This is a genomic window from Streptomyces sp. NPDC037401, assembly GCF_055602345.1.
In genome coordinates this window covers 191543-249213 of record NZ_JBVJWO010000009.1, presented here as the reverse complement: position 1 = coordinate 249213, position 57671 = coordinate 191543, and the positions used below count along the sequence as shown (strand labels likewise).

51 protein-coding genes, 3 tRNA genes and 1 pseudogene (2 of these 55 running past the window's edge) are annotated in these 57671 nt (G+C 69.8%); 22 read left to right on the top strand and 33 right to left on the bottom strand.

Translation table 11 applies throughout. From position 1 onward, the window contains the following. The 3 genes from ACZ7H1_RS12235 to ACZ7H1_RS12225 all read right to left on the bottom strand — a co-directional run. On the bottom strand, positions 1–506 hold the 5' portion of the coding sequence (locus ACZ7H1_RS12235; protein WP_470785908.1) for a response regulator transcription factor. The gene continues 163 nt to the left of window position 1, outside the view; only the first 506 of its 669 coding nucleotides appear in the window; the start codon lies at positions 504–506; its stop codon lies beyond the left edge, outside the window. Positions 507–513: 7 nt separating this feature from the next. Beyond that, positions 514–2223 carry a sensor histidine kinase gene (locus ACZ7H1_RS12230; RefSeq protein WP_470785907.1) on the bottom strand — a complete coding sequence of 570 codons (1710 nt, stop codon included), beginning with the start codon at positions 2221–2223 and terminating at the stop codon, positions 514–516. A 164-nt stretch (positions 2224–2387) separates the two neighbouring features. After that, positions 2388–2470 (bottom strand) — tRNA-Leu (locus ACZ7H1_RS12225). Positions 2471–2775: 305 nt separating this feature from the next. Between ACZ7H1_RS12225 and ACZ7H1_RS12220 the strand changes: the two genes are divergently transcribed. From ACZ7H1_RS12220 to ACZ7H1_RS12190, 7 genes are all read left to right on the top strand, one after another. Beyond that, a complete protein-coding gene (locus tag ACZ7H1_RS12220; RefSeq protein WP_470785905.1) occupies positions 2776–3621 on the top strand; it encodes an FhaA domain-containing protein in 846 nt (281 codons plus the stop codon). Between the two features lie 10 nt (positions 3622–3631). Then, entirely contained in the window at positions 3632–4135 is a 504-nt protein-coding gene (locus tag ACZ7H1_RS12215) for an FHA domain-containing protein FhaB/FipA (RefSeq protein WP_470785903.1), read from the top strand. 135 nt (positions 4136–4270) lie between these two features. Further along, entirely contained in the window at positions 4271–5749 is a 1479-nt protein-coding gene (locus ACZ7H1_RS12210) for a PP2C family protein-serine/threonine phosphatase (RefSeq protein WP_470785901.1), read from the top strand. A gap of 40 nt (positions 5750–5789) precedes the next feature. Next, the gene (locus ACZ7H1_RS12205) at positions 5790–7214 is read left to right on the top strand and encodes an FtsW/RodA/SpoVE family cell cycle protein (RefSeq protein WP_470785899.1); all 1425 of its coding nucleotides are present in this window, start codon (positions 5790–5792) and stop codon (positions 7212–7214) included. Beyond that, positions 7211–8668: a peptidoglycan D,D-transpeptidase FtsI family protein gene (locus tag ACZ7H1_RS12200; RefSeq protein WP_470785897.1), complete on the top strand. Its 1458-nt coding sequence runs from the start codon at positions 7211–7213 to the stop codon at positions 8666–8668. Before ACZ7H1_RS12205 ends, ACZ7H1_RS12200 begins: the two co-directional genes overlap by 4 nt. 176 nt (positions 8669–8844) lie before the next feature. Then, the gene (gene pknB, locus ACZ7H1_RS12195; protein ID WP_470785895.1) at positions 8845–10884 is read left to right on the top strand and encodes a Stk1 family PASTA domain-containing Ser/Thr kinase; all 2040 of its coding nucleotides are present in this window, start codon (positions 8845–8847) and stop codon (positions 10882–10884) included. 609 nt (positions 10885–11493) lie between these two features. Continuing rightward, on the top strand, positions 11494–12030 hold the full coding sequence (locus ACZ7H1_RS12190) for a restriction endonuclease (protein WP_470785893.1): 537 nt from the start codon (positions 11494–11496) through the stop codon (positions 12028–12030). Positions 12031–12066: 36 nt separating this feature from the next. Here ACZ7H1_RS12190 and ACZ7H1_RS12185 read toward each other — a convergent pair whose 3' ends face one another. From ACZ7H1_RS12185 to ACZ7H1_RS12160, 6 genes and pseudogenes are all read right to left on the bottom strand, one after another. Further along, positions 12067–12774, bottom strand: a complete 708-nt coding sequence (locus ACZ7H1_RS12185; protein WP_470785892.1) for a class E sortase — start codon at positions 12772–12774, stop codon at positions 12067–12069. 16 nt (positions 12775–12790) lie between these two features. Beyond that, positions 12791–13597 (bottom strand): annotated as a pseudogene (locus tag ACZ7H1_RS12180) (class E sortase); the annotation flags it as partial. After that, entirely contained in the window at positions 13564–14202 is a 639-nt protein-coding gene (locus tag ACZ7H1_RS12175; RefSeq protein ID WP_470785891.1) for an aminodeoxychorismate/anthranilate synthase component II, read from the bottom strand. The pseudogene ACZ7H1_RS12180 and the gene ACZ7H1_RS12175, both read right to left, overlap by 34 nt. Next, complete coding sequence (locus ACZ7H1_RS12170) at positions 14199–14408, bottom strand: hypothetical protein (protein ID WP_470785969.1); 210 nt, start codon at positions 14406–14408, stop codon at positions 14199–14201. Before ACZ7H1_RS12170 ends, ACZ7H1_RS12175 begins: the two co-directional genes overlap by 4 nt. Positions 14409–14426: 18 nt before the next feature. Next, a complete protein-coding gene (locus tag ACZ7H1_RS12165; protein WP_470785889.1) occupies positions 14427–15158 on the bottom strand; it encodes a class E sortase in 732 nt (243 codons plus the stop codon). After that, entirely contained in the window at positions 15130–15885 is a 756-nt protein-coding gene (locus ACZ7H1_RS12160; protein ID WP_470785887.1) for a DUF881 domain-containing protein, read from the bottom strand. The genes ACZ7H1_RS12165 and ACZ7H1_RS12160 overlap by 29 nt, the downstream gene beginning before the upstream one ends. A gap of 91 nt (positions 15886–15976) precedes the next feature. Between ACZ7H1_RS12160 and crgA the strand changes: the two genes are divergently transcribed. Then, positions 15977–16234 carry a cell division protein CrgA gene (gene crgA, locus ACZ7H1_RS12155; RefSeq protein WP_470785885.1) on the top strand — a complete coding sequence of 86 codons (258 nt, stop codon included), beginning with the start codon at positions 15977–15979 and terminating at the stop codon, positions 16232–16234. Positions 16235–16434: 200 nt separating this feature from the next. On the opposite strand, the gene ACZ7H1_RS12150 is transcribed toward crgA, so the two are convergent. Beyond that, complete coding sequence (locus ACZ7H1_RS12150; protein ID WP_470785883.1) at positions 16435–17295, bottom strand: rhomboid family intramembrane serine protease; 861 nt, start codon at positions 17293–17295, stop codon at positions 16435–16437. Between the two features lie 14 nt (positions 17296–17309). Next, the gene (locus ACZ7H1_RS12145) at positions 17310–17837 is read right to left on the bottom strand and encodes a peptidylprolyl isomerase (RefSeq protein ID WP_470785881.1); all 528 of its coding nucleotides are present in this window, start codon (positions 17835–17837) and stop codon (positions 17310–17312) included. A 189-nt stretch (positions 17838–18026) separates the two neighbouring features. Between ACZ7H1_RS12145 and ACZ7H1_RS12140 the strand changes: the two genes are divergently transcribed. Further along, positions 18027–18737: a DUF5324 family protein gene (locus ACZ7H1_RS12140; RefSeq protein ID WP_470785879.1), complete on the top strand. Its 711-nt coding sequence runs from the start codon at positions 18027–18029 to the stop codon at positions 18735–18737. 83 nt (positions 18738–18820) lie between these two features. On the opposite strand, the gene ACZ7H1_RS12135 is transcribed toward ACZ7H1_RS12140, so the two are convergent. Further along, the gene (locus ACZ7H1_RS12135; RefSeq protein WP_470785878.1) at positions 18821–19189 is read right to left on the bottom strand and encodes a hypothetical protein; all 369 of its coding nucleotides are present in this window, start codon (positions 19187–19189) and stop codon (positions 18821–18823) included. 180 nt (positions 19190–19369) lie between these two features. Here ACZ7H1_RS12135 and ACZ7H1_RS12130 point away from each other — a divergent pair, with 180 nt between their 5' ends. After that, entirely contained in the window at positions 19370–21073 is a 1704-nt protein-coding gene (locus ACZ7H1_RS12130) for a proline--tRNA ligase (RefSeq protein WP_470785877.1), read from the top strand. Positions 21074–21310: 237 nt separating this feature from the next. Here ACZ7H1_RS12130 and ACZ7H1_RS12125 read toward each other — a convergent pair. After that, positions 21311–21383, bottom strand: a tRNA-Ala gene (locus ACZ7H1_RS12125). Between the two features lie 159 nt (positions 21384–21542). On the opposite strand from ACZ7H1_RS12125, the gene ACZ7H1_RS12120 reads away from it, so the two are divergent. Next, positions 21543–22091: a helix-turn-helix domain-containing protein gene (locus tag ACZ7H1_RS12120; protein WP_470785876.1), complete on the top strand. Its 549-nt coding sequence runs from the start codon at positions 21543–21545 to the stop codon at positions 22089–22091. 27 nt (positions 22092–22118) lie between these two features. Then, the gene (locus ACZ7H1_RS12115; RefSeq protein ID WP_470785875.1) at positions 22119–23474 is read left to right on the top strand and encodes a serine/threonine-protein kinase; all 1356 of its coding nucleotides are present in this window, start codon (positions 22119–22121) and stop codon (positions 23472–23474) included. On the opposite strand, the gene ACZ7H1_RS12110 is transcribed toward ACZ7H1_RS12115, so the two are convergent. The 11 genes from ACZ7H1_RS12110 to dnaA form a co-directional block, all read right to left on the bottom strand. Continuing rightward, positions 23461–24756: a hypothetical protein gene (locus tag ACZ7H1_RS12110; protein ID WP_470785873.1), complete on the bottom strand. Its 1296-nt coding sequence runs from the start codon at positions 24754–24756 to the stop codon at positions 23461–23463. The two genes, ACZ7H1_RS12115 and ACZ7H1_RS12110, sit on opposite strands and share 14 nt — an antisense overlap. A 132-nt stretch (positions 24757–24888) precedes the next feature. Next, positions 24889–25023 (bottom strand): DLW-39 family protein, encoded by a 135-nt coding sequence (locus ACZ7H1_RS12105; protein WP_208809277.1) that lies wholly within the window; start codon positions 25021–25023, stop codon positions 24889–24891. 147 nt (positions 25024–25170) lie between these two features. Then, positions 25171–25244: transfer RNA gene (locus ACZ7H1_RS12100), tRNA-Ile, on the bottom strand. 70 nt (positions 25245–25314) lie between these two features. Beyond that, entirely contained in the window at positions 25315–25965 is a 651-nt protein-coding gene (locus ACZ7H1_RS12095; protein WP_470785872.1) for a DUF3566 domain-containing protein, read from the bottom strand. Positions 25966–25968: 3 nt separating this feature from the next. Then, positions 25969–28575 (bottom strand): DNA gyrase subunit A, encoded by a 2607-nt coding sequence (gene gyrA, locus ACZ7H1_RS12090; RefSeq protein WP_470785870.1) that lies wholly within the window; start codon positions 28573–28575, stop codon positions 25969–25971. A 41-nt stretch (positions 28576–28616) separates the two neighbouring features. Next, positions 28617–30641 (bottom strand): DNA topoisomerase (ATP-hydrolyzing) subunit B, encoded by a 2025-nt coding sequence (gene gyrB, locus ACZ7H1_RS12085; RefSeq protein WP_470785868.1) that lies wholly within the window; start codon positions 30639–30641, stop codon positions 28617–28619. Positions 30642–30944: 303 nt separating this feature from the next. Next, positions 30945–31490 carry a DciA family protein gene (locus ACZ7H1_RS12080; protein ID WP_470785867.1) on the bottom strand — a complete coding sequence of 182 codons (546 nt, stop codon included), beginning with the start codon at positions 31488–31490 and terminating at the stop codon, positions 30945–30947. Beyond that, complete coding sequence (recF, locus tag ACZ7H1_RS12075; RefSeq protein WP_470785865.1) at positions 31487–32623, bottom strand: DNA replication/repair protein RecF; 1137 nt, start codon at positions 32621–32623, stop codon at positions 31487–31489. Before recF ends, ACZ7H1_RS12080 begins: the two co-directional genes overlap by 4 nt. 34 nt (positions 32624–32657) lie before the next feature. Further along, a complete protein-coding gene (gene gnd / locus ACZ7H1_RS12070; RefSeq protein ID WP_470785863.1) occupies positions 32658–33533 on the bottom strand; it encodes a phosphogluconate dehydrogenase (NAD(+)-dependent, decarboxylating) in 876 nt (291 codons plus the stop codon). Between the two features lie 164 nt (positions 33534–33697). Continuing rightward, positions 33698–34828: a DNA polymerase III subunit beta gene (dnaN, locus tag ACZ7H1_RS12065; protein WP_470785963.1), complete on the bottom strand. Its 1131-nt coding sequence runs from the start codon at positions 34826–34828 to the stop codon at positions 33698–33700. An 849-nt stretch (positions 34829–35677) separates the two neighbouring features. Further along, positions 35678–37444 (bottom strand): chromosomal replication initiator protein DnaA, encoded by a 1767-nt coding sequence (dnaA, locus tag ACZ7H1_RS12060; protein WP_470785861.1) that lies wholly within the window; start codon positions 37442–37444, stop codon positions 35678–35680. Positions 37445–37797: 353 nt separating this feature from the next. On the opposite strand from dnaA, the gene rpmH reads away from it, so the two are divergent. The 9 genes from rpmH to ACZ7H1_RS12015 all read left to right on the top strand — a co-directional run bounded on the left by rpmH (position 37798) and on the right by ACZ7H1_RS12015 (position 44331). Then, positions 37798–37935 carry a 50S ribosomal protein L34 gene (gene rpmH / locus ACZ7H1_RS12055; protein WP_030457638.1) on the top strand — a complete coding sequence of 46 codons (138 nt, stop codon included), beginning with the start codon at positions 37798–37800 and terminating at the stop codon, positions 37933–37935. 21 nt (positions 37936–37956) lie between these two features. Further along, positions 37957–38331 carry a ribonuclease P protein component gene (rnpA, locus tag ACZ7H1_RS12050; RefSeq protein WP_470785859.1) on the top strand — a complete coding sequence of 125 codons (375 nt, stop codon included), beginning with the start codon at positions 37957–37959 and terminating at the stop codon, positions 38329–38331. Then, a complete protein-coding gene (gene yidD / locus ACZ7H1_RS12045) occupies positions 38328–38609 on the top strand; it encodes a membrane protein insertion efficiency factor YidD (RefSeq protein WP_219664616.1) in 282 nt (93 codons plus the stop codon). The genes rnpA and yidD overlap by 4 nt, the downstream gene beginning before the upstream one ends. A gap of 3 nt (positions 38610–38612) precedes the next feature. Then, positions 38613–39716: a membrane protein insertase YidC gene (yidC, locus tag ACZ7H1_RS12040; protein ID WP_470785857.1), complete on the top strand. Its 1104-nt coding sequence runs from the start codon at positions 38613–38615 to the stop codon at positions 39714–39716. A gap of 15 nt (positions 39717–39731) precedes the next feature. Then, the gene (locus ACZ7H1_RS12035) at positions 39732–40247 is read left to right on the top strand and encodes a Jag family protein (protein ID WP_470785856.1); all 516 of its coding nucleotides are present in this window, start codon (positions 39732–39734) and stop codon (positions 40245–40247) included. Between the two features lie 111 nt (positions 40248–40358). Then, positions 40359–41102, top strand: a complete 744-nt coding sequence (gene rsmG, locus ACZ7H1_RS12030) for a 16S rRNA (guanine(527)-N(7))-methyltransferase RsmG (RefSeq protein WP_470785854.1) — start codon at positions 40359–40361, stop codon at positions 41100–41102. 228 nt (positions 41103–41330) lie between these two features. Continuing rightward, a complete protein-coding gene (locus tag ACZ7H1_RS12025) occupies positions 41331–42425 on the top strand; it encodes a ParA family protein (RefSeq protein WP_470785852.1) in 1095 nt (364 codons plus the stop codon). Continuing rightward, positions 42422–43498: a ParB/RepB/Spo0J family partition protein gene (locus ACZ7H1_RS12020; RefSeq protein WP_470785851.1), complete on the top strand. Its 1077-nt coding sequence runs from the start codon at positions 42422–42424 to the stop codon at positions 43496–43498. The genes ACZ7H1_RS12025 and ACZ7H1_RS12020 overlap by 4 nt, the downstream gene beginning before the upstream one ends. A 215-nt stretch (positions 43499–43713) precedes the next feature. Then, positions 43714–44331, top strand: a complete 618-nt coding sequence (locus tag ACZ7H1_RS12015) for a GNAT family N-acetyltransferase (RefSeq protein ID WP_470785849.1) — start codon at positions 43714–43716, stop codon at positions 44329–44331. Positions 44332–44390: 59 nt separating this feature from the next. On the opposite strand, the gene trxA is transcribed toward ACZ7H1_RS12015, so the two are convergent. From trxA to ACZ7H1_RS11980, 7 genes are all read right to left on the bottom strand, one after another. After that, positions 44391–44732 carry a thioredoxin gene (gene trxA, locus ACZ7H1_RS12010; RefSeq protein WP_470785848.1) on the bottom strand — a complete coding sequence of 114 codons (342 nt, stop codon included), beginning with the start codon at positions 44730–44732 and terminating at the stop codon, positions 44391–44393. A 53-nt stretch (positions 44733–44785) separates the two neighbouring features. Then, positions 44786–45745 (bottom strand): thioredoxin-disulfide reductase, encoded by a 960-nt coding sequence (trxB, locus tag ACZ7H1_RS12005; RefSeq protein WP_470785846.1) that lies wholly within the window; start codon positions 45743–45745, stop codon positions 44786–44788. A 159-nt stretch (positions 45746–45904) separates the two neighbouring features. Next, positions 45905–46852 (bottom strand): anti-sigma factor, encoded by a 948-nt coding sequence (locus ACZ7H1_RS12000; RefSeq protein WP_470785844.1) that lies wholly within the window; start codon positions 46850–46852, stop codon positions 45905–45907. After that, positions 46849–47541: an RNA polymerase sigma factor SigM gene (sigM, locus tag ACZ7H1_RS11995; RefSeq protein ID WP_470785843.1), complete on the bottom strand. Its 693-nt coding sequence runs from the start codon at positions 47539–47541 to the stop codon at positions 46849–46851. The genes ACZ7H1_RS12000 and sigM overlap by 4 nt, the downstream gene beginning before the upstream one ends. Positions 47542–47582: 41 nt before the next feature. Next, on the bottom strand, positions 47583–49307 hold the full coding sequence (locus ACZ7H1_RS11990; protein WP_470785841.1) for a protein kinase family protein: 1725 nt from the start codon (positions 49305–49307) through the stop codon (positions 47583–47585). A 117-nt stretch (positions 49308–49424) separates the two neighbouring features. Beyond that, positions 49425–51641, bottom strand: a complete 2217-nt coding sequence (gene murJ / locus ACZ7H1_RS11985; protein ID WP_470785839.1) for a murein biosynthesis integral membrane protein MurJ — start codon at positions 51639–51641, stop codon at positions 49425–49427. A 46-nt stretch (positions 51642–51687) separates the two neighbouring features. After that, complete coding sequence (locus tag ACZ7H1_RS11980; RefSeq protein WP_470785838.1) at positions 51688–53988, bottom strand: DUF6049 family protein; 2301 nt, start codon at positions 53986–53988, stop codon at positions 51688–51690. Positions 53989–54174: 186 nt separating this feature from the next. On the opposite strand from ACZ7H1_RS11980, the gene ACZ7H1_RS11975 reads away from it, so the two are divergent. After that, on the top strand, positions 54175–55641 hold the full coding sequence (locus ACZ7H1_RS11975) for a CCA tRNA nucleotidyltransferase (protein ID WP_470785837.1): 1467 nt from the start codon (positions 54175–54177) through the stop codon (positions 55639–55641). 60 nt (positions 55642–55701) lie between these two features. On the opposite strand, the gene ACZ7H1_RS11970 is transcribed toward ACZ7H1_RS11975, so the two are convergent. Both ACZ7H1_RS11970 and ACZ7H1_RS11965 read right to left on the bottom strand, forming a co-directional pair. Continuing rightward, positions 55702–56970: an MFS transporter gene (locus ACZ7H1_RS11970; RefSeq protein ID WP_470785835.1), complete on the bottom strand. Its 1269-nt coding sequence runs from the start codon at positions 56968–56970 to the stop codon at positions 55702–55704. A 104-nt stretch (positions 56971–57074) separates the two neighbouring features. Then, positions 57075–57671, bottom strand: the 3' portion of a protein-coding gene (locus ACZ7H1_RS11965) for an inositol-3-phosphate synthase (protein WP_470785833.1). The gene runs 486 nt beyond the window's last position; 597 of the gene's 1083 nt are visible here — the last part of the coding sequence; its start codon lies off the right edge, out of view — the gene reads right to left on this strand; its stop codon occupies positions 57075–57077.

Here is a 57671-nt window from a genome sequence, read left to right as displayed (position 1 = left end):
CCGCGCTCCCGCTCGCTCAGCTCCGCCACCATCCGCCGCGCCTCCCCGGCCCGCCCGCCGGCCCGCCCCACGGCCCCCGACGCCAGCTGGTCCACCACGTGCCGCGTCGCCGCCGGGGACAGGTACGCGTCCCCCGCCGCAGCCGCCCGCACCGCGCCGATCAGCTCCGCCGGCGCGGAATCCTTCAACAAAAACCCGGCACCGCCCTCCGCCAGCGCCCGCAACACGTTCTCCTTCTCCCCGAACGTCGTCAGGATCAGCGCCCGCGCCGCCGGCACCGCCCGCCGCAGCTCGGCCAGCGCCGTCAGCCCGTCCATCACCGGCATCTGGATGTCCAGCAGCACCACGTCCGGCGCGTACGCCCGCGCCAGCTCCACCGCCTCACGGCCGTTCGCCGCCTCCGCGACCACCTCGACACCCGGATCCGACGTCAGGATCATCCGGATCCCCGCACGGATCAGCGGCTCGTCGTCGGCGATCACCACCCGCACCACACCGCTCACCACGGAAGCCCTACCTCTTCGCGTTGTACGACGTCTTCTCGATCAGCTTGCCGCCCTTGAAGCAGAAGCGGAAAACGGGCTCCTCGTCCAGCCGGTCGGCCGTCTCCTCCGACAGCAGCACCAGGCACCGCGACCCCGCCGGCCGCTCCGGACCCCCCTCCAGCCCCTGCGTCATCAGCGTCCCGCCCTCCGGAAGCACCCCCCGCACCTCCTCCTCCGACTGCCCCACCCGCACCTCGTCGTACGTCTCCCGCCCCACGATCGACTTCTGCGCCGAACCCACCATCATGAACAGCAGCCCGCCGGCCGCCAGCACCAGCAGCACCACCGCCACCACCGCGATGCCGCACCCCACCGCCAGCCCCCCGAACCGGCCCCCGCCCGACCGGCCCGCCAGCTCCTTGTCCACCGCAGCCCAGTCCATCGGCGCATCCCGCCCCCACAGGGGCACCGCCGTCGCCTGCTGCCCGAAATCGTCCGCAGCCTCCACCGGCGGCACCGTCCGCGCCCCCGGCTGCCCCGCCGGCTCCGCCCCGTACGGCAGCACACCCGCCACCCGGAAACCCCCGTCCGGCGCCGCCCCCGCATGCACCATCCCGCCGACCAGCCGCGCCCGCTCCCGCAGCCCCGTCAGCCCCTGACCCCCACTGACGACCTCACCGGGCCCCGGACCCTCCGCAGGCCCGTTCGCGATCTCCACCACCAGCGAATCGTCCTCGTACCGCAGCTCCACCGCGATCGCCGCACCCGGCGCGTGCTTGTACGCGTTCGTCAGCGCCTCCTGCACGATCCGGTACGCCGCGTGGTCACACGCCGCCGCCAGCGGCCGCTCCACGCCCGACCGCGTCAGCCGCACCCGCGTACCCGCCGCCTGCGCCGCCTCCACCACATCCGCGATCCCCGCCACCCCGCGCGCCGCCGGCTGCGCCTCGTCCCCGCCCGCCGGAGCCTCCACACCGTCGCGCAGGATCCCCACGACCTCCCGCAGCTCGTGCATCGCCGACACCGACGCCTGCCGCAGCACCCCCACCGCCTCCCGCTGACGGTCCGTCAGCGCCGGATCCACCTCCAGCGCACCCGTGTGCACCGCGATCAGCGCCAGCTGGTGCCCCAGGCTGTCGTGCATGTCCTGCGCGATGCGCTGCCGCTCCCGCAGCCGCGCCTGCCCCGACACCATCTCCCGCTCCCGCAGCAACTGCGCATTGCGGTCCTGCAGCGCGTGCAGCAGCGTCCGGCGCTGGTTCCAGTACCGGCTCGCCAGCCCCGGCACCACCGTCGTCGCCAGGAAGATCAGCGTGGACAGCAGGATCAGCGGCAACGGCCGCAGCCACGCCTCCTCCGTGAGCATCCCCACCCCGACGCTCAGCACGAACGCCAGCGTGAACGCCCCCAGCGCCCGGCCCACCCCCACGATCCGGCGACCCGCCGTCCAGCCCGCCAGGATCGTCAGCGGCGCCATCCCCACCAGCCAGCCGGCCAGCGCACACGACACCACCAGCACCCCCGCCGGCAGCCGCCGCCGCACCAACGAGAGCAACGCCACACCGAACCCGGTCGCCGCCACCTTCGGCCACGGGTCCTCCGCAAGGTCCGAGATCCCCGCGCCCATCAGCGCCAGCACCACGGCCAGCACGAACTCCCCGGCCACGCGCCGCCGCGGCCACGCATCCGGGCCCTTCAGCCAGACCCAGCCCCGGCGCACCTTCTCCCACACGTCCACGCCCCGACCCTAGGCAACGGGCCGCCCCGGCCCCCACCACCTTTCGTCGCGCCCCGCCCGACGAAAGTCGCCCTCCCCGCGACGCCCCGGGCACCCCCAGCACCCGCCCGTACCCGGACAACGAAGAAGCCCCGCGGATCCGAAGATCCGCGGGGCTTCCGCTGTGGGCGAGGGGGGATTTGAACCCCCACGTCCCGAAGGACACTGGCACCTGAAGCCAGCGCGTCTGCCGTTCCGCCACTCGCCCGAGTAGCTTCCAGAGGCGTTCCCTTGCGGGCCGTTCCCCTGGCGACATCGGAACATTAGCACGTCGGAGGGGGTGGAATCACATCGCTTTCCCAGCACCCCCGGACCACCCGCTTCCGGCAGGCTGCGCCCCTCCCCTCCCACACTCCCCGCCCGGTGCGGGACACTGTCCGGGAGCCGCCTCTACGATCCCTTGTGAGGGGCAACACTCGTCTGCGGGACAGATAAGGGGAACCAGCCGATTTCCCCACGCGTGGATACGATCAGTAAGCAGTACCAGGGCGACAACGACGGAGGAGGTGCCCCATGGGAGTCCTGAAGCGTTTCGAGCAGCGACTCGAAGGTCTGGTGAACGGCACCTTCGCCAAGGTGTTCAAGTCCGAAGTCCAGCCGGTCGAGATCGCAGGCGCGCTCCAGCGCGAATGCGACAACAACGCCACCATCTGGAACCGCGAGCGCACCGTCGTCCCCAACGACTTCATCGTGGAGCTGAGCGCCGGCGACTACGACCGCCTCAGCCCGTACTCCGGCCAGCTCGGCGACGAACTCGCCGGACTGGTCCGCGACTACGCCAAGCAGCAGCGCTACACGTTCATGGGCCCCATCAAGGTCCACCTGGAAAAGGCCGACGACCTCGACACCGGCCTCTACCGCGTGCGCAGCCGCACCCTGGCGTCCTCCAGCTCCCAGCAGCAGCCCGAACCGCCCCAGCAGGGCAACGCCGCACCCCGCCCCGGCGGATACGGCTACCCGCCCGCCTACGGCGCAGGAGCCCCTGCAGGCGCACCGCCCATGCCGCCCGGACCGCCCCCCGGCGGACCCCAGCGGCGCCCGGCCCCCACCGGCCCCGCCCCCGCAACCGGAGGCGGCGCCACGCGCCGCTGGATCGAGATCAACGGCACCCGCCATCAGATCTCCCGCCCGACGCTGGTGCTCGGCCGGAGCACCGAAGCCGACGTGCGGATCGACGACCCCGGCGTATCCCGTCGGCACTGTGAGATCCGGACCGGAACGCCCTCGACGATCCAGGATCTCGGGTCCACCAACGGCATCGTGGTGGACGGGCAGCACACCACCCGCGCTACGCTCCGCGACGGCTCGCGGATCGTCGTGGGCAGCACCACCATCATTTACCGGCAAGCCGAAGGGTGAAGCGGGGGCAATGTCAGAGCTGACCCTGACGGTCATGCGGTTGGGTTTCCTGGCCGTTCTGTGGCTGTTCGTCATCGTGGCCGTCCAGGTCATCCGCAGCGACCTCTTCGGAACGAGAGTCACGCAGCGCGGCTCCCGCCGCGGCGGCGCCGACAACCGTGCGCAGCAGCAGCCCGGCCGCCAGCAGGCCGCGCCACCACAGCAGCGCCAGCGCCGCGGCGCACCCACCAAGCTGGTCGTATCCGAGGGCACCCTCACCGGCACCACGGTCGCCCTCCAGGGCCAGACCATCACCCTCGGCCGCGCCCACGACTCCACCATCGTGCTGGACGACGACTACGCCTCCAGCCGGCATGCCAGGATCTACCCCGACCGCGACGGCAACTGGATCGTCGAGGACCTCGGGTCCACCAACGGCACGTATCTCGACCGGGCCCGCCTGACCGTCGCGACACCCATTCCCCTGGGCGCCCCGATCCGCATCGGCAAGACCGTCATCGAGCTGCGGAAGTAGTACGAGAATGAGCGAGCGGAGCGAGCGAGCCGCGGCGGTCCCCACAGCGGACCCGAGCGCGCTCCCGACCGGAGGGTGGGCAGTGTGGCTCGAGACCGGTTGTACCCGGAGGCAGCAACGACAGGGCAGGTGCACATGAGTCTGTCCCTGCGGTTCGCCGCCGGATCGCACAAGGGCATGATCCGCGAGGGCAACGAGGACTCCGGCTACGCCGGACCCCGCCTCCTCGCGATCGCCGACGGCATGGGCGGCCAGGCCGCAGGCGAAGTCGCCAGCTCCGAGGTGATCTCCACCCTCGTGCAGCTCGACGACGACGTCCCCGGCTCCGACATCCTCACCGCGCTCGGCGTCGCCGTACAGCGCGCCAACGACCAGCTGCGCGTCATGGTCGAAGAGGACCCCCAGCTCGAAGGCATGGGCACCACGCTCACCGCCCTGCTGTGGACCGGCCAGCGCCTCGGACTCGTCCACGTCGGCGACTCCCGCGCCTACCTCCTCCGCGACGGCGTCCTCACCCAGATCACCCAGGACCACACCTGGGTCCAGCGCCTCGTCGACGAAGGCCGCATCACCGAGGAAGAAGCCACCACCCACCCGCAGCGCTCCCTGCTGATGCGCGCCCTGGGCAGCGGCGACCACGTCGAACCCGACCTCTCCATCCGGGAAGTCCGGGCCGGCGACCGCTACCTCATCTGCTCCGACGGCCTCTCCGGCGTGGTCTCCCACCAGACCCTCGAAGAGACCCTCGCCGGCTACCACGGCCCCCACGAGACCGTGCAGGCCCTCATCCAGCTCGCCCTGCGCGGCGGCGGACCCGACAACATCACCTGCATCGTCGCCGACGTCCTCGACACCGACAGCGGCGACACCCTCGCCGCCCAGTACACCGACACCCCCGTGGTCGTCGGCGCGGTCGCCGAGAACCAGCACCAGCTGTTCGACGGCGGCGCCATGCAGACCCCCGCAGGACGCGCCTCCGGCCTCGGCCGCCACACCCCGCCGCCCGCCCAGGGCTTCGGCCCGCCCGGCAGCGGCGACAGCCCCGGCTACGGCGCCACACCCCAGGCCGACCCCGGCGGATACGGCACGTACGGCGAATACGGCGACCACGACGGCTTCGACGACGACGAATTCGCCCCCCGCAAAGGGCGGAAATGGCTCAAGCGGTCCTTCCTCCTCCTCCTCGCCCTCGGCGTCGTCGGAGGCGGCCTCTACGGCGGCTGGCGCTGGACCCAGACCCAGTACTACGTCGGCGTCAAAGACCAGCACGTAGCCCTCTACCAGGGCATCAGCCAGAACCTCGCCTGGATCAGCCTCTCCAAGGTCGACCAGGACCACCCCGAGATCGAGCTGAAGTACCTCCCGCCCTTCAAGCGCAAGCTCGTCGAGGCCACCATCAGCGAAGGCGACCGCGCCAGCGCCGCCGAGAAGATCCGCGAACTGGCCACCCAGGTCTCCGCCTGCAAGAAGGACGAAGAGCGCCGCAAGGCCGAAGAGACCTCCAAGCCCGCACCCGACAGCGGCACCGCCACGCAGAACAACCCGACACCCACACCCGGCCCCAGCCTCACGGAAGAAGAGAAGAAGCTGGTCAGCCTGTGCGGCAAGCAGTAGTAGCTGGAGCAGTAAGCGGGCACAGGGGGCCTGCCACACCATGAGCGTAGTCACCAACACGACCACCATCGGAGCCATCGAGCTGCCGAGCCGGCGCAACACCGAGCTCCTGCTGCTCGGCTTCGCCGTGGTCATCCCGATCTTCGCCTACGCCAACGTGGGCCTCGCCATCCACGGCAAGCTGCCGCCCGGCATGCTCGCGTACGGCCTCGGACTCGGCCTGCTCGCCGGCATCGCCCACGTCGTCGTACGCCGCTACGCCAAGTACGCCGACCCGCTGCTGCTGCCCCTGGCGACCCTGCTCAACGGCCTCGGACTCGTCCTGATCTGGCGACTCGACCAGTCCGAACGCCTCCAGAACCTCGCCAAGCGGTCCTTCGGCGTGTTCTCCCCCTCCGCCCCGAACCAGCTGCTCTACACCGCCGTCGGCATCGCGCTCTTCATCGGCGTCCTCCTGCTCCTGAAGGACCACCGCGTCCTCCAGCGCTTCACGTACATCTCCATGGCCGCCGCCCTGGTCCTGCTGATCCTGCCGATCGTCCCCGGCCTCGGCGCCGACGTCTTCGGCGCCAAGATCTGGATCAGCGTCGCCGGCTTCTCCATCCAGCCCGGCGAATTCGCCAAGATCGTCCTCGCGGTCTTCTTCGCCGGCTACCTGATGGTCAAGCGCGACGCCCTCGCGCTCGCCTCCCGCCGCTTCATGGGCCTCTACCTGCCCCGCGGACGCGACCTCGGCCCGATCCTGATGATCTGGGCCGTCAGCCTCCTCATCCTGATCTTCGAGAACGACCTCGGCACCTCGCTGCTGTTCTTCGGCATGTTCGTGATCATGCTGTACGTCGCCACCGAGCGGACCAGCTGGATCGTCATCGGCCTCGGCATGTCCGTCGCCGGCGCCGTGCTCGTGGCCTCCTTCTCCTCCCACGTCGCGTACCGCGTCGAAGCCTTCCTCGACCCCTTCAGCTGCTACACCACCTCCGGCGCCTGCGAACAGGTCGGCCAGTCGATCATGAGCTTCGGCTCCGGCGGCGTCCTCGGCGCGGGCTGGGGCCAGGGCAAGTCCGACCTCATCGGATTCGCCGCCAACTCCGACTTCATCTTCTCCACCGTCGGCGAAGAACTCGGCCTCGCCGGAGTGATGGCCTTCCTCCTGCTCTACGGCCTGATCATCGAACGCGGCGTACGCACCGCCCTCGCCGCCCGCGACCCCTTCGGCAAGCTCTTCGCGATCGGCCTCTCCGGCGCCTTCGCGCTCCAGATCTTCGTCGTCGCAGGCGGCGTGATGGGCCTCATCCCGCTCACCGGCATGACCATGCCCTTCCTGGCATCCGGCGGCTCCTCGATCATCGCGAACTGGGCCCTCATCGGCATCCTCATCCGGATCAGCGACACTGCGCGCCGCCCCGCACCGGCCCCCGCCCCGTCCCCCGACTCCGAGATGACCCAGGTGGTCCGCCCGTCATGAACAAGCCCCTGCGCAGAATCTCGATCTTCTGTGGGCTGCTCGTCCTGGCCCTGATGCTCCGCACCAACTGGCTGCAGTACGTCCAGGCCCAGGACCTCAGCACCCGCAAGGAAAACCGCCGGGTCGCCATCGCCCAGTACGCCCAGGAACGCGGCAACATCATCGTCGCCGGCAAGCCCATCACCGGCTCCGCCGTCACCGACGGCAGCGACTACAAGTACAAGCGCACCTACGTCGACGGCCCCATGTGGGCACCCGTCACCGGCTTCGCCTCCCAGGCCTTCGGCTCCAACCAGCTCGAAAAGCTCCACGACGGCATCCTCACCGGCAACGACGACCGGCTCTTCTTCGACCGCACCATCGGAATGTTCACCGGCGAGAAGAAGCAGGGCGGCAACGTCGTCACCACCCTGATGCCCGCCGCCCAGAAGGCCGCCTTCAAGGGCCTCGGCAGCAACAAGGGCGCCGTCGTCGCCCTCGACCCCCGCACCGGCGCCATCCTCGCCCTCGCCAGCGCCCCCTCCTACGACCCGTCCGTCTTCGCCGGCAACTCCAAGGCCGACGAAAAGGCCTGGGTCACCCTCAAGGACAGCAAGAACAAGGAACTGGTCAACCGCGCCCTGCGCGAGACCTACCCGCCGGGGTCCACCTTCAAGGTCGTCACTGCCGCCGCCGCCCTCGAGCACGAGGCCGTCACCGACATCGACGCCCCCACCGACACCCCCGACCCGTACATCCTCCCCGGCACCCGCACCGAGCTGATCAACCAGCACGGCGGCTGCGAGAAGGCCAGCCTCAACGAAGCCCTCAAGGTCTCCTGCAACACCGTCTTCGCGAACATGGGCGACAAGGTCGGCCGCGACGACATGGTCAAGACCGCCGAGGCCTTCGGCTTCAACGACAGCGAGATCGACACCCCGGTCCGCGCCTTCGCCAGCGTCTACGACAAGGGCATGAGCAGGGACGGCAACGCCCAGTCCGCCATCGGCCAGTTCAACACCGCGGCCACCCCCCTCCAGATGGCCATGGTCGCCGCCGCCGTCGCCAACGACGGCAAGCTGATGAAGCCGTACATGGTCGACCAGCTCACCGCCCCCAACCTCGACGTCCTGGAGCGCACCAGCCCCGAGGAGATGAGCCGCCCGCTCTCCGCGGAGAACGCCCAGAAGCTCCAGGAGATGATGGTCAACGTCGTCGAGAACGGCACCGGCAAGAACGCCCGCATCGACGGCGTCACCGTCGGCGGCAAGACCGGCACCGCCCAGCACGGCGAGAAGAACAAGAAGCGCCCCTACGCCTGGTTCATCTCCTACGCCAAGACCGACAAGGGCTCCGTCGCCGTCGCCGTCGTCATCGAGGACAGCGGCGCCACCCGCGAGGACATCAGCGGCGGCGGCCTCGCCGCCCCGGTCGCCAAGGACGTCATGCAGGCGGTACTCAAGGCCCAGGAGTGACCTCCGGGTGACACACCTCACACCGCCGGACCCCCGGCGGCATACGGTACCGGTCCTGTATCAGCCTGCGGTCACGGACGGCAGACACCCGCACGGCCGGTAGCCTTTGCGCGAACAGCACACCGCCGGACCACACACGGGTGCGGTCGGGACTGACGGAGAGGGCTGGAAACGTTATGGAAGAGCCGCGTCGCCTCGGCGGCCGGTACGAGCTGGGCTCGGTGCTCGGCCGTGGTGGCATGGCCGAGGTCTATCTCGCGCACGACACCCGGCTCGGCCGCACCGTCGCCGTGAAGACGCTGCGGGCTGACCTCGCCCGCGACCCGTCCTTCCAGGCCCGGTTCCGCCGGGAGGCCCAGTCCGCCGCCTCGCTCAACCACCCGGCGATCGTCGCCGTCTACGACACCGGCGAGGACTACGTCGACAACATCTCCATCCCGTACATCGTGATGGAGTACGTCGACGGATCCACCCTGCGCGAACTCCTGCACTCCGGCCGCCGACTGCTGCCCGAGCGCACCCTGGAAATGACCATCGGCATCCTCCAGGCCCTCGAGTACTCGCACCGCGCCGGCATCGTCCACCGCGACATCAAGCCCGCGAACGTCATGCTGACCCGCACCGGCCAGGTCAAGGTCATGGACTTCGGCATCGCCCGCGCCATGGGCGACTCCGGCATGACCATGACCCAGACCGCCGCCGTCATCGGCACCGCCCAGTACCTCTCCCCCGAACAGGCCAAGGGCGAACAGGTCGACGCACGCTCCGACCTCTACTCCGCCGGCTGCCTGCTCTACGAGCTGCTCAGCGTGCGGCCCCCGTTCGTCGGCGACTCCCCCGTCGCCGTCGCCTACCAGCACGTACGGGAAGAGCCCCAGCCCCCGAGCAACTTCGACTCCGAGATCACGCCCGAGATGGACGCCATCGTCCTCAAGGCCCTGGTCAAGGACCCCGACTACCGCTACCAGTCCGCCGACGAGATGCGCGCCGACATCGAGGCCTGCCTCGACGGCCAGCCCGTCGCGGCCACCGCCACCATGGGCGCCCCCGGCTACGGCGGCTACGACCAGGGCTACGGCCACGGACACGGGCACCAGGGCTACGACCAGCCCACCACCGCCCTGCGCACGGCCGACCCCGGCCAGACCTCGATGATGCCGCCCATGCCGCCCGGCGGCGACGGCGGCTACCCCCCGCCCGGCTACGACGACGGCGGGCGCGCCAACCGCCGCACCCAGAAGAAGAACAAGGCCTCCACGGTCCTGCTCGCCGCGGCGGCCGTCCTCGTCCTGATCGGCGCCATCCTCATCGGCCAGGCCCTGACCAGCGGCACCGGCAACGACACCTTCGCCGCCCCGAACCTGGTCGGCACGGCCTTCGAGCAGGCCGTCAAGAACGGCGAGAACGCCGGCGTGAAGGTCGTCGAGGCCAAGAGGGAACCCTGCGAGGACCAGCCGAAGGGCAGTGTCTGCAGCCAGGACCCCGCGGCCGGCGCCGACGTCGAGAAGGGCGCGACGATCAACGTCGTCGTCTCCACCGGCGCCCCCAAGGTCCTCGTCCCCGACGTCCTCAACGTCTCCTTCGAGGAGGCCGAGAAGACCCTCAAGGACAAGGGCTTCCACGTCGAGCGGAAGAACGAGGAGTCCGAGCGCACGGCCGGCACGGTCCTCGAGCAGGACCCGAAGGGCAGCTCGTCCGTCCAGAAGGGCTCCACGGTCACCCTCACGGTCGCCAAGGAGGCCGAGAAGTCCACGGTGCCCGACCTGATGGGCAAGACCGCGGCAGAGGCCAAGAAGGCCCTGGAGGACGCCGACCTGACGCTCGGCACCACCACCGAGGTCGACTCCACCGCGACCCCGGGCACGGTCGTCAAGCAGAGCCTGGCCCCGAACGAGCAGGTCGCCCCGGGCTCCACCGTCAACGTGGAGATCGCGAAGGCGGCCCAGCAGGTCCAGGTGCCCCAGCTCTTCAACAAGACGGTGGCCGAGGCCAGGCAGATCCTCCAGCAGCAGAACCTGGCCTTCGGGTCCGTGCTGTCGGGTCCGCAGGACGAAAACGCCATCATCCTGACCTCGGAGCCGGGCGCCAACTCCCCGGTCGCCCCCGGCACCGTGATCAACGTCCGCACGATCCAGGGCCAGCAGGACGGCGGCAACGGCAACGGCGGCGGCGACAACCAGGGCGGCGGCTTCCTCGGCGGCCTCCGCGGCAACTGACCCACCCCGCTCCAGTTGAAGGCCCGGTTTCCCCGAAGGGAAACCGGGCCTTTCGTCATGCCTCGCCATACCTGCCTATAAGCGGAACGTGTCCTTATATGTCGGTACTCGTTATCCGGGATGGGGTGGGGTATCGGACCCCGCCCGGGGAGGGAGACGAGGCATGGTGAACGAAACGGCACTGCTGGAATCGAAAGCACTCCGCTCGGGCGTCCTGGACCGCACGGAAGTCCTGGACAAGGTGAAAACACTGTCCCTGCTGCCGGACGGCCTGCACGTGACGACGGCGATGGTGGCGGCGTACTACGAGGTGACCGTCGCGGCCATCCGCCAGCTGAAGGCCCGCCATCGCGATGAGCTCTCCGATAACGGGATGGCCACTCTGTGGGGAGATGAACTCACCGAATTCAAGCGTGACATCCTGTCACGCTATTCGGGTCCACAGGCCCGGTCGAGCCTCACGCTCTACTCCCGCCGGGCCGTTCTGAACGTCGGGATGCTGCTCCGCGACAGCGAAGTCGCACGTCAGGTGCGTACCTACTCCTCGACACCGAGTACACGGCCCGCACGCAGCCTGTGGATAACTTTCTCCACAGGCCCCCGTCAGACGTGCTCCAGACCGCCGTCGTGCCGATGCTCAACGCGATCATCGCGACCCTCGGCGAACACCGCGGTGAGCTCGCCGCGCTCCGGCAGGACGTCGAGGACCTCAAGCGGCGCGTCTACCGGACCGTCGCGCCGACCCGGCCGCTCGCCGGGGTGATGTCCGCGATGGACGCCATGACCTGGCGGCAGTTCGAGCACCACGTCGCCGGACTGCTGCGCCGCGACGGCTGCACGCAGGTCGAGGTGCACGGCGGCCACGGCGACCGCGGCTCCGACATCACCGCACTCACCGCCGACGGCCGCCGCGTCGCCGTCCAGTGCAAGAACTTCGCGCCGTTCCGGTCGATCCTCTCCGGCGAGATGCAGAAGTTCCTGGGCTCGGCCAAGGTCCTCCACAAGGCCGACGTAGCCCTCTACGTGGCCACGTGCAGCTTCACCAGGGAAGCGTTGGCCATTGCCGCCGAGACGGGCGTCACGGCCGTCCACAGGGGCCTTCTGGAGGCGTGGAGCGCCGGAACCACGCTGCAGGTGCTGCGGTAGCCCGCGCCGCTGACCGAGTGCCCCACAGGCACTCGGTCAGCGCAGCTCCGCCGGCGGCGTCCGTGACGCGTCCACCTTCTGCGTGCGCACCAGCTCACCCCACACCACGTACCGGTACTTCGACGTGTAGACCGGCGTGCACGTCGTCAGCGTGATGTAGCGGCCCGCCTTCGTACGCCCCGACTCCTTCGGGACCGGGGCGATCACGTCCACGTTGTACTTCGACGTCTGGCGCAGCTCCGCGAAGACCTTGTAGACGTACCAGGTGTCCCGCGTCTCGAAGACGACCGCGTCGCCCGTCCGCACCTTGTGGATGTTGTGGAACTTCGCCCCGTGCCCGTCCCGGTGCGCCGCCAGCGAGAAGTTCCCCGTCTTCTCCCACGGCAACGCCGACTTCAGCGGCTCCGTGTAGTAGCCCGCCACCCCGTTGTTCAGGACCTCCGCCGACGTCCCCCGCTTCACCAGCACCTCGCCGCCGCCCATCGACGGCACGTGCAGGAAGCCGATCCCGTCCTTCGTGTCCAGCGCCCCCGGCCCGGCCGCGACCGGCGCCGCCTTCCACAGCTCGCGGACCGCGTCACCCCGCTCCGCGGCCGCCCGGTCCGCCAGGACGTTCGTCCACCACAGCGAGTACACGACGAACAGCCCCAGCACGAGACCCGTCGTGATCAACAGCTCCCCGACGAAGCTGAGGACGCCCGCGACGCGGTTGCGCCCGCCCTTCCGCGACACCTGCCGTGACACCCCGTACCCCTGCCCGCTACCCGGCCGACAGCGCGGCCGGCACACCCGCACTGCGTGGGCGTTCCTCGACCATCCTGCCCCACACGATCATCCGGTAGGTGCTCGTGAACTCCGGCGTACAGGTCGTCAGCGTCAGGTACCGCCCCGGCTTCGTGAAACCCGACCCCCGCGGCACCGGCTCGATCACCGACACGTTCGTCGGCGGAGTCTGCGGCAGGATCGAGGTCATCTCGTACGTGTAGTACGCGTCCCGCGTCTCGACCACGATCGGATCCCCCGGCTCCAGCCGGTTGACGTACCGGAACGGCTCGCCGTGCGTGTTCCGGTGCCCCGCCACCGCGAAGTTCCCCGTCTTGTCCGACGGCATCGCCGACTTCAGCGCACCCTCCGCGTAGTGCCCGACCATCCCCCGGTCCAGCACCTTCGCCTTGCTGATGCCCTCCGCGACCGGCACCTTCACGTCCAGCTTCGGGATGTACATGATCGCGAAACCCTGGCCCGGCTCGAACGCACCCACGGGCTCGCGCCCGCCGCCGGCCGCCCAGTCCCGCTCCAAACTCCCCGCCGCACCGTTCGCCTGACGCTCCGCCAGCACGTTCGTGTACCAGAGCTGATAGGTCACGAACAGCAGCATCAGCACGCCCAGCGTGATGAACAGCTCCCCGGCCGCACGGCTCGCGATCACCACCGGACCGCCGCGCGCCCGCCGCCGGGCGCGCTTGGCGGCCTCCTGTGCCGCCCTGCGCCGCGCGGCCCGCCCCCCGGTGGGAGCGGACGGCGCGACCGCGGTCACGCGACGGCCTTGCCCACCACCGGCGCCAGGCCCGCCGACCGGGCCACGGCATCCGCGTCACCACACCGCACCAGCCAGTTCGCCAGCATCCGGTGGCCCCACTCCGTCAGCACCGACTCCGGGTGGAACTGCACGCCCTCGACATCGTGCTCCCGGTGCCGCAGGCCCATGATGATCCCGTCCTCGGTCCGCGCGGTCACCTCCAGCACGTCCGGCAGCGTCTGCGGCTCGGCGGCCAGCGAGTGGTACCGGGTCGCGGTGAACGGCGACGGCAGCCCCTCGAAGACCCCCAGGCCCTCGTGCACCACCGGCGACGTCTTGCCGTGCAGCAGCTCCGGAGCCCGCCCGACCACGCCGCCGTACGCCACGGCCATCGACTGCATGCCCAGGCAGACGCCGAAGACCGGCACGCCGGTCTCCGCACAGTGGCGGACCATGTCCACGCACACGCCGGCCTCTTCCGGGGTCCCCGGGCCCGGCGAGAGCAGCACACCGTCGAAGCCGTCCTGGGCGTGCGCGAGCCCGACCTCGTCGTTGCGCAGCACCTCGCACTCGGCACCGAGCTGGTACAGGTACTGGACCAGGTTGAAAACAAAGCTGTCGTAGTTGTCCACGACCAGAATGCGCGCGCTCACCGGGTGGCTCCCGATCCTTCGTCGACGGTCACATCGTTGAACGGAAGCAGCGGCTCGGCCCACGGGAAGACGTACTGGAACAGCACGAACACCACCGCCGTGACCAGCACCAGGGACAGCAGCGCGCGAACCCACGCGTTGCCCGGCAGATGCCGCCAGATCCAGCCGTACATGCCGTCCGACCCCGTCTTCCCCGTCTCTTCCATTCCGTATCGGGCAACAGACTACGGGCTGGCCTGCCCCGCGGGCCGGGTCTCGGTGAGTTCCGCCCACACGATGAGACGGTGACTGTGCCCCCACTCCGGATCACAGGTGGTGAGCGTGAGGTAACGGCCCGGCACCGTGAACCCCGATTTCCGCGGCACCGGGTCGATGACCGCCACGTCCGTCGGCAGCGTCCGCAACGGCCCCTTGCGCACCGTGTACGTGTATGCCGCCACCGCGTCCTTGAGGATCACCGCGTCTCCCGGGCGCAGCCGCGGGAAGTCCTTGAACGGGTCGCCGTACGTCCGCCGGTGCCCGGCCACGGCCACGTTTCCCGTGCCGCCCGGCGGCGCGGTCCCCTCGTAGTGCCCGAGGCCCTTCTTCAGCACGCCGGTGCCCGTGCCCTCCAGGACCGGCTTGTGCCAGCCGGCCCCGAACCGCGGGATGTACATCACCGCGAAGGCCCGCCCCACCGGGTACGCGACCCGGGCGGACCGCCGGGCGCCCGCCTCCTGCGGGGCTTGCGGGGCTCCCGCGGCGGGCTCCCGGGCCGCCCAGCGGTCCCGCAGCCCCTCCAGCTCCCCGTCCATGGCCCGGTCGGCCTTGACCCCGGTCCAGAACAGCACGTACGCGACGAACAGCACGATGACCGTCCCTGCGGTCAGGCACAGCTCGCTGAAGGTCCGCACGACCAGCCGCAGCACCCGCTCGGGGCGCACGGTCTCACGACGTGGTCTCCACAGGCTTCGCATAGTGGAGGTCCACTGTGCCGGAGTACCCCGGCAGAGTCATCGCCTTGTGCTCGTCCACTTTCCAGCCCAGCCCGTACGCGTTCACGTACGCCTGGTAGTTCTGGATCGCCGGCGACGCGGCCAGCGCGTTCTGCAGCGCGTCCGGGTCGCCGACCGCCGTGACCTTGTACGGCGGGGAGTACACGCGGCCCTGGAGGATCAGGGTGTTGCCCACGCAGCGCACGGCGCTCGTGGAGATCAGGCGCTGGTCCATGACCCGGATCCCGCGGGCGCCGCCCTGCCACAGGGCGTTCACGACGGCCTGCAGGTCCTGCTGGTGGATGACGAGGTCGTTGGGCTGCGGCTCGGGGACGTTGGGGATGCGGGCCTTGGCGCCGGGCGGGGCGTCGTTGAGGGTGACGGTGACGGCCCGGCCGGTGATGGGTTCGGTGCCGGCGGCCTTCTGGAGGGCCTTGAGCCGGGCGTCCTCGGCCGTGGTGCTGCCGTCGTCGCGCTCGGCGAGGGCGTCGACCTGGCGGCGGACGGCGCTGGTGGCGTCCTCGAGGCCGGCGTTCTCGTGGCTGCGCTCCTGGATGAGGTCGGACAGCTTCAGGAGGGAGTCGTCCGTCCGGATGTTCGTACCCTTGGAGGTGTTGAAGCTGGTCACGAAGATGAGTCCGGCAAGGGCGAAGACGGCGAGCGTGAGGAGCCGTACCGGCCTCCGGTCGGAGTCGTCGGAATTGCTCAACGTACCCTTCTCCTTCAACGCCGTAAGAGCCACTACGCTAACGGACGCCCGGGGAGGCAGAGTCCCCAGCGCATCGACAGGAGAGCCCCTCGTGCCGAAGTCACGGATCCGCAAGAAGACCGACTACACGCCGCCGCCGGCAGCCAAGCAGGCCCAGTCCATCAGGCTGACGAACCGCAGCTGGGTGGCACCGGTGATGCTGGCGCTGTTCCTGATCGGTCTCGCCTGGATCGTGATGTTCTACGTCACCGACACCCGGCTGCCCGTCGAATCCCTGGGCAACTGGAACATCGTGGTCGGTTTCGGCTTCATCGCCGCGGGGTTCGGCGTATCCACCCAGTGGAAGTAAGTCAAGCTCTCCCCATACTTATCCACAGCGCTATCCACAGCTGAGGAAAAGACAGAAGATCTGTGGATAACTTGGACCCAGGTTGACGCCGGTGTGATTGATTCGGCCGTCTACCTGGGTCCTTGTCTGTCCGGGGCGTGTTCCGCATCGTGCACAAGATCCACCACGGACTGTGGACAACTTGTGCTGTGGGTGACTGCTCAGGTGAGCGCAGCGGTCCTCAGGAGCACGGTGACGACGACGGCGAGGATCACGACCGCGTAGGTTCCCCACTGCCAGAGCGCGCGGTGGTTGCGGGGGGCGTGGACCATGCCGATGCCGATGGCGGCGCCGCCGACGAGCCCGCCGATGTGGGCCTGCCAGGAGATCCCGCTCCAGCCGAAGGTCAGCACGAGGTTGAGGACGAGCAGGGCGATCATGGGGCGCATGTCGTAGCGCATGCGGCGCATGAGGACGGCGGTGGCGCCGAAGAGCCCGAAGATCGCCCCGGAGGCGCCGAGGGTGAGGCTGAGGGGCGGTTCGAGCAGGTAGACGAGGGCGCTTCCGGTGAGTCCCGAGCCGAGGTAGAGGGCGATGTACCGCGCGCGTCCGAGGGCGGCTTCGAGCGGCGGCCCGAGGAACCACAGGCTGAGCATGTTGAAGCCGATGTGCCAGATCTCGGCGTGCAGGAACACCGACGTGACCAGCCGGTACCACTGGCCTCCGGCGACGCCCTGGACGGTGCCGTCGATGTCGAGGTAGCCGCCGATGAGGGCGAGCTGGTCGACGAACCGGTCTCCGTAGACGCGTACGCCGAGGAAGACCGCCAGGTTGATGCCGATGAGCAGCTTGGTGACGAGGCTGGTGTCGGTGGCGAGCGTGCCGCCGGCGACGGTGCGGGGTTCGGTGGCGGCGGGGCTGTGGCCCGTGCCGGATCCGGTGCGGACGCAGTCGGGGCACTGGAAGCCGACGGATGCGTCGATCATGCATTCGGGGCAGATCGGGCGGTCGCAGCGGGTGCAGCGGATGCCGGTTTCGCGGTCCGGGTGCCGGTAGCAGTGCGGCAGTTCGTCGGTGTCCATGGCCCCCGCCCGGTTCAGCGCTTCTCGATGACGACGGTTTCGATGACCACGTCGTGCAGGGGGCGCTCGGTGCGCGGGTTGGTGGGGCTCCCGGCGATGGCGCTGACGACCTTGCGGCTGGCTTCGTCGGTGACCTCGCCGAAGATGGTGTGCTTGCGGGTCAGCCAGGCGGTGGGGGCGACGGTGATGAAGAACTGGGAGCCGTTGGTGCCGGGGCCGGCGTTCGCCATGGCCAGCAGGTAGGGCTTGGTGAAGGCGAGGTCGGGGTGGAACTCGTCGGCGAACTGGTAGCCGGGGCCGCCGGTGCCGTTGCCGAGGGGGTCGCCGCCCTGGATCATGAAGCCGCTGATGACGCGGTGGAAGACGGTGCCGTCGTAGAGGCGGTCGGTGGACTTGATGCCGGTTTCCGGGTTGGTCCACTCCCGCTCGCCCTGGGCGAGCTCGACGAAGTTGCGGACCGTTTTCGGGGCGTGGTTGGGCAGCAGTTCGATCTCGATGTCGCCCTGGTTGGTCTTCAGGGTGGCGTAAAGCTTCTCGGCCACGAATCTGCCTTCCGTATTCCTCGGTCGTTCTCAGTCTTCGCTGACGTCCCTCGATCCTCGCATGGACCAAGGTGCCTGCGAGGGGGACACCCAGATGCCTTTCCTCGCATGCCTCCGGGCGGTTTGACAGGCATGATCCGACAAAGGGTGGAAAGGTGAGCTGTGTCCGCCACCGAGGAGGAGGATCACGTGACCCGCAACGACGGCGTGCGCGCCGCTACGAGCACGGCGAAGGACAGCATCCGGCACGCAGCGGAAGTGGTGGCGCCGTACGCAGGGACTGCCAAGGACGCAGCGGTGCACTACGCGCACGAGACGCGCGTGATGGTCGCGCCGAAGGTTTCGACTGCGGCCCAAGAGGCCGCCCGGCAGTGCCGTACGCAGTACGGCGCCCATGTGGCGCCACACCTGGCGCAGGCCCGCGGTGCACTGCCGCCGCAGGTCGACGAGGCCGCCACGAGGATGGTCCGCGGTACGCGCAGGGCGGCCCGGCAGGCCGTCGACTACGCGCAGCCGCGGTGGGAGAGTGCGGTCGCGGCGGCGCAGCCGGTGGCCGAGGAGGCTGCTTCGCGGTCGGTCGCGGCTGTCGCGGCGCTGCGCGGCCAGGTGTCGGCGGACGAGGTCCGCAGGCTGGTGAAGCGGCAGCGGCGGCGTGCTCGTGCTGGCAAGGTGTTCAAAGGCGTGGCGATCGTGGGCCTGCTGGCGGCCGGTGCGTACGCCGCGTGGCGCTGGTGGGACCAGCAGTCGAACCCGGACTGGCTGGTGGAGCCGCCGGCGGCGACGGAGGTGTCGGACCGGGGCGGGCTGTCCTCGGTGGACGGCAGTGGTGGTCGTCTGGACGACGAGATCGCGGCGAAGGAGGCCGAGGCGGACGCGGACGGGAACGACGGCCGCCGCTGAGCCGGCAGGTGTGCGCGGGCCGCGGCCCGGATCCCGTGACGGGATCCGGGCCGTGGCCGTTTCGCGTGTGCCGTTTCGCGTGCTCAGGCCTTGTCGCCGTGATCGCCGTGGTCGCCGTGGGGCGGCGGCTTGGGCGCGGACCTCTTGGCCGTTCCGGGCGGTGCCGGGTGCGTCGCGGACCTGGATCCGGTGTCCGGCTCGTGGGGGACGGCGGTGTGCTGCGGCGGCGCGGAGCGCTTGGCCGCTTCCGGCGGGGTGTGGCTGAGGTCCATGCCGGGGGCGAGGGACACGGGGCGCGTGGGCGGCGGGGGCGCCGCCATGCGTTCGGCGGTCCGCCGGGCCGCGTCGGCGGACTCCGCTGCGCGGGCGGTTCCGGCGGCTGCGGCGGAGCCCTTCCCGGCGGCTTCGTCCGCCTTCTGCTTGTCGTGCTTGAGGAAGTCGAAGAGTCCCATGATCGTGTACGCCTCCGGCGGGTGCGGTCCCCTTCCTCCACTGTCCTGCACACCTGTGCGGACCGCGCCTCGCGTACGCCGTCCGGGGGACGGGGCCGGTGAGGGGCTTCGAATCCGCGTTGCGGCGCGCCCGGCGGGGCGGATTTCATGGCTGCCCCCGCCGATGCTCGAGGAGTCGTGATGGTTCAGGTGCTGCGCATGTCCCGGTTGATGGTCAAGACGCTGCGCGAGGATCCGGCGGACGCGGAGACGGTGAGCCACCGGCTGCTGGTGCGGGCGGGGTACGTGCGGCGGAGTTCGGCCGGCGTGTGGAGCTGGCTGCCGCTGGGGCGCAAGGTCCTGGAGAACGTGTCCCGTGTGGTGCGGGAGGAGATGGACGCGGCCGGCGGGCAGGAGGTGCTGCTGCCGGCGCTGCTGCCTCGGGAGCCGTACGAGGCGAGCGGCCGCTGGGAGGAGTACGGGGAGCTGCTGTTCCGGCTGCGGGACCGCAAGGGCGCGGACTATCTGCTGGGGCCGACGCACGACGAGGTCTTCACGCTGCTGGTGAAGGACCAGTGCGCGTCGTACAAGGACCTGCCGGTGATCCTCTATCAGATCCAGACGAAGTACCGCGACGAGGCGAGGCCGCGGTCGGGGGTGCTGCGGGGCCGCGAGTTCCTGATGAAGGACGCGTATTCGTTCGACGTGTCGGACGAGGGGCTCGCGCAGTCGTACGCCGTGCACCGTGCGGCGTACCGGCGGATCTTCACGCGGCTGGGGCTGGACTTCCGTATCTGCGCGGCGGTGTCGGGGGCGATGGGCGGTTCGGCGTCGGAGGAGTTCCTGGCGCCGGCGGCTGCGGGGGAGGACACGTACGCCGACTGCCGGTCGTGCGGGTACGCGGCGAACACCGAGGCGGTGACGTTCGTGCCGGAGCCGGTGCCGGAGGCGGTGGCGGCGGGCCGCGGGGCGCTCGGCGAGGTGGACACCCCGGATACGCCGACGATCGAGCTGCTGGCCGCGCGGCTGGGCGTGCCGGCGTCGGCGACGCTGAAGAACCTGCTGGTGAAGGTGGACGGGGAGATCGTCGCGGTGGGCGTGCCGGGCGACCGGGAGGTGGATCTCGGGAAGCTGGCCGAGCACCTGGCCCCGGCGGTGGTGGAGCTGGTGACGGAGGAGGACTTCGCCGTCCGCCCTGATCTGGTGCGGGGGTACGTGGGCCCGCAGGGGCTGGGGTCCGTGCGCTATCTGGCGGATCCGCGGGTGGCTCCGGGCACGGCGTGGGTGACGGGCGCGAACCGGCCGGGCGTGCATGCGCGGGACGTGGTGTGCGGCCGGGACTTCACGGTGGACCGCTACCTCGACGTGGTCGTGGTGCAGGACGGGGATCCCTGCCCGTCCTGCGGCGCCGGGCTGGCGCTGGACCGGGCGGTGGAGGTCGGCCACATCTTCCAGCTGGGCCGCAAGTACGCCGATGTCTTCGGTCTGGACGTGCTGGGCCCGGAGGGCAAGCCGGTGCGGGTCACGATGGGCTCGTACGGCATCGGGGTGTCCCGGGTGGTGGCGGCGCTGGCGGAGCAGTCGGCGGACGAGCGGGGGCTGTGCTGGCCCGCGGAGGTGGCACCGGCGGACGTCCACGTGGTCGCAGCGGGCAAGGCGGTGCAGACGGAACTGGCGCTGGAGCTCGCGCAGCGCCTGGCGGCTGCCGGGGTCCGGGTGCTCGTGGACGACCGGGCGGGGGTGTCCGTGGGGGTCAAGTTCACGGATGCGGAGCTGATCGGGGTGCCGCGGATCCTGGTGGTGGGCCGGGGGGCCGCGGAGGGTGTGGTGGAGCTGCGCGACCGGCGCTCGGGGGCGCGCGAGGAGCTCCCGGTGGCGGCGGCGGTGGCCCGCTTCGCCGGCTGAACCGGCGTCCCGGGACGCCCGGCCGTCCGCCCCGGGACGCCCGGTCCGCGGATTCTTCGCGGGCGCCGCCCCCGAAACCGGCGCCCGCGACGGGCTGCCGTCTCACCGGGGGCGGTGCGCACTGGCCGCCGAACTCCGGCCCCGGCAGGGCCCGGTGAGCCCCTCCGCAGTCTGCGCCGGCGCACGCAAAAAGACCCCTCCGACCAGCGTTTCCGCAGGTCGGAGGGGTCTTTCTTGTGGAGCCTAGGGGAGTCGAACCCCTGACATCTGCCATGCAAAGACAGCGCTCTACCAACTGAGCTAAGGCCCCGGAACATGGATGCGCCCACCGACGAGAAGTCGCTCGGCCACGTCCGCAGACCAGAGTACCGGGTCACCCCCGGGATACCGCAAAATGATAGGGACTCCCGGTCTGCGACCACGCTCCGTAAGATGCTCGCGAGGTTCGCACCAGCGAAGGGGAGTAGTAGTGGACGCAGTGCAGCAAGAGGCCACGGCGAGAGCCAGGGAACTTCAGCGGAGCTGGTACGGGGAGCCGCTCGGCGCCCTCTTCCGCCGGCTCATAGATGACCTCGGCCTCAACCAGGCCCGCCTCGCTGCCGTGCTGGGCCTTTCGGCGCCCATGCTGTCCCAGCTGATGAGCGGCCAGCGGGCCAAGATCGGCAACCCGGCAGTGGTCCAGCGCGTCCAGGCCCTCCAGGAACTGGCCGGACTCGTGGCCGACGGCAGCGTCAGCGCAGTGGAGGCCACGGACCGGATGGACGAGATCAAGAAGACCCAGGGCGGCTCGGTGCTCAGCAACACCGGCCAGACCACGACGAGTTCCGGTGCCCCCACCGTCAAGCGCGTCGTCCGCGAGATCCAGTCGCTGCTGCGCTCGGTCGCGGCCGCCGGCGACATCATCGATGCCGCGGACTCCCTCGCCCCGACCCACCCGGAACTGGCAGAGTTCCTCCGGGTGTACGGCGCCGGGCGCACCGCGGACGCGGTGTCCCACTACGAGGCGCACCAGGGCTGACACCAGACGGGGAGCGGGCGCAGCGCGATGGGTGAGGTCTTCGCCGGTCGGTACGAACTGATCGATCCGATCGGACGAGGGGGAGTCGGCGCCGTCTGGCGGGCCTGGGACCACCGGCGGCGGCGGTACGTCGCCGCGAAGGTGCTCCAGCAGAGCGACGCCCACACCCTGCTGCGCTTCGTGCGCGAGCAGGCGCTGCGGATCGACCACCCGCACGTGCTGGCCCCGGCCAGCTGGGCGGCGGACGACGACAAGGTGCTGTTCACCATGGACCTGGTGAGCGGCGGCTCCCTCGCCCATGTCATCGGCGACTACGGGCCGCTCCCGGCCCGGTTCGTCTGCACTCTCCTCGACCAGCTGCTGTCCGGGCTGGCCGCGGTGCACGCGGAAGGCGTCGTGCACCGCGACATCAAGCCCGCGAACATCCTGATGGAGGCCACCGGGACCGGGCGGCCGCACCTGCGGCTGTCCGACTTCGGCATCTCCATGCGCATGGGCGAGCCCCGGCTCACCGAGACCAACTACGTCGTCGGGACGCCCGGTTACTTCGCCCCCGAGCAACTGCTCGGCGCCGAGCCCGATTTCTCCGCGGACCTCTTCGCCGTCGGCCTCGTCGCGCTGTACCTGCTGCAGGGTCAGAAACCAGATTCCCAGGCCCTCGTGGAGCACTTCTTGGTCCACGGCACCCCCGCGGCCCCGCAGGGCTTCCCCGAGCCGCTGTGGCAGGTGCTCGCGACCCTCCTCCAGCCGGACCCCCAGGCCCGCTTCCGGACCGCCACAGGGGCGCGCAAGGCCCTTGCCGAGGCCGTGGACCTGCTGCCGCCCGCAGCGGCCGACGAGGAGCCCGTCGAGGTGTTCGACCAGCTGGGTCCGCTGCCCGCCGGATTCGGCCCCTCAGGCCCCGCCACGGCCCCGCCGTCACCGCCCCCGGCCACGCCCTCGCCGTCGCCCACGCCGTCACCCTTGCCGCCGCCCTCGCCCTCGGCCTCGGCCGCCCCCGTACCGGCGCAGTTCGGCCCTCCGCCGCAGCCCGTGCACACGCCCGGTCCGGCGACCGTCTACTCGCCGGGCGATCCCACCCAGACCGCGTACACCGCGCCCGCCCCGCAGACCGCACACGGGGCCCGTGCGGTCCCCGGTGGGCAAGCGCACTACGGCGGTGTTTCACGTGAAACATCGGCGTCGGAGACCGGAAGCTTCCACCTGGCCCCGCCGGCCGACTCCACCCGGCCCTACACCGCCCCCCAGCCGGCCCGCGGGCCGCTGGATCAGCCCGGCGCCCGCCAGCCGTCGGCGGGCCCGCCCGCCAAGGTGGCCGTACCGGTGCTGCTGCTGGCCCTGGTGTGCTTCGCCGTCGGCTTCTGGGCCCTCACGCAGACCTGACGCCGGCCCGCCGGGCCAGCAGCGTCCACGCGCCCAGTCCGAGCACGAGCACCGTGCCGGTCCCGATGCCGCCCGCGGCCACGATGCCCATGGTGGAGCGCCGGTCGGCGGCGTCCTGCGCCTCGGCCGCCGTCAGGCCCTCCCGGGCGGCCGTCCGGTCGTCCCCGGAGACCCCGAAACCGGCGGCGACGGCGTCCTCGCCGTAGGCGGGGGCCCCGGCCTCGGTGCCCTCGACCTTCACCCGCAGGGTGAGCGGGATCGGCTCGGCGTCCGCCACGAACTCGCCGACCTCCTGATCCACCGTCACGGCCAGGTAGTACCAGCCGGCGACCCGGGTCTGCCGCACCCACCCGTCGTTGGAGTAGCGGTTGTTGTAGGCCACGGGAGCCGTCTTGCCGAAGGCGACCATCGCCTGCTTGCCGTCGTACGACTTGCTCTCCGAGCCGACCTCGGTGCGGACCGGGCTGTAGAGGGTCATGGCGAGCCCGGAGCCCGCGGACCCGTAGTCCTTGGTCATCTTCGGCGCCTTGGCCAGCTCCGCGCTGACGCTGAGCTGGCGGCCCCACTCCACCGGGATCCGGTAGAAGCGGGTCTCGCCGGGCCGCAGCCCGTCCTGCCAGGCGCCCGTCTCCAGGGCCCGCGCGTCGTTGAAGCCCGTACCGCCCGTGCGGACCGTGCCCGCCCCGGAGGGCGGCACCGGCGGCGTCGAGGGCCAGGCGCTCACGGCCGGCTCGGGGGCGCTGCCGGTCGTCAGGCCGGGCTCGCGCATCACCTTCAGCTCGACCGGCCAGTCGCCCTGCGCCGAGTCCTTGTCGGAGGTGCGCACGATCTTCACGTAGTACGTGCCGCGGTCCTGGCAGTCGCCATCCTCCTGGAGCCGCCGTACGGCCACGTCGGAGATCGGGCGGGGCTGGTACGAGCCGAAGGTGGCGCGGTCGCCGCTGCCGCACTCCTGACCGCCGCGGGTCATCAGCACCACGTCGATGCCGTCCCCGTAGGCGACCTTCGCGCCCGGAGCGGGCCGGGCCACCGCCGAGATGTACACGCTCGACCGGTCGTCCAGGGACAGTTGGTAGAACCGCTCACCGGGCGCGAGGGTGTCCTCGTACGTCCCGCCGGCCTCCAGCGTCGGCGCCGTGGCCGAGCTGTCGCCGCCCTGGACGGGCCGGCTGCCCGGCCCCTTCACGTACGGGTACTCGGCCGCGTGGGCCGCTCCCGGGACGCCCGCGAGCAGCCACACCGCCGCTCCCGCCGCCACCGCTCCACGGAACTGCCTCTTCACGCCCCACCCCACGGCACACACCGGATTTGCCACCGCAAGCCAAAACTTTGCAAACCTGAATTTATCGTCGCAGAACAGCACAAAGCCCCGGCCGCAGCGGCAGCCGGGGCTTCATGAACTCAGCCTTGGGTCTCACACACCGGAACCGGACGGCACCGAGTCGGTCGCCTCGGTCCACAGGTCCTGCTCGGCGCGGTCCGCCTGGATCTGGCGGTACACGAGGAGCCCGCCGATGGCGGCCAGTGCAACCAGGAGAAGCTTCTTCACCGCGCGACCTCGTCTTTCATTGACGTTGGGGACTTCTGGCGCCCGACTATACACACCGACCGATACCGATTGGTTATCTGGGAACGACCCAACTGCCGCAACGGCAACGGCCCGGCGGAGAATCTCCGCCGGGCCGTTGCCGTTCTGTGGGGCTAACAGGATTTGAACCTGTGGCCTCATCCTTATCAGGGATGCGCTCTAACCAACTGAGCTATAGCCCCTCCGCGCTGCGCGCTGACTCCTGAAGATTAGCGCACAGACCCGGGAGTTCCCAAATCGCTGGTCACAGGCCTACTCGTCCTCGGCGAGGGTGAGCTCAACACCGCCCACGAAGCCCGCCGAGAGGTTGTAGATGAAGGCGCCCAGCGTCGCCAGCGCCGTTGCCAGCACCACGTCGATCACCGCGATCACCGACGTGAAGATCAGCACCCGCGGCAGCGAAAGGAACGACTGGAGGTCGAAGCCGTTGGACTCGTTCGAGCCAGTGGCCTCGCTGATGGTCCCGCCGACCGTCGAGAACACCCCCATGGCGTCCATGACCATCCACAGCACCGCGGACGCCACGATCGTGCAGATGCCCAGCGCGATCGACAGCAGGAAGCTGACCTTCATCACCGACCACGGGTCGGCCTTCGCCACCCGCAGCCGCGCCTTGCGGGTACGCGGGGTCGTCCGGGCCGCGCCCGTGCGCGGGACCCGCTCACCGCCCCGCGCGGGCGCCCCCGGGCCGGCGCCCGGGGTCGCGTACGCCTGCGGCGGGTGGTACGGCCCCGCCTGGGGCTGTGCCTGCGCTGCCTGCGCCATCGCCTGAGGCTGCGCCTGCGGCTGCGGTGCTCGCGGGTCTCGCGGGTCCGTCACGGTTCCCCCCTTGGAGTCCGCGGCCGGGCCACGGGCACCGTTCGCTCCAGGCGTGGCCGATCCGGCGCCCGTGGCTCCACTCACGCTTTACTCCTCGTGCTCCCCGGCCGGGGCTTCGGTGCCCTCGGCGGCCTCCACGGCCTGTCCCTCGGCCGCGTCGGTCTCGTCGACCTCTTCAGCGTCCTGACCGGCCTCGGCGTTACGAGCGATGCCGACCACGGCATCGCGCTTCCCCAGGTTGATCAGCTGGACGCCCATGGTGTCACGGCCGGTCTCCCTGACTTCATTGACGCGCGTACGAATCACACCACCACTGAGGGTGATTGCAAGGATTTCGTCGGTTTCGTCCACCACGAGCGCTCCCACGAGCGACCCGCGGTCCTCCACAATCTTGGCCGCCTTGATACCCAGACCACCACGGCCCTGGACGCGGTACTCGTCCACCGGCGTCCGCTTGGCGTAGCCGCCGTCGGTCGCGGTGAACACGAACGTACCCGGGCGCACCACGCTCATGGAGAGCAGTTCGTCACCTTCACGGAAACTCATGCCCTTCACACCGGACGTCGCACGGCCCATCGGGCGCAGCGCGTCGTCGGTGGCCGTGAAACGGATCGACTGCGCCTTCTTGCTGATGAGCAGCAGATCGTCCTCGGCGGACACCAGCTCCGCACCGATCAGCTCGTCGGCAGTGCCGTCGGCGCCGTCGGCGCCCGTCTCCCGGAGGTTGATCGCGATGACGCCACCCGAACGGGGCGAGTCGTAGTCCTTCAGCGCCGTCTTCTTCACCAGACCGGCCTTCGTGGCCAGGATCAGGTACGGAGCCGCGTCGTAGTCGCGGATCGCGAGGATCTGCGCGATCTTCTCGTCCGGCTGGAACGCAAGCAGGTTCGCCACGTGCTGACCACGCGCGTCCCGGCCCGCATCCGGCAGCTCGTACGCCTTGGACCGGTACACCCGGCCCTTGTTCGTGAAGAACAGCAGCCAGTGGTGCGTCGTCGACACGAAGAAGTGGTCGACCAGGTCGTCCTGCTTCAGCTTCGTGCCGCGCACGCCCTTGCCGCCGCGCTTCTGCGAGCGGTAGTCCTCGGTCTTGGTCCGCTTGACGTAACCGCCGTGCGTGATCGTGACGACGATGTCCTCTTCGGCGATCAGGTCCTCGATGGACATGTCACCGTCGAACGGCACCAGCTTGGACCGCCGGTCGTCACCGAACTTCTCGACGATCGCCGCCAGCTCCTCGCTGACGATCGAACGCTGCTTCTCCGGCGACGCCAGGATCGCGTTGTACTCGTTGATCTTGGCCTGGAGCTCGTCGTGCTCCGCGACGATCTTCTGCCGCTCCAGGGCCGCCAGGCGCCGCAGCTGCATCTCCAGGATGGCGTTCGCCTGGATCTCGTCGATCTCCAGCAGGCCCATCAGGCCCTCGCGCGCGATCTCGACGGTGTTGCTGCGCCGGATCAGCGCGATGACCTCGTCGATCGCATCCAGCGCCTTCAGCAGACCGCGCAGGATGTGAGCGCGCTCCTCCGCCTTGCGCAGCCGGAACTTCGTACGCCGGACGATGACCTCGATCTGGTGCTGCACCCAGTGACGGATGAACGCGTCGATCGACAGCGTGCGCGGCACCCCGTCGACCAGCGCCAGCATGTTCGCGCCGAAGTTCGTCTGCAGATCGGTGTGCTTGTACAGGTTGTTCAGCACGACCTTGGCGACCGCGTCCCGCTTGAGGACGATCACCAGGCGCTGGCCGGTCCGCGACGAGGTCTCGTCGCGGACGTCCGCGATCCCGCCGATCTTGCCGTCCTTCACCAGGTCGGCGATCTTCTGCGCGAGGTTGTCGGGGTTGGTCTGGTACGGAAGCTCCGTCACCACCAGGCACTGGCGGTTCTGGATCTCCTCGACCTCCACCACCGCGCGCATCGTGATCGAGCCGCGGCCGGTCCGGTACGCCTCCTCGATGCCCTTGCGGCCCACCACCAGCGCACCCGACGGGAAGTCAGGGCCCTTGATCCGCTCGAGGAGCGCGTCCTGCAGCTCCTCGTGCGACGCGTCCGGGTGCTCCAGCGCCCACTGCGCGCCGGCCGCGACCTCGCGGAGGTTGTGCGGCGGGATGTTCGTCGCCATACCGACCGCGATACCCGCCGAACCGTTCACCAGCAGGTTCGGGAAGCGCGCCGGCAGAACCGTCGGCTCCTGGTTGCGGCCGTCGTAGTTGTCCGTGAAGTCGACGGTCTCCTCGTCGATGTCCCGGAGCATCTCCATGGCCAGCGGCATCAGCTTGCACTCGGTGTACCGCATCGCGGCCGCCGGGTCGTTGCCCGGAGAACCGAAGTTGCCGTTCGAGTCCACGAGCGGCATGCGCATCGACCACGGCTGCGCCAGGCGGACCAGCGCGTCGTAGATCGAGGAGTCACCGTGCGGGTGGTACGTGCCCATGACGTCACCGACGACACGGGCGCACTTGTAGAAGCCCTTCTCGGGCCGGTACCCGCCGTCGTACATCGCGTACAGCACGCGCCGGTGCACGGGCTTGAGGCCGTCCCGCACGTCGGGCAGCGCACGCGACACGATGACGGACATCGCGTAGTCGAGGTAGGAGCGCTGCATCTCCGTCTCGAGCCCCACGGGCTCGATCCGCAGCTGCGGCCCCTCATCGGGCGTCTCGGTGGAAACAGGAGTGTTCTCGTCGGCCATTGCTGGTCAGAAGTCCTTTCAGGCGGTCAGCTGAGACCGACTCAGATGTCGAGGAAGCGGACGTCCTTGGCGTTGCGCTGGATGAACGAACGCCGGGCCTCGACGTCCTCACCCATCAGCACCGAGAACAGGTCGTCGGCCTGCGCCGCGTCGTCCAGCGTCACCTGGCCGAGGACCCGGTGGTCCACGTCCATCGTCGTCACGCGCAGCTCCTCGGCGTTCATCTCGCCGAGACCCTTGAAGCGCTGGACCGAGTCGTCCTTGATCCGCTTGCCGTTCTGCTTGCCGAGCTCGACCAGGGCGTCGCGCTCACGGTCCGAGTACGCGTACTCGAAGTCGTCACGACCCCACTTGATCTTGTACAGCGGCGGGCGCGACAGGTACACGTGCCCCGCCTCGACCAGCGGCCGCATGAAGCGGAACAGGAACGTCAGCAGCAGCGTGTTGATGTGCTGACCGTCGACGTCGGCGTCCGCCATCAGGATGATCTTGTGATAGCGGAGCTTCTCGATGTCGAAGTCCTCGTGCACACCCGTGCCGAAAGCGCTGATCAGCGCCTGCACCTCGGTGTTCTGGAGGATCTTGTCGATCCGCGCCTTCTCGACGTTCAGGATCTTGCCGCGGATCGGCAGGATGGCCTGGTACATCGGGTTGCGGCCCGACTTCGCGGAACCACCGGCCGAGTCACCCTCGACGATGAAGATCTCGCACTTCGTCGGGTCGTTCGACTGGCAGTCCGACAGCTTGCCCGGCAGCGACGCCGACTCCAGCAGACCCTTGCGACGCGTCAGGTCGCGCGCCTTGCGCGCCGCGACACGCGCCGTCGCCGCCTGGATCGACTTGCGGACGATGTCCGCGGCCTCGTTCGGGTTCCGGTCGAACCAGTCGTTCAGGTGCTCGTGGACCACCTTCTGGACGAAGGTCTTCGCCTCCGTGTTGCCCAGCTTGGTCTTCGTCTGACCCTCGAACTGCGGCTCGCCCAGCTTCACCGAGATGATCGCCGTCAGACCCTCGCGGATGTCCTCGCCGGCGAGGTTGTCGTCCTTCTCCCGCAGCAGCTTCTTGTCACGCGCGTAACGGTTCACCAGACCCGTCAGCGCCGCACGGAAGCCCTCCTCGTGCGTACCGCCCTCATGCGTGTGGATCGTGTTCGCGAAGGAGTACACGCCCTCCGTGTACTGCGAGTTCCACTGCATCGCGATCTCGACCGAGAGCATCCGCTCCTTGTCCTCCGACTCGACGTCGATGACGGTCGGATGGATCAGCTCGCCCTTGCGCGCGTTCAGGTACTTCACGAAGTCGACGATGCCGCCCTCGTAGTAGTACTTGACCGTCCGCGCCTGGTCGTCGTCGGACTCCTCCGCGGAATCCGCACCCACGGTCGCCTTCGCCGACTCACGCTCGTCGGTCAGGCTGATCGTCAGGCCCTTGTTGAGGAAGGCCATCTCCTGGAAGCGCCGCGACAGCGTCTCGAAGGAGTACTCGGTCGTCTCGAAAATGTCCGGATCGGCCCAGAACGTCACCGACGTGCCGTGCTCGTCGGTCTCCTCGTTCTTCGCCAGCGGCGCCGTCGGCACACCCAGCTTGTAGTCCTGGGAGAACCGGTGGCCATCACGCTTGACCTCGACCGAGACCTTCGTCGACAGCGCGTTCACCACGGACACGCCCACACCGTGCAGACCGCCGGAAACGGCATAACCGCCGCCACCGAACTTACCGCCCGCGTGCAGGACCGTGAGCACGACCTCGACCGCAGGCTTCCCCTCGGACGGCACGATGTCCACCGGGATACCGCGGCCGTTGTCGACCACCCGCACGCCGCCGTCCGGGAGGATCGTCACGTCGATGGTGTCCGCATGCCCGGCCATCGCCTCGTCGACCGAGTTGTCCACGACCTCCTGCACCAAGTGGTGCAGGCCACGCTCGCCCGTCGATCCGATGTACATGCCCGGCCGCTTGCGGACCGCATCCAGGCCCTCCAGGACCTGGATGTTGCTGCCGGTGTACTGATTGTTCTCGTTGGGGTTGCCGGAATCGGCCACGAAGCGCCCTTTCTGGCACAGCACAGGCCGGACTCCGGGCCAGCAGGCATGCAAGCAGGAGCGGCTGCGTCGATCTGCATTGTCAGCGTTCTCAGCGGGATCCCGCCGAAGAGGCGGGATTCTCCCCCAGTCTACCGGTACCACGGACATGAATGGGGGTTTGCCGGTACCTGAGTCCGCATGTGCCGCCCTGAACCCACGTCGCCCGACTCCCCATATCCGGGAAGGGGCCCAAAGAGGCTCACACGGGCATCCAGCCCTTCGGCCTGTCAACCTCCGACTACCGTGCGGGACACCACACCCCCCACACCCCGCAGCCGGCCCACCTCACCCGTACGTATCCCCCGGCCCCGTACTCCCCGGCGCACGCAACGGCCCGTACCGCCGCACGCCCCCGCCCGGCGGCAGCACCCTGATGAACCGCACCGTCCCCTGCCCCAGCTGCCCGTTCAACCGCGCCACCAGCTCCGGAGTCAGATGCCGCAGCTGCACCATCCACGCCGACGAATCACACCGCACCGTCAGCTCGCGCTTCTCCGGATCCGCGTCGTACGCCTCCGGCCGGCAATGCGCCGCCACCTCCGGACCCACGATCTCGTCCCAGCGCTGCATCACCCCCGCCACCGCCATCGGCTGCTCCCAGCCGTGCTCGGTGCGCATCCGCTCCAGCGCCGCACCCAGCCGCATCGGATCCCGGCCGTCCGCCCGCGCCCCCGACCGCAGACCCCCCTGCCGAGCCCGCTTCTTGTCGTTCACCGCCGCACCACGCGCCCGCGCAGCCTCCTTGGCAGCGGCCAGCGCCTGACGCGCAAGATCCACACCCGTCGGCTCGGGAACCTTCCGCGGCTCGCCCTTCGGATCCACACCGCTCACAGCCGGCTCACCTCACCGCCCGAAACCGCGTACCGGGAACCCACCAGCACACCCGGAACGTCGTCGTCCACAGCTGCCGTCACCAGCACCTGCTCACCCGGAGCCACCAGCTCCGCCAGCCGCTCCCGACGCCGCGCATCCAGCTCCGCGAACACGTCGTCCAGCACCAGCACCGGCTCACTGCCCTCCGCACGCAGCAGGTCGTACGAAGCCAACCGCAAAGCCAACGCATACGACCACGACTCACCGTGGCTCGCGTACCCCTTCGCCGGCAGCTCCCCCAGCCGCAGCACCAGCTCGTCCCGGTGCGGACCGACCAGCGTCACACCCCGCTCGATCTCCTGCTTCCGCGCCTCGCCCAACGCCACCAGCAGAGCCGCACACAGCTCCTCGCGCGAACTGTGGACGGCGCTGTCGACCGCCTCGCCCACCGAACTGCGGTACACCAGACCCAGCGGACCACCGCCCGGCGCCAGCTGCTCGTACGCCTTGTCCGCCAGCGGCTGCAGCACCGCCACCAGATCCAGCCGCTGCGCCAGCAGCTCCGCACCCGCCCGCGCCAGATGCTGGTCCCACACGTCCAGCGTCGACATGTCCATCGACCGGCCGCCGTGCCGCCGCGCCATCGCCGCAGACTTCAGCAGCGTGTTCCGCTGCTTCAGCACCCGCTCGTAATCCGACCGCACCGCCGCCATCCGCGGCGACCGCGCCGTGATCAGCTCGTCCAGGAACCGGCGCCGCTCACCCGGATCGCCCTTCACCAGCGCAAGATCCTCCGGCGCGAACAGCACCGTCCGCACGATCCCCAGCACGTCACGCGGCCTGACCTGCGAAGACCTGTTGATACGGGCACGGTTCGCCCGCCCCGGATTGAGCTCCAGCTCCACCAGCTGCTGCCGCTCGCCCTGCACGACCGCCGCACGGATCACCGCACGGTCCGCCCCCATCCGCACGAGCGGTGCATCAGAGGACACCCGGTGGCTGCCCAGCGTCGCCAGATAGCCGACGGCCTCCACCAGATTCGTCTTGCCCTGGCCGTTCGGCCCCACAAAAGCCGTCACGCCCGGGTCGAGCGGAACCTCGGCCCGGGCGTACGAGCGGAAGTCGGCCAGCGACAGATGCGAAACATGCACGATGCGCCGACCTCCCCCGGCTGCTGCTGTGTCGTTACTTCTTCTCGACCGCGTGGCCGCCGAACTGATTGCGCAGCGCGGCGATCATCTTCATCTGCGGAGAGTCGTCCTGACGGGACGCGAACCGCGCGAACAGCGAGGCGGTGATCGCGGGCAGCGGCACGGCGTTGTCGATCGCCGCCTCCACCGTCCAGCGGCCCTCGCCCGAGTCCTGCGCGAAGCCCTTGAGCTGCTCCAGGTGCTCGTCCTCGTCCAGCGCGTTCACCGCCAGGTCCAGCAGCCAGGAACGGATGACCGTCCCCTCCTGCCAGGACCGGAACACCTCGCGGACGTCGGTGACCGAGTCCACCTTCTCCAGCAGCTCCCAGCCCTCGGCGTAGGCCTGCATCATGGCGTACTCGATGCCGTTGTGGACCATCTTCGCGAAGTGGCCCGCACCGACCTTGCCGGCGTGCACCGCACCGAACTCACCGGCCGGCTTCAGCGCATCGAAGATCGGCTGGACGAGGGCGACGTGCTCCTTCTCGCCGCCGTACATCAGCGCGTAGCCGTTCTCGAGGCCCCACACACCGCCGGAGACGCCGCAGTCCACGAAGCCGATGCCCTTGGCGGCCAGCTCCGCGGCGTGCTTCTCGTCGTCGGTCCAGCGGGAGTTCCCGCCGTCGACCACGATGTCGCCCGGGGACAGCAGCTCGGACAGCTCGTCGACCGTCGACTGGGTCGCCTCGCCGGCGGGGACCATCACCCACACGACCCGCGGGCCCTGCAGGCTGTCCACAAGTTCCCGCAGGCTGTGGACGTCGGCGAGGTCGGGATTGCGGTCGTATCCGATGACGGTGTGGCCTGCGCGGCGGATGCGCTCGCGCATGTTGCCGCCCATCTTGCCGAGACCGATGAGACCGAGCTCCATCAGGTTTTCCTTAAGCGTTGAGGCGATTCTTCGCGGCGGTTCTTACCCGGCTCCGAGCCTACGCCGGGGCGGCCGCCCCGGCGTCACGGGCTTTCCGGGAAAGCCGTCAGGCCCGGCCCCGCAGCCTGCGGGGCCGGGCCTGACCTGCACGTCCGGGCGGAGATTCAGCCGGACAGCCGGACCGGCATGATCAGGTACTTGTACGCCTCGTCCGCCTCGGCGTCGACGGCCGGGCGGCCGCTGAGCAGCGCCGGCTTGGTCGACGTGGTGAAGGACAGCTGCGCGACCGGCGAGTCGATGGCGCTCAGGCCGTCGAGCAGGAAGGTCGGGTTGAAGGCGATCGAGATGTCGTCGCCCTCCAGCTTGGCGTCCACACGCTCCACAGCCTGTGCATCGTCACTGGAACCGGCTTCGAGGATCAGCACGCCCTGCTCGAAGCTCAGCCGCACCGGGGTGTTCCGCTCGGCGACGAGCGCGACACGCTTGACGGCCTCCACGAAGGGGGCGGTCTCGATCACGGCGATGGAGTTGAACTCCGTCGGGAAGAGCGTGCGGTACTTCGGCAGGTCGCCTTCGAGGAGGCGGGTGGTGGTACGGCGGCCGGCGCCCTCGAAACCGATGAGGCCTTCGCCCGCACCCGAGCCGGACAGCGCCAGGGTGACGGTGTCACCGCTGGTCAGCGACTTGGCGGTGTCGAGGAGCGTCTTCGCGGGCACGAGCGCCACGGCGGACGCGTCCGGGTTCTCCGGCTTCCACAGGAACTCGCGGACCGCGAAGCGGTAGCGGTCGGTGGAGGCGAGGGTGACGCGGTCGCCCTCGATCTCGATGCGGACACCGGTCAGCACGGGCAGCGTGTCGTCACGGCCGGCGGCGATGGCCACCTGTGCGGCGGCGGAGGCGAAGACCTCACCGGGGACGGTGCCGGTGGCGGTGGGCATCTGGGGCAGCGCCGGGTACTCCTCCACAGGCAGGGTGTGGAGTGTGAACCGGGAGGAGCCGCAGACCACGGTCGCCCGTACACCGTCTGTGGAAATCTCGACGGGCCGGTTGGGGAGGGCGCGGCAGATGTCGGCGAGCAGGCGGCCGGAGACGAGGACGGTGCCGTCCTCCTCGACGTCGGCGTCGACGGAGACGCGGGCCGAGACCTCGTAGTCGAAGCCGGAGAGGCTGAGGGAGCCCTCCTCGGCCTTCAGGAGAAGGCCTGCGAGAACGGGCACCGGCGGCCGGGCCGGAAGGCTACGGGCCGCCCACGCCACCGCCTCCGCGAGAACATCGCGCTCCACCCGGATCTTCACCGGAACCGCCTCCTGCTGTTGCTGGCTCGCCCTGCTGGCCTTCGTCGTCGGCTGACTGCCGGAGACCAGTCTGACGTACGGCACCGACAGTCGGTGCTGCTGCCCGTCAAGTCGGGCCCGAGTCGTTGGGGCGGCCTCTCGACGAGTTGTGCACAGGTCCTGCTTGAAAACGGATTCCGAGCTAACTCTCTATGGGGGTAGTAGTAGGCCTTGTGGATACCGTGGATAACCCGATTTCCGCAGGTCAACACCGGTTTTTTGTCCCCAACCCCTGTGGGTGGCACCGGTGGACAACATGGGCAGCTTGTGGAGAACAGAAAGTTCTGCACATCCCGTCCCCAGGACGGGCCTAGTACTCCACAGATCCGTCCCCAGCTTTACCCGGCTTGCCCACAGGGCAACCGTCCACCTTGGTGTGACGCCTTTCACTCGGGGCGGTGATGGAGGGCGGTCCGTTGCCGAACAGTGGACAACGGTGTGGGTAAGACGGCCCAAGCTGTGCACAAGATGCCCCAGGCTGTGGGCCACCGGTGGACAACATCTGTGGGCGGTCCTGTGGACAAAATTTCCGTCCACAGGCTGTGGATTCTCTCGCCCACAAATTCACAGCCCCCTGACCTGCCCTGATGGGCACTCAGGACCCTGCCCTGTGGACAGATTGTGGGCGCCGCACCCGGTCCCCAGGGTGTGGACGACAAAAACTCCCCAGATCTGTGGGCAACTTACGTAACCACCTCACTAATCGAACGGACAGCTCATCTGTCCAACGCCACGGCAAGGCAGAAGGGCGCCCCGGGAGTTGTCCCGGGGCGCCCTTCTGCGTGTGCTCGGCCGCCTCGCGGCCCGCCGTCAGCCGTTCTTGATGCGGTTGGTGAGCTCCGTGACCTGGTTGTAGATGGAGCGCCGTTCGGCCATCAGGGCGCGGATCTTGCGGTCCGCGTGCATCACGGTGGTGTGGTCGCGGCCGCCGAACTGGGCGCCGATCTTCGGCAGGGAGAGGTCGGTGAGCTCGCGGCAGAGGTACATGGCGATCTGCCGGGCGGTGACCAGGACGCGGCTGCGGGAGGAGCCGCAGAGGTCGTCGACGGTCAGTCCGAAGTAGTCGGCGGTGGCCGCCATGATCGCGCCGGCCGTGATCTCGGGTGCGGAGTCCTCGCCGCCGGGGATGAGGTTCTTGAGGACGTCCTCGGTGAGTCCGAGGTCGACCGGCTGCCGGTTGAGGCTGGCGAAGGCGGTGACCCGGATCAGTGCGCCTTCCAGTTCGCGGATGTTGCGCGAGATCCGGGAGGCGATGAACTCGAGGACCTCCGGCGGGGCGTTCAGCTGCTCCTGGACGGCCTTCTTGCGGAGGATCGCGATGCGGGTCTCGAGCTCGGGCGGCTGGACGTCGGTGATCAGTCCCCACTCGAAGCGGTTGCGCAGCCGGTCCTCCAGGGTGACCAGCTGCTTGGGCGGCCGGTCGGAGGAGAGCACGATCTGCTTGTTCGCGTTGTGGAGCGTGTTGAACGTGTGGAAGAACTCCTCCTGCGTCGACTCCTTGCTCGCGAGGAACTGGATGTCGTCGACGAGCAGGATGTCCATCTCGCGGTAGCGCTTGCGGAAGGCGTCGCCCTTGCCGTCGCGGATGGAGTTGATGAACTCGTTGGTGAATTCCTCGGAGCTGACGTAGCGCACGCGGGTGCCGGGGTAGAGGCTGCGCGCGTAGTGCCCGATGGCGTGGAGCAGGTGGGTCTTGCCGAGGCCGGACTCGCCGTAGATGAAGAGCGGGTTGTAGGCCTTGGCGGGGGCTTCGGCGACGGCGACTGCGGCGGCGTGCGCGAAGCGGTTCGACGCTCCGATGACGAAGGTGTCGAAGAGGTACTTGGGGTTGAGCCGGGCGGTGGGCTCGACGGGTCCGGAGGAGGAGCCGGAGGGCGCGGGGGGCGGCGCGGCTGCGCCGCCGGGGCGGCCGGGCGGGGGCTGCTGCTCGGAGCGGTCGGGCCGCTGCTGCTCGTACGGCTTGGGTTCGTACGGGTAGGGCTCGTACGGGGGCTGCTGGTCGTAGCCGGAGGGGTCGGGCTGCTGGCGGTAGCCGTGCTGGGGCTGCTGGGGGCCGGCGTAGGGGTCGCGCTCGGGGAAGCCGCCGAGGCGGGGCTGCTGCCAGCCGTAGTCGTCCTGCTGGCCGGGGCGGGGCCAGGCGCCGGGTTCGGGGCGGGGCTGCTGGTAGTCCGGGTAGGCGGGCCGGACGGTGGGCAGGTCGTCGCCGGGGCGCTGGCCGTAGTTGTCGTATCCGTTGTCGCGGCGGTCCTGGTCCTCGTAGCGCGGCTGGGGGGCCGGCGGGGCGGGGGCCGGGGCGGGGTCGCCGGCGGAGTCGTCGACGGTGATGGCGATGCGGATGGGGCGGCCGCATTCGCGGCTGAGGGTTTCGCTGATGAGGGGGGCGAGGCGGCCCTCGAGGACCTGCTTGCCGTACTCGTTGGGTACGGCGAGGAGGGCGGTGTCGGCGACCAGCGCGAGGGGCTGGCAGCGCTCGACCCACTGGCGGTCCTTGGGTTCGATGCCCGGGTTTCCGTCGCCGAGGAGGTGTTCGAGGACCCTTGGCCACACTGCGGCAAGATCGGCAGGTACGTCAGCCACAGGGCACGCTCTCTCACAGGTCCCACGAATGTGTGGTTCTTTGGGACGGTCGGGACAAAAAAATGCGGGGTCTAGTCAAGGTAGTCAGGGCGACCGCTGCGGTTCAAGTTGTTGTCCACAGGCTGTGCACAGTGGGGGCCGGTCAGGGTTCGGTTTGACCGGATGGCGTAGCCGCGCGTACCGTAACGAGGTCGAGTTGTCGATGGCTGCTGCCGCCTGCCTACCGATGGGCGAAGGTCACTGATAGTGATCGTTTAGCGGTGCCACTCGGGCGATACGCGAGTTTCTTCGTGGGCGCACGGTGACAGCCAGGCGATGTCCCGCCACAACGATTCATTCTCTGGAGCCCCCGAGTGAGCAAGCGCACCTTCCAGCCGAACAACCGTCGTCGCGCCAAGACCCACGGTTTCCGTCTGCGTATGCGTACCCGTGCCGGCCGCGCGATCCTCGCGAACCGCCGTGCCAAGGGTCGCAGCGCCCTGTCCGCGTAATCGCGCACAGGTCATGACGTCGTGCTGCCTACCGAAAATCGGCTGAGGCGGCGCGAGGACTTCGCGACCGCGGTACGACGAGGCCGCCGGGCAGGCCGCCCGCTTCTCGTCGTACACCTACGTACCAGCGGTGCAACGGACCCGCACGAGCCGGGGGACTCTGCTTCCCCGACGCGTGCGGGTTTCGTCGTCAGCAAGGCCGTGGGCGGTGCGGTCGTCCGCAACAAGGTGAAGCGCAGGCTGCGTCACCTGATGCGCGATCGGCTCGCTGTGCTGCCCCCCGGTAGCCTGGTTGTGGTGCGTGCGCTGCCCGGTTCGGGCGACGCCGACCACGATCAGCTGGCCCGGGACCTGGATGCCGCTTTCGAGCGGCTGCTGGGAGGCGTGGCTCGATGAAGTACCCGCTGCTCGCTTTGATCAAGCTGTACCAGTGGACGATCAGTCCGCTGCTCGGGCCGGTGTGCCGCTACTACCCGTCGTGTTCGCACTACGGGTACACGGCCATCGACCGGCATGGTGCGGTGAAGGGGACTGTTCTGACCGCCTGGCGGATCCTGCGGTGCAATCCGTGGTCGCCGGGCGGTGTCGATCATGTCCCACCTCGTAAACGCCCGCGTTGGCATGAACAGCTGCGCAGTGCGTTGCGTAGACCTCGCAATGCTCAAGGAGCCTGATTAGTGGACACGATTGCCAGTCTGTTCAGCTTTATCACCACGCCCGTCTCATGGGTGATCGTCCAGTTCCACAGCCTTTACGGTGCGCTCTTCGGGGCGGACAGCGGGTGGGCCTGGGGCCTCTCCATCGTGTCCCTGGTGATCCTGATCCGTATCTGCCTGATCCCGCTGTTCGTGAAGCAGATCAAGGCGACGCGTGGCATGCAGGCGCTCCAGCCGAAGATGAAGGCGATCCAGGAGCGCTACAAGAACGACAAGCAGCGTCAGTCCGAAGAGATGATGAAGCTGTACAAGGAGACGGGTACGAACCCGCTCTCCTCGTGCCTTCCCATCCTGGCGCAGTCTCCGTTCTTCTTCGCGCTGTACCACGTGCTGGCGAGCATCGCCAGCGGCAAGGAAATCGGCGTTCTCGACGAGAACCTCGTCGACAGTGCCCGTGAGGCGCACATTTTCGGTGCTCCGATCGCCGCGAAGTTCATGGACAGCCCGGAGAAGGTCGAGGCGCTGGGCGCCTCCCTGCTGGACGTACGCATCGTGACCGCCGTCATGATCGTCCTGATGTCGCTGTCGCAGTTCTACACCCAGCGTCAGCTGATGCAGAAGAACGTGGACCTCTCGGTCAAGACGCCCTTCATGCAGCAGCAGAAGATGCTGATGTACATCTTCCCGGTGATCTTCGCGGTCATGGGCATCAACTTCCCCGTCGGTGTTCTCGTCTACTGGCTGACCACGAACGTGTGGACCATGGGCCAGCAGATGTACGTGATCAACCAGAACCCGACGCCGGGTTCGAAGGCCCAGGACCAGTACCTGCAGCGTCTGCTCAAGCACGTCACCTCTCACGGTGATGTGAAGGGCCGCCGCCGGAGGAACATCGTGACGGCGATCGTGGCCAAGGGCCCGGACCGCAACGACAACGAGCGCCGCTTCATCACGGCGCTGTCGAAGCAGGGTCTGGCCGCTCAGGCCGACGGCTCTGTGATCAAGAGTTCTGAGGCCACGGCGGATGCGGATGCCGCGAGCGGTGGTGCGCCGAAGCGGCAGCAGCCGAAGCGGCAGTCGAAGTCGCAGCGTCAGAATCCCCCCAAGCCCTCGTCCAAGAAGTAAGAAGGAGTCCATCCCGTGACGGAAGGCACCACCTCCTCCGCTGCCGCCGAGGGTGGCGACACTCTCACCCGCCTGGAGCAGGAAGGTGAGATCGCGGCCGACTACCTCGAGGGTCTGCTCGACATCGCCGATCTGGACGGCGACATCGACATGGATGTCGAGGCCGACCGGGCCGCGGTGTCGATCATCAGTGACTCGGGCGGCCGGGATCTTCAGAAGCTCGTCGGCCGGGACGGTGAGGTCCTGGAGGCTCTTCAGGAGCTGACGCGTCTGGCCGTGCACCGGGAGACCGGTGACCGGAGCCGGCTGATGCTGGACATCGCGGGCTTCCGTGCGCAGAAGCGCGAGGAGCTGACGGCTCTGGGCGCCAAGGCCGCGGACGAGGCGAAGAGCAGCGGCCAGCCGGTGAAGCTCGACCCGATGACGCCGTTCGAGCGGAAGGTCGTCCACGATGCCGTGGCGGCCGCGGGTCTGCGCAGTGAGTCCGAGGGCGAGGAGCCGCAGCGCTTCGTCGTTGTTCTCCCGGCCTGACCGGAGCAAGTCGAGAAGTCGGCCCCGTCTGTATCGCAGGCGGGGCCGATCTTTGTCAGCCTGGCATTCAAGCCACCACAGTGTTCAGTCAGCACAGTGTTCAGTCCCACAGTGCGGTACGGAAGGACGGTCCCCGTGACGGAGGCAGCAGCTGAGCTTCCCCCGGCTCCGGAAGAGGCCCGGGCGGTATTCGGTGAGTATTTCCCGGAGGCTGTCCGGTACGCGGAGCTGTTGGCGGACGCGGGGGTCAAGCGCGGCCTGATCGGTCCGCGGGAGGTGCCGAGGCTGTGGGAGCGGCACCTGCTGAACTGTGCCGTGCTGTCGGAGGTGGTGCCGGAGGGCGTCACCGTCTGTGACGTGGGCTCGGGTGCGGGTCTGCCGGGTATTCCGCTGGCGCTGGTGCGTCGTGATCTGAAGATCACGCTCCTGGAGCCGCTGCTGCGGCGGACGAATTTCCTCCAGGAGGTCGTGGAGCTGCTGGGCCTGGACCACGTCACGGTGGTGCGCGGACGTGCGGAGGAGATGCTCGGCAAGCTGCAGCCGGTGCATGTGGTGACCGCGCGCGCGGTGGCGCCGCTGGACCGGCTGGCCGGCTGGGGTGTGCCGCTGCTGCGGCCGTACGGCGAGATGCTGGCGCTGAAGGGGGACACCGCCGACGAGGAGCTGGTGTCCGCGAAGGCGGCGCTGAGCAAGCTCGGTGTGGTGAAGACCTCGGTGCTGCAGGTGGGTGAGGGCGTTGTCGACCCGATGACCACGGTGGTGCGGGTCGAGGTGGGCGAGAGCCCGGGTGGTGTGCGGTTCGCGGCGAAGCGGGCGAAGGCGGCCCGGGTGGGGCGTGTGCGCAGGCGCCGGTGATCCGTTGCGCCCTATAGGTATGGATTTCGGAGTGTCGTAGCGGGCTGGTGACGCTGTCCGTGCATCGTGTTTCACGTGAAACGTCGCTCTCTGCTGCACGGAATCATCAGCCGCGGTCGTGCGGCTGCGTCCCCTCGTGGCCGTAAGGAGGCGGGGGGCACAGACTTGTCCACATCGGTGGATTCATCCACAGGAGTAAGGGCCCCGCTGGTTCGCAGCCCCGTAGACATGGCAGGCTCTGTTCATCGCGAGCCTGAGCCTGATGTCGAGGAGAGTGAATCCGTGCGGTCCGACGCCAACCTCGCGGGGCCGATGGCCGATCCGGTCCCCGGCCCCCGCACCGAGTCGGTGGGCGACGATGTTTCACGTGAAACATCGCTCCCGCCGTCGGTGGATGCCGATACCCCCATTGGCCGTGCCGCCCAGTTGGCGGTAGAGGCACTGGGCCGTGCGGGTGAGGGTCTTCCCCGCCCGCCGCAGACCCGGGTGATGGTGGTCGCCAACCAGAAGGGCGGCGTCGGCAAGACCACGACGACCGTGAATCTGGCGGCTTCGTTGGCGCTGCATGGTGCGCGGGTGCTGGTGATCGACCTGGATCCGCAGGGCAACGCCTCGACGGCGCTCGGGATCGACCACCATGCCGAGGTGCCGTCCATCTATGACGTGCTGGTCGAGAGCCGGCCGCTGCTGGAGGTCGTCCAGCCGGTTCCGGACGTCGAGGGGCTGTTCTGTGCGCCGGCGACGATCGATCTGGCCGGTGCAGAGATCGAGCTGGTCTCGCTGGTGGCTCGTGAGAGCAGGCTGCAGCGCGCGATCCAGGCGTACGAGCAGCCGCTCGACTACATCCTGATCGACTGCCCGCCGTCACTGGGTCTGCTGACGGTCAACGCCCTGGTGGCGGGTGCCGAGGTGCTGATTCCCATCCAGTGCGAGTACTACGCGCTGGAGGGTCTGGGGCAGCTGCTGCGCAATGTGGACCTGGTGCGGGCACACCTGAACCCGGGGCTGCATGTGTCGACGATCCTGTTGACGATGTACGACGGTCGGACGAGGCTGGCCTCTCAGGTGGCCGACGAGGTGCGCAGCCACTTCGGCAATGAGGTCCTGCGGACGAGCATCCCGCGGTCGGTGCGTATCTCGGAGGCCCCGAGCTACGGGCAGACGGTGCTCACCTATGACCCGGGTTCCAGTGGGTCCCTGTCCTACCTGGAGGCGGCGCGTGAGATCGCGCTGCGGGGTGTGGGGATTCATTACGACGCCCAGCACGCCCATGCGGGCGGCGCACAGAACAGCACGCAGAGCATGGCGGAGGGGATCCAGTGAGTGAGCGACGTAGGGGTCTGGGGCGGGGGCTCGGCGCGCTGATTCCCGCTGCTCCCCAGGAGAAGGCCGGTCCTCCGGTGGGGTCGGGTTCCACGTCTCCGTCGGCGGTGCCGGTGTTGACGGCGGAGCGCGGTGTGGCGGCTGCCAAGGTGGCGACGCTGCCGCAGAGCGCTGTTTCACGTGAAACATCGGTGCCGGTGGAGGTGCCGGGTGAGCCGGAGGTCGCCTCGGTTGCGGGGGCGACGTTCGCGGAGCTCGGGCTGGACTGGATTACGCCGAACCCGCGGCAGCCTCGTGAGGTGTTCGATGAGGATGCGCTCGCGGAGCTGGTGACCTCCATCCAGGAGGTGGGACTGCTCCAGCCGGTGGTGGTGCGGCAGCTGGGTGCCGAGCGCTATGAGCTCATCATGGGCGAGCGCCGGTGGCGGGCCTGCCGGGAAGCGGGTCTGGACCGGATTCCGGCGATCATCCGGGCGACGGACGACGAGAAGCTGCTGCTGGATGCGCTTCTGGAGAACCTGCACCGGGCGCAGCTGAATCCGTTGGAGGAGGCGGCGGCGTACGACCAGCTGCTGCGGGACTTCAACTGCACGCATGATCAGCTGGCGGACCGGATCGGGCGGTCGCGTCCGCAGGTGTCGAACACGCTGCGGCTGCTGCGGCTCTCGCCGTCGGTGCAGCGGCGGGTGGCGGCGGGTGTGCTGTCTGCGGGCCATGCGCGGGCTCTGCTGTCCGTGGAGGACTCGGAAGAGCAGGACCGGCTGGCGCACCGGATCGTGGCCGAGGGTCTGTCGGTGCGTGCGGTTGAGGAGATCGTCACGCTGATGGGGTCGAGTCCGGCGAGTTCGGTCAAGCCGAAGGGGCCGCGGGCGGGTGCGCGGGTTTCTCCGGCGCTGACGGAGCTTGCGTCGCGTCTGTCGGACCGGTTCGAGACGCGGGTGAAGGTGGATCTGGGCCAGAAGAAGGGCAAGATCACCGTCGAGTTCGCTTCGATGGACGACCTCGAGCGGATTCTCGGCACGCTTGCGCCGGGTGAGGGACGGGTGCTGGAGCAGGGCGGCACCGAGAGCTGACCTGGTGGGTCGGGTGCGGGGGGCGGGCTTCGGCCCGCCCTTTGCTTTCTGCCGGTTTCGGTGCAATCGATGGGTGGATACGATGCGTTCAGGTATGGCATTTCCACTCAAGAGCACCTGAAGGTGGAGGGGGCGGGGGCCATGCGATCGGTGAGTCGCACCGGGCTGGTGACTGTGGGCCTGGGACTGGGAGCCGTCGGAGGGTTTGTCGGATCATGGGCCGTCGGCTTGTACCGCTCACGCTGGACAACCTCAAGGATCTGCCCCAGCGCTGCCGGTCCTGTGTCTTCTGGGAGCTCGATCCGGTTCGTGGAGAGGCCGCGGTAAAGGCCGGTACTCCCGAGCTGGAGAAGGAGGCGTGGATCTCCGGGGTGCTTCTGGAGTGGGGGTCCTGCGGCCGGGTGGTCTATGTGGACGACGTTCCGGTGGGGTTCGTTCTCTATGCGCCGCCGGCGTATGTGCCTCGTTCGCTCGCCTTCCCGACGAGCCCGGTCTCCCCTGATGCGGTCCAGCTGATGACGGCGCGGATCCTGCCCGGTTACCAGGGTCAGGGTCTGGGGCGGGTGATGGTGCAGACGGTGGCGAAGGATCTGCTGCGCCGGAACTTCAAGGCCATCGAGGCGTTCGGTGATGCGCGCTGGGAGGGGCCTGCGTGTGTGCTGCCGGCGGATCATCTGCTGGCGGTGGGCTTCAAGACGGTGCGGCCCCATCCGGTGCATCCGCGGATGAGGCTGGAGCTGCGTTCGACGTTGTCCTGGAAGGAGGACGTCGAACTCGCTCTGGACCGGCTGCTGGGTGCGGTGCAGAAGGAGCCGGCGCTGCGCCCGCTGTGAAGGCAAGAAAACAGGGCCGCCCCGGAGGGGCGGCCCTGTTTCAGTGAAACGCTGAGGCGTCAGACCTGCTTCAGCTCGACGAACCCGTCGAGGTCGCGCAGGATCGCGGCCTTCGGCTTGGCGCCGACGATGGTCTTGGCGACCTCGCCGCCCTGGTAGACGTTCAGGGTGGGGATGGACATGACGCCGTACTTGGCTGCCGTGGCCGGGTTCTGGTCGATGTTGAGCTTGACGATCTCGATCTGGTCGCCGTACTCGGCCGCGATGGCTTCGAGGGACGGAGCGATCTGACGGCAGGGGCCGCACCACTCTGCCCAGAAGTCCACCAGGACGGGCTTGTCGCTGGCGAGGACCTCGGTGTCGAAGTCTGCGTCGGTCACGTTCTTCAAGGTGCCGGCCACAGCGGCCTCCTTCTTCTTTACTGCGGTGGGGTGTAGAGGGGGGTTCTGAAGGGTCAGACGGCCGCGGCCGCGGTCTCCGCGTCGGAGAGGGCCGCGAGGAACCGCTCGGCGTCGAGGGCGGCGGAGCAGCCCGTGCCGGCAGCGGTGATCGCCTGGCGGTAGGTGTGATCGACGACGTCGCCGGCGCCGAAGACGCCGGTGACGTTGGTGCGGGTCGAGGGAGCGTCGACCTGGAGGTAGCCCTCGTCGTCCAGCTCCAGCTGGCCCTTGAAGAGCTCGGTGCGGGGGTCGTGGCCCACGGCGATGAACAGGCCGGTCACCGGCAGCTCGGAGGTCTCGCCGGTCTTGGTGTTGCGCAGCGTCAGACCGGAGAGCTTCTGCTCGCCGTGGATCGCGGCGACCTCGCTGTCCCAGGCGAACTTGATCTTCGGGTCGGCGAAGGCGCGGTCCTGCATGGCCTTGGAGGCGCGCAGGCTGTCACGGCGGTGGACGATGGTGACGGACTTGGCGAACCGGGAGAGGAAGGTGGCCTCCTCCATGGCGGTGTCTCCGCCGCCGACGACGGCGATGTCCTGGTCCTTGAAGAAGAAGCCGTCGCAGGTGGCGCACCAGGAGACGCCGCGGCCGGAGAGGGCGTCCTCGTTGGGCAGGCCGAGCTTGCGGTGCTGGGAGCCGGTGGTGACGATCACGGCCTTGGCGCGGTGGACGGTGCCGGCGGTGTCGGTGACGGTCTTGATGTCGCCGGTGAGGTCGACGTTGACGATGTCGTCGGGGACGAGCTCGGCGCCGAAGCGCTCGGCCTGGGCGCGCATGTTGTCCATGAGGTCCGGGCCCATGATGCCGTCGCGGAAGCCGGGGAAGTTCTCCACGTCGGTGGTGTTCATCAGCGCGCCGCCGGCGGTGACGGCGCCCTCGAAGACGAGCGGCTTGAGCGATGCGCGTGCGGTGTACAGGGCGGCCGTGTAACCGGCCGGCCCGGAACCGATGATGATCACGTTTCGGACGTCGCTCACGGGTGCTTTCCTCGTCTCTGCGGACTGCCTGCTGACTACCGGGGGGCCGGTGCTGGGTCTCACCCCACCAAACGGATCCTACGGCGCCTGCATTCCCCAACCCGCGCCCGACGGTCCCGGTGACCGGTTGTGCAGGTCCGGGACACGGCGCGTGCGGGGTCAGGGACGCGGGTACGACTCGCTCACCAGGACCTTGCCGGGATCCTTGCCGGTGGTGTTCTCGCAGGCTGCCTCGACGATGTAGCCGTCGGCCCTGGTGCTGTCGCCCGGGTGGGGGAGGACGATGAGGTAGCTGTCCACTCCCTCGTAGGTCCCTCGTTCGGCTGCCAGGGGCTTTTCGGTGCGGCCGATGCCGGCGCGCACGCACGCGGGCACGGCGGTTTCCGCACGGCGGGTCGAGTTTTGGGATTCGGAGCTGTAGGAGTCGGCGGCGGGCGGAGACACGGGCTTGTCCTTGGTGCCGACCCCGCTCAGCAGCTGCTGGACGGTGCCTTCCAGGGTGGCATCGGTGAACTCGGCGGGGGGCTGGAGTGCGCTCACGCCGGCTCCGGCGTCCGTCTTGGCGGCGTCGACGCCCTTGGTGCTGGTGCTCGGCATGCCGGTGAGGAAGATGCCCATGGCGCAGATGGCGGTGCCGGCGAGCACGGTGCCCAGGACGGCCATGCTGCGGCGGGCGCGGGTCCGGCCGGGGCCGGTGGCGCCGCGGGGCCGTCCCGAGGGTCGCCCGGGGGCGGTCGCGGGCCGGGGGGCGGTGCCGCGGGCCGGGGTCTTCGGTGATGTTTCACGTGAAACATCGGTGGGCGTGGTGCTGTGGAGCGGGTCGGTGGCCGGCGCGCGGGCCTCGGGCGAGGTGGCGTCGAGGAGCGCTTCGGCGGCGAGGGCGGCGTCGATGCGCCCGGCGATGTCGACGGGCATCCGCTGCGGGCCGGGCAGCGTGCCGAGCAGTCCGCGGATCTCCTCCAGGGAGTCGCGTACGTCGGCGCACAGGGCGCAGTCGGTGAGATGGCTGCGGACCTCGGTGGTCCGGGCCGGGGAGAGGAGCCCTTCGGTCAGGTCGGAGATTTCCGAGACGTCAGGGTGCCGGATCGCGCCGGTCGTGGAAGTCACGCTCGCCCACCTCCGCCCTTCACAGCATTGGGGTCCCTGGGTTCTGCTGCTGGTGGGACGGGTGTCCCCTGCGTCCGGTTCCTTCCCCGGTCGGAGTCACTGTTATCCCCGGGGTCGGCGCGCAGATGAGTGAGCATCGGAACCAGTCGTGCCCGGCCGCGGGCGCAGCGGCTTTTGATGGTGCCGGTGGGCACGTCGAGGATGCGGGCGGCTTCGGCCACGGGGTATCCCTGCATGTCGACGAGGACCAGGGCGGCCCGCTGCTCGGCTGGAAGGGTGCTCAGAGCGGCCAGGAGCTCGCGGTGGAGGTCTTGGCGCTCGGCGGGTGCCTCGGCGGACTCGTGGGGCTCCAGGAGCCTTTCCAGGCGTTCGGTGTCGTCGAGGGGTGAGGTGCGTCGGGTGGCGGCCTTGCGGGCGCGGTCGAGGCACGCGTTGACGGTGATCCGGTGGAGCCAGGTGGTGACGGCCGACTGGCCGCGGAAGGTGTGGGCGGCGCGGTAGGCGGAGACGAGGGCGTCCTGGACGGCGTCGGCGGCTTCCTCGCGGTCGCCGAGGGTGCGCAGGGCGACGGCCCAGAGGCGGTCTCGGTGGCGGCGGACGAGTTCGCCGAAGGCGTCGGGGTCGCCGGCGACATGGCGGGCCAGGAGTTCCTCGTCTGGAACTCCTTGGCTCTCTGGGCCAGGACTCACGTGACTCCCCCGCACTCTGTCGGCCCCGGTACTTGGGGCGCTCAGCCCAGAACGTGGATCTCGGAGATGCCGCCCCGGTAGCCGTCCGAGCTGCCGTCGGACGGCAACTCGGTGATGTGGATCAGAACGTACCGGGTGCGGACCGGCTTTTCGAGGGTGGTCTCGAGCTTCTTCCCGACGGTTTCCAGCTTGGTGAGGCGCTGCGGGAACTCGTCGAGAGAGGAGGGCGAGGAGGCGTCCGGGCCGGCGGCGAGGACCTCGGCGGTCTGCCCGGCGGCGTACATGTCGATGTCCAGTCCGGACACGTTCTTGACGCTGCCGAGGTCGATGACGAGGCCGCTGCCGTCCCTGCGGGCGGGCAGGTTGCCGAAGTTCGGGTAGCCCTCGTAGCGGGGGGTGACCCAGGCGGATCCGGTGTCGCCGTCGAATGCCCTGGCGCTGTACTTCTCGTTTATCGCGTCGCCGCCGGGGGCGAAGACGGAGACGTCGCCGAGGGCGAGGGGCTTGCCGGGTTCCTTCTTCTTCGGGGTGTCGTCGGTTTCCTGCCGTCCGGTCTGCTGCTGGCCGTTGTCGGCGTTGAGCCGGTCGAGGAGGGAGTCCGCGAGCTGCCAGCTGCCGAGGCCGAGCGAGGCGATGAGCAGCGCGGCGACGCCCCACTTCAGGGCCCTTCCGGTGCGGCTCTGCAGAGGGGCCGGCGGGGTGGCGATGGGCTGGGTGGCGGCCGGGTGGGGCTGCGGGCGTCCGTAGCTGCCCTGCTGGTAGGTGGTGTGCTGGTAGTCCGGCGGGGCGGTGAACGCGGGCTCCGGGGGCCGGATCCGCGGCATGGCGGCGACGGCCTTGGCGAGTTCCTCGGGGGTGGTGCAGGGGGGTTCCTGTCGGGACGCGGTGGCCCCGTCGTTTGCGAGGGCGCGCATGGCCAGTTCGCCGAGTCCGCGGTGGACGCCGGCGCGGACCTGGTCCGGTGCGATCAGGCCGACGCCCTTGGGCAGGCCGGTCAGGCCGTGGGCGTCGTTCTCGTAGGGCCAGCGCTGTGTGAGGGCGGCGTAGAGCAGGGCGCCGATGGCCTCGGTGTCGGTGCGCTGGGGGTGTTCGCTGGTGATGCCGCGCAGGGCGGCGTTCACGGCGAGGCCGCGGATCCGGTACTGGCCGGAGGAGGTGCGCAGTATGGCGCTGGGCGTGAGCCGCAGGTGGGCCAGGCCTTCGCGGTGGGCTGCGGTCATCGCCTGGGAGACCTGGTTGACGAGCTGGTAGGCCTCGTGGGCTTCGAGGGGTCCGGCGGCGAGGATCGCGGTCAGTTCGGTGGCGTCGGGCAGCCACTCGTGGACGACGTAGACGAGGTCGTTCTCCTCGACGGCGTCGAGGACCTGGACGAAGCGGGGGTCGCCGAGGAGTGCCGAGGAACGGGCCGCGGCGAGGACGGAGCGGGCGCGGGGGTGGTCTGCGGGCAGCAGGTGGACGCCCACGGCGCGGCGGAGTTTTTCGTCCATCGCACGCCAGCTGCTGAATCCGTCCAGACGGGTGACGCACTCCTCGAGTCGGTAGCGTCTGGCGAGCTTGTGTCCGCTGTGCAGCTCGGGGGCGGCGGTGGGGGCCGCACTCTTGCGGTCGCCGTCCGTCTCGGGTGTGGTCTTCTCCGTCTGCTGCTGGGCTGTCCGGGCCTGCTGGGCCGCCGCCCCGTCGGCCGTGGCTTTCTCCGCCTTGGCGGTCAGCGGCTCGTCACCGCTGTTGTCAGCCACGTCGACGGCAGCCGTGCTACGTTCCGCCACCGTCGTTCCTGCCTCCCCATCCGTTGCGCGCTGTCGGCCAGTCTGCAAAGTCATGCCAATTGTGCCCACAGTCCGGCGCTATGCACGACACGCGACGGGGGCCGATGGTTGTGCGCATCAGCGCCCGAGACGCCCGCGCACCATGCCGACCATCGCGTTGAGCTCCTCGATGCGCATCCGCTTGGCGGCTGCGAGGAACACGCCCATCAGGACGACACCGCCGGCGATCAGCGCGGCGAGGGACCCGAGGACTCCGCTTCCGAGCAAGTGGGTGACCCCGTACGCGGCGGCGCCGGCAAGGGCGGCTGCGGGGACGCAGGCGCCGGCGAGGCGGGCGTAGGTGCGGATGACGTGGGCGCCGTCGAGGTCGCCGCCGAGGCGGTGGCTCAGCCGGCGCCAGGCGACGCCGACGCCGACCGCGTAGCCGAGGCCGTAGGCGACGGCCATGCCGACCACGGCCCAGCGCGGGGGGAGGACGAGGAAGGCGACGATGGAGACCACGGCGTTGACGGAGGCAACGATGACGGTGTTGTAGAACGGCGTCCGGGTGTCCTCGTAGGCGTAGAAGCCGCGGAGCACGACGTACTGCACGGAGTACGGGATCAGGCCCAGGCCGAAGGCCATCAGGATGTAGCCGATGTTCCGGGCGCCGTCCCCGGAGCCTGCGTAGAGCAGGGTGGCCATCGGGACGCCGAGGGCGAGGAAGGCGAACGCGCAGGGCACGATCGCGACCGCCGAGGTGCGCAGGCCGTAGGAGATGTCGTCGCGGACTGCGGCGGCGTCGCCGTCCGCTGCGGAGCGGGAGATGCGCGGCAGGACGGCGGTCATCACGGAGACGGTGATGATGGCCTGCGGCATCTGCCACAGCAGCAGCGCGTAGTTGTAGGCGGTGATGCCGGTGCCGGAGTGGCCCTGCTTCTCGGCGACGGAGCCGGCCCAGGTGGCGAGCTGGGTGACGACGACGAGGCCGGCCTGGTTGGCGAGGACGAAGAAGAAGGTCCACTTGGCGAGGCGGGCCGCCTTGCCGAGGCCGTGGCCCCTCCAGTCGAAGCGCAGGCGGGGCCGGAAGCCTGCGTCGCGCAGGTAGGGGAGCATCGCCAGGGCCTGGACGGTCAGGCCGAGGAGGGTGCCGAGACCCAGGAGCCGAACGCCTTCCGGGGTGACGTTGGCGGCGCTGACGCCCGAGGTGGTGAAGCCGCCGAAGGCCCAGATGAAGGCGCCGAAGGTGGCGATGACGACGATGTTGTTGAGGACCGGGGTCCACATCATGGCGCCGAAGCGGCCGCGGGCGTTGAGGATCTGGCCGAGGACCACGTGGATGCCCATGAAGAACATGGTGGGCAGGCAGTAGCGGGCGAACGCGACGGCCACTTCCAGCTGCTGCGGGTCCGAGGCGATCTTCGTGGACATCATGCGGATGAACAGCGGTGCCGCGAGTACGCAGACGGTGGTGACGCCGGCGAGGAGGACCACGACGAGGGTCAGGAGGCGGTTGGCGTAGGCCTCGCCGCCGTCGTCGTCCTTCTTCATGGCGCGGACGAGCTGCGGGATGAAGACGGCGTTGAGCGCGCCGCCGCCGACGAGGACGTAGATCATCGTCGGGAGGGTGTTGGCGACCTGGTAGGTGTCGTTCAGGGTGCCGACGCCGATGGCGGCGGCGATGACGAGGGTCCGCAGGAAGCCGGTGATGCGCGAGACGATCGTGCCCGCGGCCATCAGCGCGGAGGACCTGAGCAGGCTCGCGGCGCGGCCCGCGGGCTTGACGGGCGCCGGGGTGGCGAGCGGTGCTTCCTCGGCGGGCGGGGGAACGGGCGCCCGCGGGGCGGGCGGCTGCTGGAACGGCGCCTGCTGGCCGGGTGCCTGCTGGTCGCGGTAGAGGTACGCGAAGGCGTCCGGCTCCGGCTGCTCCTCGGTGGCGTTGGTGACCAGCGCGTCCACGCCGACGAACTGGGTGGTGGTGGCGTGGTCGCCGTAGGGCAGGTGCCGGGAGGGGCCGTCCGGCTCGGGCGGCGGGGTCTGCGCCCACACCCGGGGGTCGGGGGCGTACGCGGGGGCCGCGGGGCGTTCGTACAGCGGGCCGGGCTCCTGGAAGGTGCCGGGCGGGGGCGGCGGGTGCGCGGCACGGTCGTACAGGGCCTCGGTCACCGGGTCCTGCGCGGACAGGTCCTGGGACCGGTACGGGTCGTGGTTGTAGGCGTCCTGGACATAGGGGTCCGGCTGCGGTGCGCCGGGCGGGGTCGCCTGCCCGGGCACCGGGGTGCCCTGGCCGGGGTCCTGGGAGGGCCCAGTGCCGCCCGCGCCCTGCGCGCGGTCACCGTCGTACGGCGCGTTCATCGAAACCCCACCTCATCGTCCCCAGGCCGGCCGGCCACGGCATCGCTCAACGGTCCACTGTCTCACTCGGGCCGGACGGGTCATCGCTTTCGGGTCCGGTGTCCGGTGTCGGGTCACTCGGCTGCTCGCTCTGCCCGGCCGGGTCGCCCTGTTCCCCGGCGGCGCGGGCAGCGGCGCGCTTGCGGCTGGCGTACATCTTGATGCCTGCGAGGACGAGGAGGAGCATGCCGCCCGCGATGACGAGCATCACGGTGGGGGTGATCTCGGTGGCGTCGACGGTGAAGCGGCGTTCCGTGCCGTAGCGCACGCCGTCCTTGGTGAACAGCTGCGCGGTGACCTCGACCGGGCCGCTGGCGGTGGCGTTCGCGGTGAACTTCACCGACTGGCTGTGGCCGCCCTGGACGGCGACGTCCTGCTCGGACTCGCCGGAGTCGTCGAACATCAGGCGCGTCGCGTTGCTGGACGTCAGCCGCAGGACCAGGCCCTCGACGTCCTGGACGAGGCTGTTCTGCACGGTGACCGGGATGGTGGCGCTGTGCCCGGAGAGGGTGACGTCGGACTTCTGGATCAGCTGTACCCGCTCGGTGAGGGTGATCAGGTAGTCCTGGACCTCGTTGCGGTACACGCGGCCTTCCTGGGCGCGCCCGCGCCAGGAGGCGGACATCTCCCGGTTGAAGGTGTTGCTGAAGGGGAACTCGACGCGTTCGGGCCGGGTGAGGATCACCTTGAAGTTGTCGAGGGTGTTCTGCGTGGTGCGGATCTTCTCGAACGCGGACTGCGGCAGCTCTTGTGCGCGCAGTGCCCGCGGGTACTGTCCGGCGCCGGGCACCAGGGAGGTCGCGTCCGGGTCCGGCTTGGACTTGGCCACGGTCTCCAGGTCCACGGCCTGGGTCCAGCGCCCGGACTGCAGGGTCCGCAGGGCGGCGGCCATGGTCTGCGCCTGGCTGGCGGTCGGCATCCGCTGGGGGGCTACGACGAAGCTGCGCTGGGTGTCGGAGTCCTGGAGGTTCAGGGCCAGGCTCTGGGCCAGGAACCGCTGGATCGCGAGGGTGGCATTCCCGGCGTGGAGCATGTCCCCGGCGAAGGAGGTGGACAGGCGGGCGTCGGCGACGACGGCGGTCCGGCCGGCCCCGATGGGCCGGGGCGCGGAGGGCGTGTAGGCGAGGCTGCCGGTCTCCTTGAAGCTGTCGCTGCGGGCGAGCACGTTGTGGGCGCCTGCCGAGGTGGCGACGCTGACGATGGCGGGGTCGACCGCTCCGTCGACCGGCCAGGAGAAGTCCGTGGACGGGGTGACGTGAAGGACGGTCTCCACGGCCTGCTTGGCCTTCTCGGTGGCGGGCCGCAGGTGGCCCAGGGAGCCGGAGACGTTCTTGCCGCGGTGGGCGAGGGAGGCCAGGTCGGGGTCGGCGAAGGGCAGGGCGACCACCTTCTTGCCCTGGACGGCCTTCTCCAGTGCGTTCAGCCAGCGCTTGGCGACTTCCTGGTTCCGGCCGGGGACGGTGCTGCCGTCGGGCGTGCGGACCCGGTAGTCGCCCCTCATGGCGTCGACGCTGGCCAGCAGGTCGGGGTCGATCACCCAGGTGACGGGCAGGCCGGCGCCCAGCGCCACCATCTGCTCCAGGCGGCCGTCGGGCCGCAGCTCGGCGGCCAGGTCGTCGTTCCGGAAGACGGGGGTCTGCGTTGCGTCGGAGCCGGTCTCGGCCGTGAGGTGCGTCGTGGAGATCAGCGGCCACACGTAGCTGGTCTGGGAGCGCTTCTCGGCGGCTTCCGGCTGCCAGGGCAGGAAGGTCCGCTGGATGCCGAGGACCTGTTCGTACTGGCGGCTCTCGGTTTCGCCGGACAGAGAGACGCCCAGCTGGTAGACGCCCTCCTCGTCCAGCTCGAGCTTGCTCACCGGGACCTTGAGGGTGAAGGGCTGGGAGACCTTCGCGGCGAGGACCGGCATCTTCACGGAGTACGCCGAGTCGATCTCCGCAGGGTCGACCCCGGGCCGGAATTCGGTGCGGCCCGCTGCCTCGTCGATCGTGCTGCGCTCACTCAGCGCAGGGCCCACCCGCAGACCGACGTGGGCGTCGGTGATCGGCTCGGACCCGTGGTTGACCACCGTCCCGGAGATGGTGAGTGTGTCGTCCTTCACGGGCGCGCTGGGGGCCAGGGAGTCCAGGGACACGTCGACCGTGGACGAGCCGGACCGGGGGGCCGCCGTTGCGGCCTGCGCAGACGGCCCGTCGTGCACGTAGACGAGCCCGGCCAGTACCGGCGTGCCGGCGAGCAGAACGACTGCACGCCGCAGCCAGCGGCGGGCAGGGGCGGGCGCCGCCCCCTGGTTGTCTGCCGCCTCGGCCACGCGCGCGCCCCGTCCCTCGTCGTGTCAGTGGTCGTCGGTTGTGCGTCCACGCATGGTAACGAGGCCCGCTGTGCCGGAGTGCCGCGGACTGCTCCACATGATCGCCCAGGGAGGGCGGGTCCCCGCTCCCCGCCCCGGCGCAAACCGGGAAGCCCACGCCGGGCGGGCCACGTACCCTCTTCTGTTGTGCCGAACGCCAACGAAGACACCCCCAGCGCCCTGAGCCAGGTGCAGCGCCGCGCAGTCAGTGAGCTGCTGCGGGTCTCACCGGTCGCAGACGACCTCGCCCGCCGTTTCCAGGAGGCGGGCTTCAGCCTCGCCCTGGTCGGCGGGTCAGTCCGGGACGCGTTGCTCGGGCGGCTCGGCAACGACCTCGACTTCACCACCGACGCCCGCCCCGAGGACGTGCTCAAGCTCGTCCGCGGCTGGGCGGACTCGGTCTGGGACGTCGGCATCGCCTTCGGCACCGTCGGCGCGCAGAAGGACGCCCGGGTCGGCGACGTGGTCCAGCGCTTCCAGATCGAGGTGACCACCTACCGGTCCGAGGCGTACGACCGGACCTCGCGCAAGCCCGAGGTGTCCTACGGCGACTCCATCGAGCAGGACCTCGTGCGCCGTGACTTCACGGTCAACGCCATGGCCGTGGCGCTGCCCGAGAAGGAGTTCGTGGACCCCTACGGCGGCCTCGAGGACCTGGCGGCGCGGGTGCTGCGCACCCCCGGCACCCCCGAGGAGTCGTTCTCCGACGACCCGCTGCGCATGATGCGGGCCGCCCGCTTCGCCGCGCAGCTGGACTTCGAGGTGGCACCCGAGGTGGTCGCCGCGATGACGGCGATGGCCGACCGGATCGAGATCGTCTCCGCCGAGCGGGTACGTGACGAGCTCAACAAGCTCCTGCTCTCGGCGCACCCCCGCAAGGGACTGGGGCTGCTCGTGGACACCGGGCTGGCCGAGCACGTGCTGCCCGAGCTCCCGGCCCTGCGGCTGGAGAGTGACGAACACCACCGGCACAAGGACGTCTACGACCACTCGCTGATCGTGCTGGAGCAGGCGATCGACCTGGAAGAGGACGGCCCGGACCTGGTGCTGCGGCTGGCCGCGCTGCTCCACGACATCGGCAAGCCGCGCACGCGCCGGTTCGAGACGGACGGCAGGGTCTCCTTCCACCACCACGAGGTGGTGGGCGCCAAGATGACCAAGAAGCGCATGACGGCCCTGAAGTACTCCAACGACATGGTCAAGGACGTGTCGCGGCTGGTGGAGCTCCACCTGCGCTTCCACGGCTACGGGACCGGGGAGTGGACCGACTCGGCCGTGCGCCGCTATGTACGGGACGGCGGCCCGCTGCTCGACCGGCTGCACAAGCTGACCCGGTCGGACTGCACCACGCGCAACAAGCGCAAGGCGATGGCGCTCTCCCGAGCCTACGACGGCCTGGAGGAGCGGATCGCCCAGCTCCAGGAGCAGGAGGAGCTGGACTCGATCCGGCCCGACCTGGACGGCAACGAGATCATGAAGGTGCTGGGCGTCGGCCCCGGCCCGGTGATCGGCAAGGCCTACCAGTTCCTGCTGGAGCTGCGGCTGGAGAACGGCCCCATGGGCCAGGAGGCCGCTGCCGAGGCCCTCAAGGAGTGGTGGGCCGCTCAGGGCTGAGCCGACCGCGGCGATGTTTCACGTGAAACATCGCGAGCCGGGATGGACCGGGGCGATGTTTCACGTGAAACATCGCCCCGTTCGCTTGAGTGCCGCCGCGACGGATCCGTAGAGCACGGCCACGCCGAGGATCAGTGCCGCCGACCTCCCGTCCGGGGGCAGCACGAGGGCGGACACCGCTGCGGCGCCCACGAACGCGACGTTGAAGAGCACGTCGTAGACGGCGAATACGCGGCCGCGGAACTCGTCGTCGACCCGGAACTGCACCTCGGTGTCGGTGCAGATCTTCGCGGCCTGGGTCACGAGCCCCAGGACGAACGCGGCGACCAGCATCGGTCCGGGCGCGAAGGGCAGCCCCAGGGCGGGAACGAGAACGGCGGCCAGCGCGGCGCAGATCGTGATCCAGCCGTGTGTGCCGAAGCGGCCCACCGCTGTCGGGGTCACCAGCGCTGCCGCGAAGAACCCGGCCCCGGAGACGCCGATCGCGAGCCCGAGCAGCGCGAGTCCCTCCGACTCCGAGTCCGTCCACGCGTACCGGCAGAGCATGAGCAGCATCACGGTCAGAGCGCCGTAGCAGAAGCGCATCAGGGTCATGGCCGCCAGCGCCCGTGCCGCCTCCCGGCGCTGCGCCAGGTGCCGCAGCCCGTCGGCCATCCCCCGGGCGGTGAGCACGAGGGCCTCTCCCAGTGCCGGGTTCCTGTGCTCGGGGCTGTGGTCGGGGCCCAGTAGTCCCACGGCCAGCCGGAGCGAGGCGAGCGCGGCGCACAGGTACAGGGCGGCGCCGAGCAGGACGACCACAGCATTGGAATCGGAAGCCAGGATGCGCACCAGGAAGGCGAGCGCCCCGCCGGCGGTTGCGGCGAGGGTGCCGGCGGTCGGTGAGAGGGCGTTCGCCGTGATCAGCCGGTCCGCGTCGACGACGTGCGGCAGGGAGGCGGAGAGTCCGGCCAGGACGAAGCGGTTGACCGCGGTGACCGACAGGGCGGAGGCGTAGAACAGCCAGTCCGGCACTTCGGCGACGATCAGCACGGCGGTGACGCCGGCCAGGAGGGCGCGCAGCAGGTTGCCGTAGAGGAAGACCTGGCGCCGACGCCAGCGGTCGAGGAGCACTCCGGCGAAGGGGCCGATCACGGAGTAGGGAAGGAGCAGGACGGCCATCGCGGAGGCGATCGCCGCGGGCGAGGTCTGCTTCTCCGGGGAGAAGACCACGTAGGTGGCGAGCGCCACCTGGTAGACGCCGTCGGCCGACTGGGAGAGCAGTCGTACGGCGAGCAGGCGGCGGAAGTCCCTGAGGCGCAGGAGTACGCGCAGATCACGTACGACAGGCATGTGGGCAAGGGTCACATACGCGGAGGGTCCCCGGACGCATTGTCCGGGGACCCTCCGTGGAAGAGCGGCTGAAGACCCGGGGGTCCCGGCCGGCCGGGCGCTGTTTAGCGCTCGACCTCGCCCTTGATGAACTTCTCGACGTTCGCGTACGCCTCGTCGTCGAAGTACTGCACCGGCGGGGACTTCATGAAGTACGAGGACGCGGAGAGGATCGGGCCGCCGACGCCCCGGTCCTTGGCGATCTTCGCGGCGCGCAGGGCGTCGATGATGACACCGGCGGAGTTCGGGGAGTCCCACACCTCGAGCTTGTACTCGAGGTTCAGCGGGACGTCGCCGAAGGCGCGGCCTTCGAGGCGGACGTAGGCCCACTTGCGGTCGTCGAGCCACGCCACGTAGTCGGACGGGCCGATGTGGACGTTCTTCTCGCCGAGCTCGCGGTCGGGGATCTGCGAGGTGACGGCCTGGGTCTTCGAGATCTTCTTGGACTCGAGGCGGTCGCGCTCGAGCATGTTCTTGAAGTCCATGTTGCCGCCGACGTTCAGCTGCATGGTGCGCTCGAGGCGGACACCGCGGTCTTCGAACAGCTTGGCCATCACGCGGTGCGTGATGGTCGCGCCGACCTGGGACTTGATGTCGTCGCCGACGATCGGGACACCGGCCTCGGTGAACTTGTCCGCCCACTCCTTGGTGCCGGCGATGAA

What these genes read in the sequence shown, in the direction of transcription:
- ACZ7H1_RS12220 (WP_470785905.1), top strand. Translation starts at nt 2,776, where the DNA reads ATGGGAGTCCTGAAGCGTTTCGAGCAGCGACTCGAAGGTCTGGTGAAC.
- ACZ7H1_RS12215 (WP_470785903.1), top strand. Translation starts at nt 3,632, where the DNA reads ATGTCAGAGCTGACCCTGACGGTCATGCGGTTGGGTTTCCTGGCCGTT.
- ACZ7H1_RS12210 (WP_470785901.1), top strand. Translation starts at nt 4,271, where the DNA reads ATGAGTCTGTCCCTGCGGTTCGCCGCCGGATCGCACAAGGGCATGATC.
- ACZ7H1_RS12205 (WP_470785899.1), top strand. Translation starts at nt 5,790, where the DNA reads ATGAGCGTAGTCACCAACACGACCACCATCGGAGCCATCGAGCTGCCG.
- ACZ7H1_RS12200 (WP_470785897.1), top strand. Translation starts at nt 7,211, where the DNA reads ATGAACAAGCCCCTGCGCAGAATCTCGATCTTCTGTGGGCTGCTCGTC.
- pknB (WP_470785895.1), top strand. Translation starts at nt 8,845, where the DNA reads ATGGAAGAGCCGCGTCGCCTCGGCGGCCGGTACGAGCTGGGCTCGGTG.
- ACZ7H1_RS12170 (WP_470785969.1), bottom strand. Translation starts at nt 14,408, where the DNA reads ATGGAAGAGACGGGGAAGACGGGGTCGGACGGCATGTACGGCTGGATC.
- ACZ7H1_RS12165 (WP_470785889.1), bottom strand. Translation starts at nt 15,158, where the DNA reads ATGCGAAGCCTGTGGAGACCACGTCGTGAGACCGTGCGCCCCGAGCGG.
- ACZ7H1_RS12150 (WP_470785883.1), bottom strand. Translation starts at nt 17,295, where the DNA reads ATGGACACCGACGAACTGCCGCACTGCTACCGGCACCCGGACCGCGAA.
- ACZ7H1_RS12135 (WP_470785878.1), bottom strand. Translation starts at nt 19,189, where the DNA reads ATGGGACTCTTCGACTTCCTCAAGCACGACAAGCAGAAGGCGGACGAA.
- ACZ7H1_RS12130 (WP_470785877.1), top strand. Translation starts at nt 19,370, where the DNA reads ATGGTTCAGGTGCTGCGCATGTCCCGGTTGATGGTCAAGACGCTGCGC.
- ACZ7H1_RS12115 (WP_470785875.1), top strand. Translation starts at nt 22,119, where the DNA reads ATGGGTGAGGTCTTCGCCGGTCGGTACGAACTGATCGATCCGATCGGA.
- gyrA (WP_470785870.1), bottom strand. Translation starts at nt 28,575, where the DNA reads ATGGCCGACGAGAACACTCCTGTTTCCACCGAGACGCCCGATGAGGGG.
- gnd (WP_470785863.1), bottom strand. Translation starts at nt 33,533, where the DNA reads ATGGAGCTCGGTCTCATCGGTCTCGGCAAGATGGGCGGCAACATGCGC.
- yidD (WP_219664616.1), top strand. Translation starts at nt 38,328, where the DNA reads ATGAAGTACCCGCTGCTCGCTTTGATCAAGCTGTACCAGTGGACGATC.
- ACZ7H1_RS12025 (WP_470785852.1), top strand. Translation starts at nt 41,331, where the DNA reads ATGGCAGGCTCTGTTCATCGCGAGCCTGAGCCTGATGTCGAGGAGAGT.
- ACZ7H1_RS12015 (WP_470785849.1), top strand. Translation starts at nt 43,714, where the DNA reads ATGGGCCGTCGGCTTGTACCGCTCACGCTGGACAACCTCAAGGATCTG.
- murJ (WP_470785839.1), bottom strand. Translation starts at nt 51,641, where the DNA reads ATGAACGCGCCGTACGACGGTGACCGCGCGCAGGGCGCGGGCGGCACT.
- ACZ7H1_RS11970 (WP_470785835.1), bottom strand. Translation starts at nt 56,970, where the DNA reads ATGCCTGTCGTACGTGATCTGCGCGTACTCCTGCGCCTCAGGGACTTC.